General features: G+C 61.8%; 53 protein-coding genes, 1 tRNA gene and 1 pseudogene (2 of these 55 only partly in view). 17 read left to right on the top strand and 38 right to left on the bottom strand.

Annotation, left to right across the window (positions count from 1 at the left end; genetic code table 11):
- The 3 genes in view from ACP7EG_RS27010 to ACP7EG_RS27000 are tightly spaced (at most 2 nt apart) and all read right to left on the bottom strand, a layout consistent with a single transcriptional unit that may run on beyond the window.
- Positions 1–936, bottom strand: partial view of a sterol desaturase family protein gene (locus tag ACP7EG_RS27010; RefSeq protein WP_426090137.1) — the 5' portion only. Its footprint begins 105 nt before the window's first position; the window shows 936 of its 1,041 coding nt (coding positions 1–936); the start codon lies at positions 934–936; its stop codon lies beyond the left edge, outside the window.
- Positions 933–1,784: a polysaccharide deacetylase family protein gene (locus ACP7EG_RS27005; RefSeq protein WP_426090142.1), complete on the bottom strand. Its 852-nt coding sequence runs from the start codon at positions 1,782–1,784 to the stop codon at positions 933–935. The genes ACP7EG_RS27010 and ACP7EG_RS27005 overlap by 4 nt, the downstream gene beginning before the upstream one ends.
- Positions 1,785–1,786: 2 nt before the next feature.
- Entirely contained in the window at positions 1,787–2,758 is a 972-nt protein-coding gene (locus ACP7EG_RS27000; protein ID WP_426090136.1) for a beta-propeller fold lactonase family protein, read from the bottom strand.
- 196 nt (positions 2,759–2,954) lie between these two features.
- Here ACP7EG_RS27000 and ACP7EG_RS26995 point away from each other — a divergent pair, with 196 nt between their 5' ends.
- Together ACP7EG_RS26995 and ACP7EG_RS26990 are read left to right on the top strand one after the other, a co-directional pair.
- A complete protein-coding gene (locus ACP7EG_RS26995) occupies positions 2,955–3,311 on the top strand; it encodes an FKBP-type peptidyl-prolyl cis-trans isomerase (protein WP_010395194.1) in 357 nt (118 codons plus the stop codon).
- A 189-nt stretch (positions 3,312–3,500) separates the two neighbouring features.
- Positions 3,501–3,755 carry an acyl-CoA-binding protein gene (locus tag ACP7EG_RS26990; RefSeq protein WP_034782468.1) on the top strand — a complete coding sequence of 85 codons (255 nt, stop codon included), beginning with the start codon at positions 3,501–3,503 and terminating at the stop codon, positions 3,753–3,755.
- Between the two features lie 149 nt (positions 3,756–3,904).
- On the opposite strand, the gene proX is transcribed toward ACP7EG_RS26990, so the two are convergent.
- The 4 genes from proX to ACP7EG_RS26970 all read right to left on the bottom strand — a co-directional run bounded on the left by proX (position 3,905) and on the right by ACP7EG_RS26970 (position 8,169).
- Positions 3,905–4,963, bottom strand: a complete 1,059-nt coding sequence (gene proX, locus ACP7EG_RS26985) for a glycine betaine/L-proline ABC transporter substrate-binding protein ProX (protein WP_426090135.1) — start codon at positions 4,961–4,963, stop codon at positions 3,905–3,907.
- A 9-nt stretch (positions 4,964–4,972) separates the two neighbouring features.
- Positions 4,973–6,076, bottom strand: coding sequence for a glycine betaine/L-proline ABC transporter permease ProW (proW, locus tag ACP7EG_RS26980; RefSeq protein ID WP_426090134.1), 1,104 nt, complete (start codon positions 6,074–6,076; stop codon positions 4,973–4,975).
- Positions 6,073–7,305 carry a glycine betaine/L-proline ABC transporter ATP-binding protein ProV gene (proV, locus tag ACP7EG_RS26975; RefSeq protein WP_071079337.1) on the bottom strand — a complete coding sequence of 411 codons (1,233 nt, stop codon included), beginning with the start codon at positions 7,303–7,305 and terminating at the stop codon, positions 6,073–6,075. The genes proW and proV overlap by 4 nt, the downstream gene beginning before the upstream one ends.
- A gap of 579 nt (positions 7,306–7,884) precedes the next feature.
- Positions 7,885–8,169: a polyhydroxyalkanoic acid system family protein gene (locus ACP7EG_RS26970; protein ID WP_070219270.1), complete on the bottom strand. Its 285-nt coding sequence runs from the start codon at positions 8,167–8,169 to the stop codon at positions 7,885–7,887.
- 201 nt (positions 8,170–8,370) lie between these two features.
- On the opposite strand from ACP7EG_RS26970, the gene ACP7EG_RS26965 reads away from it, so the two are divergent.
- The 4 genes from ACP7EG_RS26965 (at position 8,371) to ACP7EG_RS26950 (ending at position 12,279) form a co-directional block, all read left to right on the top strand.
- Positions 8,371–9,768 (top strand): hypothetical protein, encoded by a 1,398-nt coding sequence (locus ACP7EG_RS26965; protein ID WP_426090133.1) that lies wholly within the window; start codon positions 8,371–8,373, stop codon positions 9,766–9,768.
- A 70-nt stretch (positions 9,769–9,838) separates the two neighbouring features.
- Complete coding sequence (locus ACP7EG_RS26960; protein ID WP_071079214.1) at positions 9,839–10,126, top strand: protealysin inhibitor emfourin; 288 nt, start codon at positions 9,839–9,841, stop codon at positions 10,124–10,126.
- A gap of 333 nt (positions 10,127–10,459) precedes the next feature.
- Positions 10,460–10,783: a ferredoxin FdxA gene (gene fdxA, locus ACP7EG_RS26955; protein ID WP_010395176.1), complete on the top strand. Its 324-nt coding sequence runs from the start codon at positions 10,460–10,462 to the stop codon at positions 10,781–10,783.
- Between the two features lie 275 nt (positions 10,784–11,058).
- Positions 11,059–12,279: a polyhydroxyalkanoate depolymerase gene (locus ACP7EG_RS26950; RefSeq protein WP_141171897.1), complete on the top strand. Its 1,221-nt coding sequence runs from the start codon at positions 11,059–11,061 to the stop codon at positions 12,277–12,279.
- Positions 12,280–12,344: 65 nt separating this feature from the next.
- On the opposite strand, the gene ACP7EG_RS26945 is transcribed toward ACP7EG_RS26950, so the two are convergent.
- The 3 genes from ACP7EG_RS26945 to ACP7EG_RS26935 all read right to left on the bottom strand — a co-directional run bounded on the left by ACP7EG_RS26945 (position 12,345) and on the right by ACP7EG_RS26935 (position 16,590).
- Complete coding sequence (locus tag ACP7EG_RS26945; RefSeq protein ID WP_426090132.1) at positions 12,345–13,028, bottom strand: DOPA 4,5-dioxygenase family protein; 684 nt, start codon at positions 13,026–13,028, stop codon at positions 12,345–12,347.
- A 130-nt stretch (positions 13,029–13,158) separates the two neighbouring features.
- Positions 13,159–15,723 carry a TonB-dependent receptor plug domain-containing protein gene (locus ACP7EG_RS26940; protein ID WP_426090131.1) on the bottom strand — a complete coding sequence of 855 codons (2,565 nt, stop codon included), beginning with the start codon at positions 15,721–15,723 and terminating at the stop codon, positions 13,159–13,161.
- Between the two features lie 126 nt (positions 15,724–15,849).
- Complete coding sequence (locus tag ACP7EG_RS26935; RefSeq protein WP_426090130.1) at positions 15,850–16,590, bottom strand: substrate-binding periplasmic protein; 741 nt, start codon at positions 16,588–16,590, stop codon at positions 15,850–15,852.
- A gap of 43 nt (positions 16,591–16,633) precedes the next feature.
- Here ACP7EG_RS26935 and ACP7EG_RS26930 point away from each other — a divergent pair, with 43 nt between their 5' ends.
- The 3 genes from ACP7EG_RS26930 to nth are packed head-to-tail and all read left to right on the top strand — an operon-like array spanning position 16,634 to position 18,332.
- Positions 16,634–16,954, top strand: coding sequence for a hypothetical protein (locus ACP7EG_RS26930; protein ID WP_426090129.1), 321 nt, complete (start codon positions 16,634–16,636; stop codon positions 16,952–16,954).
- A gap of 2 nt (positions 16,955–16,956) precedes the next feature.
- Positions 16,957–17,688, top strand: coding sequence for an electron transport complex subunit RsxB (gene rsxB, locus ACP7EG_RS26925; protein WP_426090128.1), 732 nt, complete (start codon positions 16,957–16,959; stop codon positions 17,686–17,688).
- Entirely contained in the window at positions 17,685–18,332 is a 648-nt protein-coding gene (nth, locus tag ACP7EG_RS26920; protein WP_426090127.1) for an endonuclease III, read from the top strand. Before rsxB ends, nth begins: the two co-directional genes overlap by 4 nt.
- Before the next feature lie 143 nt (positions 18,333–18,475).
- Here the strand turns inward: nth and proB are convergent, their stop codons facing one another.
- The 5 genes from proB to rplU form a co-directional block, all read right to left on the bottom strand.
- Positions 18,476–19,594 (bottom strand): glutamate 5-kinase, encoded by a 1,119-nt coding sequence (proB, locus tag ACP7EG_RS26915; protein WP_426090126.1) that lies wholly within the window; start codon positions 19,592–19,594, stop codon positions 18,476–18,478.
- A gap of 27 nt (positions 19,595–19,621) precedes the next feature.
- Complete coding sequence (locus ACP7EG_RS26910) at positions 19,622–20,032, bottom strand: hypothetical protein (RefSeq protein WP_426090125.1); 411 nt, start codon at positions 20,030–20,032, stop codon at positions 19,622–19,624.
- 13 nt (positions 20,033–20,045) lie between these two features.
- Positions 20,046–21,155 (bottom strand): GTPase ObgE, encoded by a 1,110-nt coding sequence (gene obgE, locus ACP7EG_RS26905; RefSeq protein WP_096234008.1) that lies wholly within the window; start codon positions 21,153–21,155, stop codon positions 20,046–20,048.
- A 113-nt stretch (positions 21,156–21,268) separates the two neighbouring features.
- Positions 21,269–21,541, bottom strand: a complete 273-nt coding sequence (gene rpmA / locus ACP7EG_RS26900; protein WP_010395157.1) for a 50S ribosomal protein L27 — start codon at positions 21,539–21,541, stop codon at positions 21,269–21,271.
- Between the two features lie 40 nt (positions 21,542–21,581).
- Entirely contained in the window at positions 21,582–21,893 is a 312-nt protein-coding gene (rplU, locus tag ACP7EG_RS26895) for a 50S ribosomal protein L21 (RefSeq protein WP_038500602.1), read from the bottom strand.
- A 304-nt stretch (positions 21,894–22,197) separates the two neighbouring features.
- Here rplU and ispB point away from each other — a divergent pair, with 304 nt between their 5' ends.
- Positions 22,198–23,187, top strand: coding sequence for an octaprenyl diphosphate synthase (gene ispB, locus ACP7EG_RS26890; RefSeq protein WP_096234007.1), 990 nt, complete (start codon positions 22,198–22,200; stop codon positions 23,185–23,187).
- Positions 23,188–23,237: 50 nt separating this feature from the next.
- On the opposite strand, the gene arsH is transcribed toward ispB, so the two are convergent.
- From arsH to ACP7EG_RS26875, 3 genes are read right to left on the bottom strand one after another with little or no spacing between them, the layout of a single operon-like run.
- Positions 23,238–23,975, bottom strand: coding sequence for an arsenical resistance protein ArsH (gene arsH, locus ACP7EG_RS26885; RefSeq protein ID WP_116745860.1), 738 nt, complete (start codon positions 23,973–23,975; stop codon positions 23,238–23,240).
- Positions 23,976–23,985: 10 nt separating this feature from the next.
- Complete coding sequence (gene arsC / locus ACP7EG_RS26880) at positions 23,986–24,408, bottom strand: arsenate reductase (glutaredoxin) (protein WP_426090124.1); 423 nt, start codon at positions 24,406–24,408, stop codon at positions 23,986–23,988.
- Entirely contained in the window at positions 24,405–24,776 is a 372-nt protein-coding gene (locus tag ACP7EG_RS26875) for an ArsR/SmtB family transcription factor (RefSeq protein ID WP_426090123.1), read from the bottom strand. Before ACP7EG_RS26875 ends, arsC begins: the two co-directional genes overlap by 4 nt.
- A 123-nt stretch (positions 24,777–24,899) precedes the next feature.
- On the opposite strand from ACP7EG_RS26875, the gene ACP7EG_RS26870 reads away from it, so the two are divergent.
- Both ACP7EG_RS26870 and ACP7EG_RS26865 read left to right on the top strand, forming a co-directional pair.
- Positions 24,900–26,993, top strand: coding sequence for an AsmA family protein (locus ACP7EG_RS26870; protein WP_426090122.1), 2,094 nt, complete (start codon positions 24,900–24,902; stop codon positions 26,991–26,993).
- 54 nt (positions 26,994–27,047) lie between these two features.
- Positions 27,048–27,124, top strand: a tRNA-Pro gene (locus ACP7EG_RS26865).
- A gap of 67 nt (positions 27,125–27,191) precedes the next feature.
- Here the strand turns inward: ACP7EG_RS26865 and ACP7EG_RS26860 are convergent.
- Entirely contained in the window at positions 27,192–29,234 is a 2,043-nt protein-coding gene (locus ACP7EG_RS26860) for a hypothetical protein (RefSeq protein ID WP_426090121.1), read from the bottom strand.
- A 211-nt stretch (positions 29,235–29,445) separates the two neighbouring features.
- Between ACP7EG_RS26860 and ACP7EG_RS26855 the strand changes: the two are divergent.
- A pseudogene (locus ACP7EG_RS26855) lies at positions 29,446–30,741 on the top strand (IS701 family transposase); the annotation flags it as partial.
- A 361-nt stretch (positions 30,742–31,102) separates the two neighbouring features.
- Complete coding sequence (locus ACP7EG_RS26850; protein ID WP_426090120.1) at positions 31,103–32,497, top strand: GntP family permease; 1,395 nt, start codon at positions 31,103–31,105, stop codon at positions 32,495–32,497.
- Between the two features lie 13 nt (positions 32,498–32,510).
- Here ACP7EG_RS26850 and ACP7EG_RS26845 read toward each other — a convergent pair whose 3' ends face one another.
- From ACP7EG_RS26845 to ACP7EG_RS26825, 5 genes are all read right to left on the bottom strand, one after another.
- Positions 32,511–33,914 (bottom strand): sodium:solute symporter family protein, encoded by a 1,404-nt coding sequence (locus ACP7EG_RS26845; protein ID WP_426090119.1) that lies wholly within the window; start codon positions 33,912–33,914, stop codon positions 32,511–32,513.
- A gap of 112 nt (positions 33,915–34,026) precedes the next feature.
- Positions 34,027–34,809, bottom strand: coding sequence for a 3-oxoadipate enol-lactonase (gene pcaD, locus ACP7EG_RS26840; RefSeq protein ID WP_426090118.1), 783 nt, complete (start codon positions 34,807–34,809; stop codon positions 34,027–34,029).
- Between the two features lie 10 nt (positions 34,810–34,819).
- On the bottom strand, positions 34,820–35,740 hold the full coding sequence (gene catA, locus ACP7EG_RS26835) for a catechol 1,2-dioxygenase (RefSeq protein WP_426090117.1): 921 nt from the start codon (positions 35,738–35,740) through the stop codon (positions 34,820–34,822).
- Between the two features lie 34 nt (positions 35,741–35,774).
- A complete protein-coding gene (catC, locus tag ACP7EG_RS26830) occupies positions 35,775–36,065 on the bottom strand; it encodes a muconolactone Delta-isomerase (RefSeq protein ID WP_426090116.1) in 291 nt (96 codons plus the stop codon).
- A gap of 19 nt (positions 36,066–36,084) precedes the next feature.
- Positions 36,085–37,194, bottom strand: coding sequence for a muconate/chloromuconate family cycloisomerase (locus ACP7EG_RS26825; RefSeq protein WP_426090115.1), 1,110 nt, complete (start codon positions 37,192–37,194; stop codon positions 36,085–36,087).
- 102 nt (positions 37,195–37,296) lie between these two features.
- Here ACP7EG_RS26825 and ACP7EG_RS26820 point away from each other — a divergent pair, with 102 nt between their 5' ends.
- Positions 37,297–38,211, top strand: coding sequence for a LysR family transcriptional regulator (locus ACP7EG_RS26820; RefSeq protein WP_426090114.1), 915 nt, complete (start codon positions 37,297–37,299; stop codon positions 38,209–38,211).
- A gap of 3 nt (positions 38,212–38,214) precedes the next feature.
- Here the strand turns inward: ACP7EG_RS26820 and ACP7EG_RS26815 are convergent, their stop codons facing one another.
- The 14 genes from ACP7EG_RS26815 to ACP7EG_RS26750 all read right to left on the bottom strand — a co-directional run bounded on the left by ACP7EG_RS26815 (position 38,215) and on the right by ACP7EG_RS26750 (position 54,109).
- Positions 38,215–38,601, bottom strand: coding sequence for a hypothetical protein (locus tag ACP7EG_RS26815; protein ID WP_426090113.1), 387 nt, complete (start codon positions 38,599–38,601; stop codon positions 38,215–38,217).
- A 57-nt stretch (positions 38,602–38,658) separates the two neighbouring features.
- A complete protein-coding gene (locus ACP7EG_RS26810; RefSeq protein ID WP_426090112.1) occupies positions 38,659–40,008 on the bottom strand; it encodes a PepSY-associated TM helix domain-containing protein in 1,350 nt (449 codons plus the stop codon).
- 8 nt (positions 40,009–40,016) lie between these two features.
- Positions 40,017–42,140, bottom strand: coding sequence for a TonB-dependent receptor family protein (locus ACP7EG_RS26805; protein ID WP_426090111.1), 2,124 nt, complete (start codon positions 42,138–42,140; stop codon positions 40,017–40,019).
- A 77-nt stretch (positions 42,141–42,217) separates the two neighbouring features.
- On the bottom strand, positions 42,218–42,625 hold the full coding sequence (locus ACP7EG_RS26800) for a DUF2946 domain-containing protein (RefSeq protein ID WP_426090110.1): 408 nt from the start codon (positions 42,623–42,625) through the stop codon (positions 42,218–42,220).
- Positions 42,626–42,672: 47 nt separating this feature from the next.
- Positions 42,673–43,269: a PqiC family protein gene (locus ACP7EG_RS26795; protein WP_426090109.1), complete on the bottom strand. Its 597-nt coding sequence runs from the start codon at positions 43,267–43,269 to the stop codon at positions 42,673–42,675.
- Positions 43,266–44,906, bottom strand: a complete 1,641-nt coding sequence (locus ACP7EG_RS26790; RefSeq protein ID WP_426090108.1) for an intermembrane transport protein PqiB — start codon at positions 44,904–44,906, stop codon at positions 43,266–43,268. Before ACP7EG_RS26790 ends, ACP7EG_RS26795 begins: the two co-directional genes overlap by 4 nt.
- Complete coding sequence (locus ACP7EG_RS26785; RefSeq protein WP_426090107.1) at positions 44,899–46,191, bottom strand: paraquat-inducible protein A; 1,293 nt, start codon at positions 46,189–46,191, stop codon at positions 44,899–44,901. The genes ACP7EG_RS26790 and ACP7EG_RS26785 overlap by 8 nt, the downstream gene beginning before the upstream one ends.
- Before the next feature lie 127 nt (positions 46,192–46,318).
- Positions 46,319–47,677 (bottom strand): amidase, encoded by a 1,359-nt coding sequence (locus ACP7EG_RS26780; protein ID WP_426090106.1) that lies wholly within the window; start codon positions 47,675–47,677, stop codon positions 46,319–46,321.
- A gap of 4 nt (positions 47,678–47,681) precedes the next feature.
- Positions 47,682–48,359: a DUF2848 domain-containing protein gene (locus ACP7EG_RS26775; protein WP_426090105.1), complete on the bottom strand. Its 678-nt coding sequence runs from the start codon at positions 48,357–48,359 to the stop codon at positions 47,682–47,684.
- Between the two features lie 4 nt (positions 48,360–48,363).
- Positions 48,364–49,698, bottom strand: coding sequence for an MFS transporter (locus tag ACP7EG_RS26770; RefSeq protein ID WP_426090104.1), 1,335 nt, complete (start codon positions 49,696–49,698; stop codon positions 48,364–48,366).
- A gap of 110 nt (positions 49,699–49,808) precedes the next feature.
- Positions 49,809–50,483 carry a hypothetical protein gene (locus ACP7EG_RS26765; RefSeq protein WP_426090103.1) on the bottom strand — a complete coding sequence of 225 codons (675 nt, stop codon included), beginning with the start codon at positions 50,481–50,483 and terminating at the stop codon, positions 49,809–49,811.
- 177 nt (positions 50,484–50,660) lie between these two features.
- Positions 50,661–51,575 (bottom strand): LysR family transcriptional regulator, encoded by a 915-nt coding sequence (locus tag ACP7EG_RS26760; RefSeq protein ID WP_426090102.1) that lies wholly within the window; start codon positions 51,573–51,575, stop codon positions 50,661–50,663.
- Between the two features lie 75 nt (positions 51,576–51,650).
- Positions 51,651–52,886: a M20/M25/M40 family metallo-hydrolase gene (locus tag ACP7EG_RS26755; RefSeq protein ID WP_426090101.1), complete on the bottom strand. Its 1,236-nt coding sequence runs from the start codon at positions 52,884–52,886 to the stop codon at positions 51,651–51,653.
- The gene (locus ACP7EG_RS26750) at positions 52,883–54,109 is read right to left on the bottom strand and encodes a urate hydroxylase PuuD (protein WP_426090100.1); all 1,227 of its coding nucleotides are present in this window, start codon (positions 54,107–54,109) and stop codon (positions 52,883–52,885) included. The genes ACP7EG_RS26755 and ACP7EG_RS26750 overlap by 4 nt, the downstream gene beginning before the upstream one ends.
- Positions 54,110–54,240: 131 nt before the next feature.
- Between ACP7EG_RS26750 and ACP7EG_RS26745 the strand changes: the two genes are divergently transcribed.
- The gene (locus ACP7EG_RS26745; protein ID WP_071079255.1) at positions 54,241–55,179 is read left to right on the top strand and encodes a LysR substrate-binding domain-containing protein; all 939 of its coding nucleotides are present in this window, start codon (positions 54,241–54,243) and stop codon (positions 55,177–55,179) included.
- A gap of 73 nt (positions 55,180–55,252) precedes the next feature.
- Positions 55,253–56,680: the 5' portion of an allantoate amidohydrolase gene (locus tag ACP7EG_RS26740; protein WP_426090099.1), read on the top strand. The gene runs 333 nt beyond the window's last position; the window shows 1,428 of its 1,761 coding nt (coding positions 1–1,428); the start codon lies at positions 55,253–55,255; the stop codon falls past the right edge of the window.

Here is a 56,680-nt window from a genome sequence, read left to right as displayed (position 1 = left end):
CACACCATCGCTGTCGATGCGGGCCAGCTGGTCGCGCACGCCCGTGCGCGCATAGCCCGCCGAGAAATTCGCGGTGCCCAGCAGCATATCCCAAATTGGCAAGACCACGCCGAAGTTGCAACCGCCCATGCTGCCCTTGCCTTTCGACTCGTGCCCCACGCCGATCGCGTGGTGCGTGCGGTGGAAACGGGGCGAGATCAGCAGCCGCTCGCCGATGCGGCCGAAGTGTATCCTCACATTCGCATGCTGCAAGCTTTGCAGAATGCGCGAAATCGACACCAGCAGCACGTATTGCCCCGGCGGCACGCCGATGCCCAGCGCCACCAGCGCCATCACCACGTCGCGCAGGAAGTCATCGAGCAAGTGGTTGCGGTCATCGCTCCACAAGTTCATGTTTTGCTGGCTGTGATGCAGGCTGTGCAAGCCCCACCACCAGCCGAAATGGTGCGAAGCCCGATGGTAGCAATAATCGACGAAGTCCAGTATCACAAAATAAATGATAAAACTGAGCAAGGGACTGATGCCGGGCAACAGCGACTCCAGGTTGAATGGATGGATATTGTCGAAACGCAAAGCACCGGCCAAGGCATCCATCAGCGGATCAAGCGTAAAGAAGACCAGCACGGAAAACAGGCCGATGCGGTGCAGCACGGTATACATAAAGTCGTTCCAGCGGGCGCGCGGGTCGGTGATCTTGTGTGCGGGAATCAAGGCTTCGAGCGGACGCAGCACGAGAAACAGCAGCACCAGTTCGCACAGGCCGATCAGCAACCACTCCGTGCCCTCGAACGCCTCTTCCGTGAATTCGCCAAAGCCCAGGTGATACACGAGGGGATTCACCACAGTCTGGAACAGCCAGCCTTGCGCCACGCCAAAGGCGTCGACCACGGCATCGATGGCGGGGGCGATAAAGGCGCCGACGTCGGCGGCGGTCATGGCTGGCCCTTCTTCTGCGCGTAGGCGGGATGCTCGCGCAGGGTGGCAAAGCAGAAACCCTTGTCTTGCAAGCCGGAAATCAAGGCATCCAGGTTGGCGGGCGCCCACGCATCCTTGCGCGACCAGATGCCCATGTGGGAAATGAAGATATCGCCGCTGCGCAAGTTGGCCAGCGCTTTTTTCAGCAGCATGGCGTTTGGATACTTGTCGCTGGGCAGCTCATCACCCGAGTAGCCCGCCGGCGCCCAGCCCGCGTGCTGGTAGCCGCAGGCGCTACCGGCTGCCAGGGTGCGCGGCGAGGTGTAGCCGCCCGGCGCGCGCCAGAACGGATCGAGCTTGTGCCCGGTCAGCTCCTGGAAGCGCGTATCGACGCGGCGCAATTGCTCGCAGAACTGTTGATCAGTGAAGGAGGCCAGCTTGCCGCCCTCCTTGCCGAACTGGGGCTTGACCTGGATCAAGCCGTTGGCCAGATCCTTCTTCCAGTACACGTGGTCAAACGTATGCGTGCCGAACGCATGACCTTCGGCGACGCGGGCCTTCCAGTACGGCGCCCATGAGGGATCGAGCGAATAGTCGCCGCGCGTGGTTTTTTCATTGGCCAGGAAGAAGGTTGCCTTCACATGGCGTTGATTGAGCACGTCGGCGATCAGTTGCGCTTGCGACTGGCTACCCGTGTCGAAGGTCATGTAGATGGTGCCCTTGCAGGCGGCAGGCGCGGCAGTAGGGGTAGCAAAGGCGGTGGCAGATGCGGCTGGAGCGACAGGTGCGGCGGCATGCGCGGGCGACAGCATCGTGCTGGCGCATAGCAGCATGGCGGGCACGCCGCCGCGCAGAATAAGACGCGTCATCATCACATGCGCGGCGAATGGGTGGCGAAATACACGCCATGGGGCGAGCGGCCCACCGGTATCGTCTTGATCACCTTGCGCGTGGTCAGATCGATCACGGCCACTTTCTTGATCCAGCGCAAGGTCACCCACATGGTCTTGCCATCGGGCGTGATTTCCATGCAGTCCGGGCCACCTGGCACATTGATGGTGCCCACGTTTTCCAGAGTTTTCTGGTCGATGATGTTGATCGTGTTCGACACGCGGTTCGAAACAAACGTCATGCGGTTATCACCCAGCGCGCGGAAATTATGCGTACCGGCGCCCGCCTTGATGCGCTTGACGGTCTTTTGCGTGCGCCAGTCGATCACTTCCACGTAATCGCTACCCATGATGCCCACCAGCAAATGCTTACCATCGGGCGTCATCGTGATGCCGGCCGGCGCCGGACCGACAGGCATGGTCCATTTCACCGTCTGCGTGGCCAGGTCGATGGCGCTGACCTGGTTGCTGCCCTGCTGCGTAATGAAAGCCATGCTGCTGTCGGCCGTGAAGGCCATGTGACTGGGTAATTTTGGTAGCGGAATGCGCTTGGCCAGGGTCAGGCTCTTGCCGTCGTAGCGGTACAGGTCGATGCGGTCCAGGCGCAGCGAGTTCGAGATGAACCATTTCTGGTCCGGCGAAAAGCCGATCTGGTACGGGTCGAGGATATTGCTGATGCGGCGCTGGATCTGGCCCGATACGGGGTCGAGGAAGATCAGTTCATTGCCCACGGAACTGGCGACGATCAGCGACTTGCCGTCCGGCGTTTCCATCAGGTGATGCGGTTCCTTGCCGACGGCAAAGGTGGACAGGGGAGCATAGGTTTTCTGGTCCAGCAGTTGCACCGTAGCATCACGGGAATTGAGCACCACCACCACTTCGGCTTGCGCCGTCGATATTGCGGAAACCAGGCACAGCGAGGAAAAAACAAGGCGGCGTAGACTGCGGAACATGGAAGAAATCACTGTTAAATGCAAAACAGGCATTTTACGTGGAACACTGTATTTATTGTGTGAAATCCCCCTTAAATGCTGCCGGCAGCCACACATCGCCGTCATTTGCCCTTTTTCCCTGTCCCGCGCCTGGAATGGCGCTTTGCAACTCATTGCTCTACAATCTGAAGCTTTCATCGCCTACACAAGGATTATCATGACCACCACCACTACCGCTTCCGGCCTGCAATACATCGATACCGTCGTCGGCGAAGGCGCTGAAGCGCAAGCCGGCAACAATGTTGTCGTACATTACACGGGCTGGCTGCAAAACGACGACGGCAGCGCCGGTTCGAAATTTGATTCGAGCAAGGACCGCAACGACCCATTCGAATTCCCGCTGGGCGCAGGCCGCGTCATTCAAGGCTGGGACGAAGGCGTGCAAGGCATGAAAGTGGGCGGCAAGCGCCAACTGATCATCCCGGCAGCACTGGGCTATGGCGCACGCGGCGCCGGCGGCGCGATTCCACCGAACGCCACCCTGATTTTCGACGTCGAACTGCTGGGCGTATAAAACTGCCAGGCAGTCCAGACACTGCCTGCCGCCAGACGCCGTCCTTGAGACGGCGTTTTTTTTGAGTATCCCCTCTAATGCACGGCGCGCTTTTTTCACTATGATGTCAGGCACTGCAGCACGCACGGTGGCCACTCCGCCGGGCCTGCCGCACTTTTCCAGCGATTCCATCAGCACACAGGAGCCATCATGAGTTTACAAGAGCAATTCGAACAAGCGCAGCTCGATTCCAAGACCCTGTCCGAGCGTCCGGACAATATGACCTTGTTGAAAATCTACGCCTTGTTCAAGCAAGCCTCGAGCGGCGACGCCACGGGCGAGCGTCCTGGCATGACCGACTTCGTCAACCGCGCCAAGTTCGACGCCTGGGCGGCCCTGGCCGGCACCTCGAAGGAAGAGGCGCAACAGCAGTACATCGACTTGATCGAAGACTTGAAGGATTAAACGCGACCAACGCCTGCTTGACGGAGAAATCAGCCGAAAACGGCTGAAAACTCACGAAAAACCACCAAAACAGGTGAAAACAGGCCGTTAACGTCAAAGTGGCTACCGAATCGGTAGCCACTTTTTTTTACGCCGGTATCAGCCGTAAATTACTTTTTCGCTGCCGCCAGCGCTTGCGCGATCCAGCCGTCAAACGTCTGCTGGTGGTACTTGATCCAGCCGGCCGTATGGCGCGCGATATCGGCTTGCGTGCTTTCGCCGCGGCGCATGCGCTCGTTCTGCGCATTGATATCGGCCACCGGCAGTTGCATCACCTCGAACAGCTTGGCTGCGGCCGGGTTGTTCTCCGCCCAGGCCTTGTTGGACACGATGCGCGCCGTGTTGACGGCAAAGCCGTAATCGCTGCCCTCGTCGAGGCGGGTATTCACCTTGTCCGGATTGGCCGAGAACGGCACTTTCAACCAGACCACGTCCTTGCCCGGCACCAGCACGCCACTGACCCAGTACGGCGTCCACGTGTAGTACAGGATGGGTTCGCCGCGCTTGTAGCGGCCCAGGGTATCGGCGATCAGGGCCGCATAGCTGCCCTGCACGTGCGTCACCGTCTTGCGCAATTTGTACGCATCCATGTGCTTCTCGATCAGCGCTTCGCAGCCCCAGCCGGGATTGCAACCCGTCAAGTCGGCCTTGCCATCGCCATCATGGTCGAACAGCTTGGCCAGGGTGGGATCGCGCAACTGGTCGATATTCGTGATGTTGTACTTTTCCGCAGTCGCCTTATCGATCAGATAACCTTGCGCGGCAGGCCCCGCATACTGGCCGGTGCGCAACAGCTTGGCGTCGCCGCCCGCATTGTTATAAAAATCCTTGTGCATCGGGTCCCAGTGCACGGCCATGAAGGTGGCGTCGCCGTTGGCGATGGCGATATGCGCGGTCGGGTACTCCACTTCCTTGATCGGCTGCACTTCATAGCCCAGCTTTTCCAGGGCCTTGTCGACCAGCATGGTCTGGAAGGTTTCTTCCGCGATCGAGCTTTGCAGCGGCTGCACCTTGACGCCCTTGCCGGGTAACTCATTGGCGGAGGCGGCCGGCGTTTGCGCCATGGCCAGGCTGGTGGTCAGGGCCAGGGCGGCGAGCGCCAGGGCGGAAAACAGCTGGAACTTGCGTTGCGATTTTTGCGTCACTTTAAAATTGTCAATTTGATGCATGTGGTTCCTTTATTGTGCGTTGGCCAGCGTTGCTTGCTGTTCAACATTATTTTTCTTCGCATTGCCGCGCACCAGGCGCAGCACGAAACCTGCTGGACCCGTCTGATACCAGTGGCGCACGCCACGGCGTGGCTGGCCCATCGCTTGCGTCAAACGGTCCAGGGTGATGGCCAGCAGCACGATGCCCAGGCCACCCACGGTTGCCAGGCCCATGTCCAGGCGGCCAATACCGCGCAGCACCATCTGACCCAGGCCACCGACGGCGATCATCGAGGCGATCACGACCATCGACAGCGACAGCATCAGCGACTGGTTGATACCGGCCATGATGGACGGCATGGCCAGCGGAAACTGCACGCGGGTCAGCAACTGCCACGGCGAAGCGCCATACGCGCGGGCCGCTTCGATCAGGTCCGGACGCACCTGGCGGATACCCAGGTTGGTCAGGCGTACCAGCGGCGGCAGGGCAAAGATGATCGTCACGATCACGCCTGGCGCATTACCGATACCAAACAGCATCACCACCGGCACCAGATACACGAAGGCGGGCGTGGTCTGCATGGCGTCCAGCAAGGGACGCAGGATATTCTGTGCGCGGTCGCTGCTGGCAAGGAAAATTCCCAGCGGCAAGCCGATAGCCAGACAGAACGCCAGCGACGTCAACACCAGCGACAAGGTCGTCATGGCTTCCGGCCAGATGCCCAGCATCGACACGAGCAGCAGCGCCAGCACGGTGCCGATGGCCAGCGTGCGGCTGGTAAATTGCCATGCCAGCAAGCCGATGATGGCGATCACCGTCAGCGATGGAGCGGCCAGCAGCACGCCTTCCACGCCGGACAGCACGCTATCGATCGGCGCGCGCACGGCCTGGAAGAAGGGGCGGAAATGCGCCACGACCCAGCCCAGGCCCTGATTGATCCAGCTTTCCAGCGGCAGCGAGCCGTCGAAAATCTGCGTCAGGTGAAAGCCGCTCGCATGTTCCGGCTGCACGGCAGGCGCGGCGGCATCGAGCCATGCGGTGCTGGCGTCGGTGGGCGGCGTCAGCGCCCAGGGATTGATCTGGGCGGCCTGTTCAACAACAGGTTCTACGGTAGAAACGGTGCTTGGGTTCATGCTTGTCCTTTCTGTTGTTGTTCGGCTATGGCTGGCGTATCGCGGTCGAGGAACTTCAGCAAGGTTGTCTTGCTGATGGCGCCGCGGAAGCTGCCGTCATTGGCCACCACAGGGACGGCGTAAGGCAGTTGCGCCACCTGGCCGAACAGGCCGGCGACTGGCTCATCTGCGTTAATGGTTTGCACGTCGGGCAGATAGGCATGTGCCAGGCCCAGCGGGCCGACATGGCCGTCGAGCGCACTGCGCAGCGAATCGACCGAGACGACGCCGAGGAACTTGCGCTGCGGATTGACGACATACGCAAACGCGCGATCCTGCTCTTCCAGCATCGACAGCGCGGCGCGCGAGCCGCGGCTCGGCGACTCGGACACCACGATCTGGCTCTTGCGGGCAATATCGCTGGCCTTGAAGACGGCGGCAGCATCGACGCCGCGCACGAAGTTGCGCACATAATCGTTGGCCGGTTTACGCAAAATCTCTTCCGGCGTGCCCACTTGCACCACGTGGCCGTCTTTCATGATGGCAACGCGGTCGCCGATGCGCATGGCTTCGTCGAGGTCATGCGAAATGAAGACGATGGTGCGGCGCTTGATTTGCTGCAAACGCAGCAGTTCCGATTGCATTTCCGTACGAATAATCGGATCGAGTGCGGAAAACGCTTCATCCATCAGCAAAATCGATGGATCGCAAGCCAGCGCACGGGCCAGGCCCACGCGCTGCTGCATGCCGCCCGACAATTCGTCGGGATAGCTGGCGCCGTAGCCGTCCAGGCCGACCTGCTCCAGCGCTTGCTGGGCCAGCGCATGGCGCTCGGCCTTGGGCATGCCGGCCAGTTCCATGCCGAAGGCAGTGTTGTCGAGCACGGTAATTTGCGGCAGCAGCGCGAACGACTGGAACACCATGCTGATGTCCTTGCGGCGCAGGGCACGCAGCTGGGCGTCCGGCAAGGTGTTGATGTCGTTGCCATCGATCAGGATACGGCCGGCGGTCGGCTCGATCAGGCGATTCAGCATGCGCACCAGGGTCGACTTGCCGGAACCGGACAAGCCCATGATGACGAAGATCTCGCCCGCTTCGATGGTAAAGGTGGCGTCGAAGACGCCGATGGTGCAGTCGGTCTTGGCCAGGATATCCTGCTTGCTGGCGCCCTTGCGGACGAGTTCAAGTGCTTCTTCTGGCTTGTCGCCGAACACTTTGAACACATGGTCGATAATGATTTGTTTTGCCACGATGTGGTTCTCCCTCGATTTGACGAATGGAATGAAACCCAGCAAGCTGCTAGCTTGCGGCGGGAATCAGCAAACCCTGTTGCGTCGGCTACGCCACGGCGCAAAAGCACACGGGAGCGACAGTAAACAGGGGGTGACACGCGTGTGACCAGCGGATGGCCAAAGCCGATGCCGGGGTGCCGTGTGCGTGCTAAAAGAGGCTGTGGTTCAGGACTTTTAACAACGCTAGCGCCATGCAAATACATGGCACCAAATGTATTTGACCGAAAAATCGACCAAACTACTTTTAACTGGATGCGGGTGTAAAACCCGAAGAATTATTCACCACTCAGCGAGCGGAGAGTACTGCGAAGCAGAAGGTGAAACGCGGTGTAGCTGTTGTAAATATGACTCAAGTATAACGCAAAAAGACACCAAAGTCCAATGGCTTTCCAAATAGAAATGTGATAGCAATGTTCGCCAGCGTACAGTCAGACGTAAAAAAGGCGAAAAGAGACGTGTTTGCATCGTCTTTTCGCCCATCACTGCGGCACGCTTCCTAGCACCAAACAGGGCGCCAGACAAGCGGGTGCAACGCCATCAAACTGCTTCGGTAAACACCTTGCGCATCTTCTCGGCAATCTTGCCTTCGATGGTGGAAGCAAAGGCGCTGAGCATGAAGCCCAGCTTGATTTGCAGTTGCGCCTGCTCTTTTTCCAGGGTCAGCGAACCATCGACGCCGCTGCGCTCGAAGCGCAGTACATCGCCATCCCAGGCGCACGCCAGGTCATATTCCTGGGCCAGCTTGTCGGCCACTTGCTGCGCCGCTTCGCGCGCCTTTGCTGCTGTCAGCTTATGTTGCTGAACTATATTTATATCCGCCATCAAACGATCCTTTTATTATAAAAACGGGGGCCATACGGCCAGCATCATACCAGCCGCCATGCCGCAGGCGCGGCCGCAGCAGGCGCTGGACTGGCAAAAAAACACCCGCCGTCCCGCATCTCGTTTGCGCGGGATCAAACCGGACACGCCGAAGCGGGACGACTATTCCCATTCCAGCTGCGCGTATCTTGGAGAGCTACCATGGACCAGAAAGTCATCGTGCCGGTCGAAGCCGTGCTGACCAAATGCGTGTCCCTGCCCGTCGGCTATGTCCCTACCCCCTCGGCGCCCTACCGCCTGCACCGCAAGAATGCGCAATTGACCCTGCAGCCGGGCCCGCCCCGCCTGAGCGAGGCAACGGCCCGCAACCTGGCCGCTGTGCCCGTCGGTTCGCGCGTGCTGATCTGGAAGCAAGATCCGTCCGTCAGCGACCTGGGCACGCGCAAGGCCTTTTTGCCCGGCCTGACCCTGCAAGGCCCGCGCGACGCGCGCATCACGTTTGGCGAACCGGGTATCGCGCAGGTCAGCCCGAATGCCTTCGGCGACTTCATCGTCTCGCCCAACACAGACCAGTTCGATGCCGTGCACACCTTTGCCATCGTGCGCATGACGCTCACCATGTACCAGCGCGCGCTGGCCAGCAACGACACGGCGCCTCCCCTGCCCTGGCAATGGAATAGCGCCAGCAATACAGCGCCCCTGCGTGTATTCCCGCACGGCTTGCCCAATGTCATGAACGCGTACTACAGCCGCAGCGACAAGGCCCTCAAGTTCGGCGACTTCATCCCCAGCGGCGCCACCGAGCGCGTCTACACCTGCCGCTCGCTCGACATCGTCTCGCATGAAACGGGGCACGCCGTGCTCGATGGCCTGAAACCGAATTGGTTGCTCAGTAACAATCCACCGCAAACGGGCGGCTTGCACGAATCGTTCGGCGACCTGACCGCCATCTTCCTGGCCCTGTCGCAGCTGGACCAGGTGGAAGCGGTGATCGCCCAAACCAAGTCCGACCTGCATGACAAGACCTTCCTGGCCGATCTGGCGGAACAGTTCGGCCTGGCCCTGGGCCGGCCAAACGGCTTGCGCAATGCCGACAACGACATCAAATTGTCGGAAGCGGGCACGGAGGTACACGCCATCTCGCAAGTGTTTACGGGCGCCATCTACGACATCCTGGCCGACATCTTTGCCCACGAACGCCAGCCCCAGCTGGAAGACGACGCGGCCGTGCTGCACCGCTGCGGTGACTACCTGCGCAGCCTGGTCCTGCGCGCCCTGGTGGCGTCGCCCGAGCAAGCCGCCACGTATGCCGACGTGGCCGGCCACATGCTGACGATCGCCGAGGCCGATGGCAATGGCGCCTACCTGGACTACATCCGAAACAGCTTTACCGTGCGCGAAGTGCTCAAGGCCAATGCCATGACAGAAGATGGCCAGATGAGCTTTGCCGCCGATGTCGTCGACGGGGACGGCGCCGTGCAAGACAGGCGCGCCTGCTGCGGTACCATGAACCACGCGGAATACAGCGAGTCGGATCAATTGCTTGAAGCGGAGCGCGAAGCGCTGGCCGCCTGGTGCCGCAGTTACGGCGCCCGCTAGACACCAGCACCTGCACACCCGCTTCAAACCTGCCGGACTGGCCCCACCACCATCGACAACAAGGAGCAGCATGAAAATTTCAGCCCGCAGCAGCGGCGGCTTTGCCGGCCTGAGTGAACAGTATGACATCGATACCCAAGCCCATCCGGCTGGCCCCGGGCTGGAAGCGGCACTGGCAAGCAGCGGCTTTTTCACGCACCAGCAAGCCACGGGTGAACAGCTGGGTGCCGATATCCCCCGCTGGCAGATCACCGTCGACGCGCCCACCGCGCGCCGCACCATCACGTTTGCCGAGGATGGCAGTGCTGAAAATGCACGTTGGCAACAGTTGCTGACGCAAATACGTGCCAGCGCCTGATTTTTCTGGCATGTATTTTGTGTCGATCTTGATTTGAGTAAAACAAAAACACCACACGGCAAGTCAGCACACCGCCCGTACTGCAACCTGCCGCATCGGGCGACTGTCGCTTTCTTGCCGCGTTCGTCATGGCAACGTCCCGGATAGTCGCTGAATTGCACTCTCTGCGCGGCAACGGCAACGCGAAAAAATGAATTTGCTTATATGTATTGTATATAAGCGGGATTTGTGAGAAATAGCGAATTGCCTTAAAATACAATGCTTTGCTTTAGTATGCGCCGCCGAGGTTCCTGCAGGCGCTACAGCACCTCCCCCAAAATTGATAGGACTGTTATGACCCACGTTGTCACCGAATCCTGCATCGCCTGTCGCTACACCGACTGCGTCGATGTCTGCCCGGTAGATTGTTTCCGGGAAGGCCCGAACTTCCTGGCGATCGATCCGGACGAATGTATTGACTGCGCCGTCTGCGTGGCAGAGTGCCCGGTGAACGCGATTTTCGCGGAAGAAGACGTGCCGGGCGACCAGCAAGCCTTCATCAAGATCAACGTCGATCTGGCCCGCAACTGGCCTTCGATCACCAAGACGAAGGCTGCCTTGCCGGAAGCTGAGCAATACAAAGACGTCAAAGACAAGCTCGACATGCTGGTGCGCTAAACGCACGGCAGTTGCGGCGGTCGTTCTGGCGGGGTTCGCCCTCCCCGCCGGGGCGTAGCGGCAAATAAAGGTACAAAAAGCAGCGGAAACGCTGCTTTTTTTGCTTTTAAAACATCGTTGCAGGTCTATCCACGCAAGTGTGGCGCGCTGTCACATCGATGCGCAAACTATGGACCTATGCGCGGTAAAGCACATTTTGTCCTCAACAAATATCGTAGAATTGGATTATGATATTTGAGCCGATATTGGCGCTTGGAATTAAACAAGGACTCTATATGCTTTACCAACTGCACGAACTGCAACGCTCTTTCCTCACTCCGGTGATGCAATGGGCAGACATGTCCTCCAAGTTATTTACCAACCCGGTTTCCCCACTGGCCCACACTCCGTTTTCGCAACGCATCGCAGCCGGCTACGAGCTGATGTACCGCCTTGGCAAAGACTACGAAAAACCGCAATTCGACATCAAATCCGTGCTCGTCCAGGGCGAGAGCGTCGACATCCGCGAACACGTTGTCGTCACAAAACCGTTTTGCCGCCTGATTCACTTCAAAAAAGAAGCCACTGGCTTGCAACAGCCTAAAGTTTTGCTGGTTGCCCCCCTGTCCGGTCACCACTCGACCCTGCTGCGCGATACCGTGCGCGGCTTGCTGGCCGAGCACGATGTCTACATCACCGACTGGACGGACGCGCGCATGGTACCGCTGACGGAAGGCCCGTTCCACCTGGACGACTACATTTATTATGTGCAAGAGTTCATCCGCCTGCTGGCGCCCGACCTGCACGTGATTTCCGTCTGTCAACCGACCGTGCCTGTGCTGGCTGCCATCTCGCTGATGGCGACGGCAAAGGATCCGCACATGCCGAAGACCATGACCATGATGGGCGGCCCCATCGATCCGCGCCGCTCGCCCACGCAAGTGAACAACCTGGCGACGGAAAAGAAATTCTCGTGGTTTGAAAACACCGTGATCTACGCGGTGCCGCCGAACTACCCTGGCTTTGGCCGCAAGGTGTATCCGGGCTTCCTGCAGCACGCCGGTTTCATCGCCATGAACCCGGGCCGCCACGCACAAAGCCACCGCGAGTTCTACATGCACCTGGTGACGGGCGATGACGAGCCGGCGGAAGGCCACCGTCAGTTCTACAACGAGTACAACGCCGTGCTGGACATGCCGGCCGAGTACTACCTGGAAACCATCAAAACGGTGTTCCAGGAATTCAGCCTGCCGACGGGCACCTGGAAAGTGGGCGGCCAGCTGGTGCGTCCGCAAGACATCACGAATGTGGCGCTGTTTACCGTAGAAGGCGAACTGGACGACATTTCCGGCGCCGGCCAGACGCAGGCGGCGCATGACTTGTGTTCCGGCATCCCTGCCGAGATGCAGCAAGATTTCGTGGCGCCGAAATGCGGCCACTACGGCATCTTCTCGGGCCGCCGCTGGCGCGAGGTCATTTGCCCGAAAATCGGCGAATTCATCCAGAAACACGGCTAATACACAGCATATCCATCAAAACGCCACGCCAGTTCACACTGACGTGGCGTTTTTTTATGCCCAGCTCATGCGCGCGACGTTTCGATTTTCACTGTCGGGCGCGTATTGACAAAGATCTGCTCGACTCGCGGTTCGCCCGGCCCCGGCTTCTTCATCGCATAGCCATTCACGGGCTGCGAACGGTTCACCCACAGCGCGTAATACAGATGGTCGGCGCGCGGATCTTCCGTATTCGGGTGGATCAGTATCGTCAGGCCTAGGCTGTTCAACTGCAGCCACGGCACGATCACGGGCAACAAATCATTGGTAAAGCCGAAATAAAACGAGGGCGTCACGTGCGGGCCGCGCGGCTCCAGGTTCCAGTCGCCCAGTTCGATCTGGAAGCGCTCGGCCGCCCACTTGCGTATCAACGCCGCCTTCTGATAGCTGTCTTCATCAAAATAGATATGCGCGTGATAACTCTCGATATCTGTGTAGGCGCGCGGCTTGCCCGGCAAGGTTTCCTCGCCGGGCCGCACGCTGACAGGGCGCGGCGTGGGCGCCGTATCCGTATGCTCGCCCCACGGACTTTTACCGGGTGCTGGTTTCGCGCGTTTGACGGTGCCATCCTGCGCCAGCGCCGAAGCAGCCAGGCCCGAAGCGGCCAGCGCCGCCACCAGGCCGCCGCCACGCAAGACTGTGCGGCGTTGCGGCGAGAGGAGATTGGCCCATTCCAGATCGATGGCCGCGTGTTGAGTGTTGTCAGACATAGGATTTCCTGATTTTTAGATAAGTAATAAAGAGTGCTCAATGAAAAGGCCAGGGCCAGGCGCATTGCCGAAGACAGTACGAAAGTACGGCGAGGCAATGCAACGCCGCCATGGCCTTTTTTAAGCGCTCTTAAAAGGACACGGTGGCGCGGGCGTAGTAGTAGCCGCCAAGGACGCCTAATGGCCCCGAGTTGTCATACGCGCCCGTGTACTGCGCCAGATTCGACGCGCTGCGTGCTTCGCGCGGCACCTGGCTGGGCTTCTGGTCGAAGACATTGTTGGCGCCCACCGTCACGTTGATGCGCTTGCTGATGTCGTAGCCGACGCTGACATCCGTCACGAAGGCGGCCTTCAGCTGATAATCGCCGCCTGTGATGGCGTTCAGGCGCTTGAGTTTGCCGTAGCGCGTCTCGCGCAGGTTGAATACCCAGCCGGCTTTTTCATACGCCAGGGTGACGATTTCCTTGTCGCGCGGTGCCCGGTACAGCAAGTCGTACTCGGCCGATTTGCTCAGGGTGCCGATATTCGGCAAGCCTTGCAGTACGGCGGGAAGGTCCGCCTTGCCCACCAGGCTCGTGTGGTTGATATTCGCCGCCGCCGTCCAGCGCAGCTTGCCATCGGCCACGCGCAGCACATCCTCGGCCGTGAAATCGACGCCGCGCGTGCGCGTGTCGCCCACGTTGGCAAAATAATGCGCCACAAGGCCATTGCCCACCGTCAAGCCTGCCGAGCGCAGCAGGTTTTCAATGACGGTTGCTTGCGCCGCCGTCAACGGCCGGCCGCTGCCGTCGAGCGCCACGCCCGAGCTGCGGTCGATGCCGATGTTCGACGACACGCCCAGGCGGTCGCTGACCTTGATTTGATACGCATCAACGGCCAGGCGCAGGGTGGGCGTCGGATTGAAGGTCAGCCCGGCCGACAGATTCGTCGATTTCTCCGGTTTCAACGCTTGCGCACCCAGGGCCCGCGCCGCGGCCGAATTCGGCTGCGCCAGGGTGTAGGGCACGCCCGCATGGTCGGACGTGTTCGAATACGATTGCGTCACCAGGCTGGGTGCATGGAAACCGTTGCTGACGGTGCCGCGTACGGCTACGGCGGACGTGACGTCATAGCGGGTGGACAAACGGCCCGTCGTCTTGCTGCCGAAATCGGAATATTTTTCGGCGCGCAGGGCCGTATCGAGCAGCCATTGCGGCGTCAGTTTGGCGCCCAGGCCGATATACGCGGCATAGCTGTGGCGCGCCGTGTCGGACGCATCAACGGGCAGGTAGCCGGCCAGCGCCGACGAGCCGCTGCCCTGCCAGGAAGCGGGTTCGCCAGGGCTGCGCTGCTGCGTTTCATGCGAATACTCGAGACCCAGGCTCAGGTCCGCCGGCTCGCTCAGTCCCAGCTGTACGGGACGGCGCACGTCGGCGTTGGTGGTCGAGCGGCTGTAGCGCTGATTGCCGATGTCAAAATCGGTCTTGCCACCCGGATAATTGAGCGAGTAATTGGCCGAGTGCTCCACGCCCACGTCGATATCGTCACGGCCATACGTCGTGCTCAGGTCCCAGGACCAGCCGGCCGTCTCGCCCTTGATGCCGCCCGTCAGCGCAAAATCGTTTTCGCTCGTCGTTTCATACGGCGTGAATCCGTCGGGATACACGGACAGCAAGCCTTTGTTGGTATTGAAAATGGTATTAGGCAGGCGGAAATTCTGCGCCGAGCGGGCATCGCGATGCGCGTACGTGCCAAAGCCGTACAGTTGCACCTCGTTCGACACGTCATAGCCGAGATTGGCGCTGAGCGAGGCGGTCGTGCTTTGCGGCACGCCTGTATTGCGCCACGGATTGCTGTTGCGCTTCGCTTCAGCCGGGTTCGGCGAAGCACCGGCCGGCAAGCTGTTGTTCGGTCCCAATTTCACCAGCTGGCCATCGCTGTTGCGCACGGCCGGATACGACAGATAGCCGGGATTCAGTCCAAAATTGCGCACGGCGATGCCCTGGCGCTGGACTTCTGCGCCGAAATGGGCAAAGCCGTGTTCGCCCAGGCGCGTGCCGCCATCGATGCGCACGGAACCGTTCGTGCCATCGCCGTCGTAGGTGGAACCGAGCTGCGTGCTGAAGCTGCCCTTGTCATCCGCTTTCAGGATGATGTTGATGACGCCGGCGATGGCGTCGGAGCCATAGATGGCCGAGGCACCATCGCGCAGGATTTCCACGCGAGCAATGGCGCCCGTGGGGATCAGGGCCAGGTCGGTGGCGACGGAACCGGGAAAGCCATCTTCATTGACGATGGCCGTCGTATGCCGGCGCTTGCCATTGACCAGCACCAGGGTATGCGAAGGATCGAGGTTGCGCAGCTGCCCGGCGCGCACGATGCTGCCCAGGTCGGGCTGCACGCGGGCTGGCAAGTTAAACGATGGCAAGGCCGTGTCCAGCGCATCGAGCAAGTTCAATTTTCCGGTGGCCAGCAGTTGCTGCGCGCTGATCACGTCGATCGGCGCGGCGCTGTTGGCCACCGTGCGGCCCGTGCCGCGCGCACCCGTGACGATAACCGTGTCAAACGGCGCGCCAGCCAGCGCACCAGCGCCATCCGTTGCGACCTGCGCATGCGCAGCGCCAGGCGCCGCCAGCACAAGTACGGCCACCGAGACGGCGTGCGCCAGTTGCCGCAGGCGCGGGACGGGGTCTTGCTTGTCTATCAGTTCCAGCATACGAAAACATCCTTTCAAAGTCGTCAACACAGTGGCTGCAGACTAAAGGATGGACAAACAAACAAGAACGAATGGTTTCGTATTTAGATATTTCGTTTTGGCAACGTGCAACAGTGGCACGGCACATCAGGGGGAGGATGGGGCCGAGGCCAGGCTCTGGTCGAGGCGCTTCCAGTAATCGCGTTCCAGCCGGGCCGTATCGATATCGCGCGCCGCTTCGTTGAAGCGCTTTTGCCGCGCCGCACCCTCGGCATCGCGCTGGAAACACACGTGCACGGGGCGCTCCTTGAAGACGGTATCGATGATGGCGATACGCTCGCGCTCGGCCTTGCTGAAATTGGAGCCCATCAGCAAATGCTGCAGGACATGGCGCTCGATGACGATCACGCGATATCGCTTGATCAAGAGTTTCTTGAGATTCGTGGCATCGTTCAACCCCTCTTCCGTTTTCAGCTCGCCACGCGCCACCATGCCATCGAATTGCTCGCCGTTCGAGTAGCCAGCCACGGTGCCGATGCGCAGCTTGCCCAGATCGGCCAGGCTGGCGCCGGGTACGCCATCTTCCTTCAGGTAGGCCAGCACGCCTTGCGTATTGCCAACCGGAACCGAGAAGTGGCAGAGTTTTTCCCGCTCGGGCGTGCGCCAGACGGCCAGGAAACCCGCGTAGCGGGGACTGGCCAGGCCAAACTGCATGGCGCGCTTCCATGGAAAATACTCATATTTGACGACATAGCCCATGCGTTCGAAGATGGCGCTGACCATCGCCCCGGACATGCCATCGGCAGGCAGGCCGCGGGAAATGAAGGGCGGCCAGTCTTCCGCGGCGAAGCGGACGATGCGCGAACTCGCAGCGCCCGGCGCCGCCATGGGGGAGCTAGCCTGCCCGTGCGCAAGAGCAAGTGTAGAGTGCATGAACAAACAGAAGGGCAAACCAACTGTCCGGAGGAAACGCATGTTTTGCTCCTATGGCCTGACGCGCCTAGCAGTGCAGGGGCGGCAACAGGACTGGCGGTCGGCTTTTTTTGTTTATAGGCTTGATAAAAATCATGCTCCCACAAAAAAAAGAAATTACAAAGTTGTTTATTTGCACTTTGAAATTCCCATGAGAAATAAAATACGATTGCGGCGCGCCTGCAACAGCTGGGTACGCCGCACGCTATCCCCCTCTCACGAAACAGGTTTTTACTTGTGCGCGGCCCAGATGGCCGATAATGACGTTTTACCGTATTGAAGATGACCGTGCCGCATCCCGCCTCTCCCTCACTTGCCGACCAGATCGAAGACTTGCTGCCGCAAACGCAATGCACCAAATGCGGCTACAACGGCTGCCGCCCGTATGCAGAAGCGATTGCCGCAGGCAGCGCCGACATCAACCAGTGCCCACCGGGCGGAGCGCAGGGCATCGTGCGCCTGGCCGGCTTGCTGGGCAAAAAAGTCATTCCGCTCAATCCCGTCAACGGCCTCGAACGCCCGCGATCTGTCGCCTATATCGACGAATCGCTGTGTATCGGCTGCACCCTGTGCATCCAGGCCTGTCCCGTCGACGCCATCGTCGGCGCCGCCAAGCAGATGCATACGGTGGTCACCGATCTGTGCACGGGTTGCGACCTGTGCGTGGCGCCCTGCCCCGTCGACTGCATCGTCATGTATCCCGTCAGCGGCGACGCCACCGGCTGGGATGCCTGGAGCCAGGCCGAAGCGGACGATGCGCGCGCGCGCCACGATTTCCGCACGCAGCGCCTGCGCCGTGAAAGCCAGGCCAACGACGCGCGCCTGGCCGCCAAGGCCGTCGCCAAGATGCAGGAAGTGACGCAGGAAGTGCCCGTCACACCCGACGAGCAGGCGGAAAAGGAACGCAAGCGCGCCATCATCGCTGCCGCCATGGAGCGCGCGCGCGCCAAGGCCGCTGCCGCCAGCACGGACACCGCCCAGCCAGCCCCCACCATCCCGAAAAAAGACGCATGAACGCCGCCAAACGCCTGGAAATCTTTACGCGCTTCCGCGCCGCCAATCCCTCCCCTAAAACGGAGCTCGAGTACACGACGCCGTTCGAGCTGCTGATCGCCGTGCTGCTGTCGGCGCAGGCGACGGACGTGTCCGTCAACAAGGCCATGCGTTTGCTGTATCCGGTCGCCAATACGCCGGCCAAGATACTGGCGCTGGGCGTGGACGAGCTGGCCAGCTACATCCGCACCATCGGCCTGTTCCGCACCAAGGCGAAGAACGTCATCGCCACCTGCCAGATCCTGCTGGAACAGCACGGCGGCGAGGTACCGCGCGACCGCGCCTCGCTGGAAGCCTTGCCCGGCGTGGGCCGCAAGACGGCGAATGTAGTCATGAACACGGCGTTTGGCGAACCGACCATGGCGGTCGACACGCATATCTTCCGCGTCTCGAACCGCACCGGCATCGCGCCAGGCAAGAATGTCGATATCGTCGAGCAAAAGCTGCTGAAATTCATACCCAAGGAATTCCTGCAAGACGCCCACCACTGGCTGATCTTGCACGGCCGCTACACATGCACGGCGCGCAAGCCGCAATGCTGGAACTGCATGATTGCCGACCTGTGCGACTACAAGAGCAAGTCGCCGATGCCGGCCGTGGTGTAGGCAAAAAAACGGCCCGAATAGGGCCGATGGAGTCGCTGCGTAGGTCGGATTAGGCGCAAGGCGCCGTAATCCGACGACATTGTTGGCCTGTGGAGGTGTCGGATTACGGCCCTTCGGGCCTCGGCGGCCCCACCTAATCCGACCTACAACAACACCATATTGTCGCGGTGAATCAGCTCATGGCCTTCCATATAGCCGAGAATCGACTCGATCTCGGTGGAAGGCTTGCGCATGATGCGGCGCGCTTCGCCGCTCGTGTAGTTGGACAGGCCGCGCGCCACGGGCACGCCCTCGGCATCGACGCAAGTGATCACGGCGCCACGGCCGAATTCGCCATTCACGCCCGTCACGCCGATCGGCAGCAGGGACTTGCCTTCCTGGCGCAGCTTTTGCACGGCGCCCGCATCCAGCACGACGGCGCCGGCCGTGTGCAGATGATCGGCCATCCACTGCTTGCGCGCCGTCAACTGTCCCGTTTGTGCCAGTAACTGCGTACCGATCGCTTCGCCCTGGGCCAGGCGGCTGAGCACGTCGCTGTCGCGGCCCCAGGCGATGATCGTATGGGCGCCGGACTTGGCGGCGCGCTTGGCGGCGAGGATTTTCGTCAGCATGCCGCCACGCCCCAGGCTGCTACCGGCGCCGCCGGCCATCGCTTCCAGGGCCGGATCGCCCGCCACGCCTTGCGTGATCAGGTAGGCGTTCGGGTCCTTGCGCGGGTCGGCCGAAAACAGGCCGTGCTGGTCCGTCAAGATGACCAGCGCATCGGCCTCGATCAGGTTGGCCACCAGGGCGCCCAGGGTATCGTTGTCGCCGAACTTGATTTCATCGGTGACGACCGTGTCGTTTTCATTGATGATCGGCACCACACCCAGGCGCAGCAGGGTCGTCAGGGTCGAGCGGGCGTTCAGGTAGCGTTCACGGTCTGCCAGATCGGCGTGCGTCAGCAGCACTTGCGCCGTGCCCAGTTGGTGGGCGCGGAAGCTGCTTTCATAGATCTGCGCCAGGCCCATCTGGCCAACGGCGGCGCACGCCTGCAATTCGTGGATATCGGTGGGGCGCCGCTCGAAACCGAGGCGCAGCATGCCTTCGGCGATGGCGCCGGAACTGACCAGCACGACTTCCTTGCCCAAGGCGCGCAAGCCGGAAATCTGCGCAGCCCAGCGGGCAATGGCGGCATGGTCGAGTCCGCGGCCATCGTTGGTGACCAGCGAGGAGCCGACTTTGATGATGATGCGGGTAGCTTTTTGAATCACGGAATCCATGGGGCGGCGCTCTTCACTTAATAGACGTCAGCGCGCAGAACGCAGCAGCAGCAAGGCCAGCCCCACCGTCAGCTCGATTGCGCACATGAACAACACAAAACCCTGGGGCAAGCCGAAACTGATGGCCGCGTACAAACGGCCGGCGGGCTGCGCCAGGACCAACATTGCAGTGATATCGCCGAGGATGGGCGGTTCGCCCTGCCGTGCTGCGAACAGCGCCAGGAGCGCGGTAGCGCCCCAGACACCGACATGGGAGGCGTAGAACTGGCTGTAGCCATTGACGCCATTGAGGAAGATGCCCATGCCGGCCGCCATTTCATCGGCGAACAGCAGGCAGGCGACCACGCTCAGCCCGTAAGCATACGCGATCAGATGCAATACACGGCGCTGCCACGCTTGCTTGCGCGAGGACGCGACAGCGACCGCCTGTACTGACATCAGGGTAAGGCGCTTAGTCGAGGATCTTGAAACGCGGATCATCCGGGTCGATCGACGAGATACCGCGTGCTTCTTCGGTCATCTGCGTTTCTTCGGCACGGCTTTCGCTGTGTTTCTTCGCTTCCAGATGTTGATAAATCGCATTCACCAGTTCCGGGCAACCCTGATGGTTCAGTGCGGAGATCTCGAAGACGGGACCTTTCCAGGCGAAACGCTTGAGGAAGTCCTTCACCAGCTTCTTGCGGTCTTCTTCCGGCACCATGTCGAGCTTGTTCAACACCAGCCAGCGCGGCTTGTCGACCAGCGACTCGTCGTATTTCTTCAGTTCCTTGACCAGCGCCTTGGCTTCCTTGACAGGATCGACGTTGGTTTCAAACGGCGCCAGGTCGACGATGTGCAACAACAGACCCGTGCGCTGCAAGTGACGCAGGAATTGATGGCCCAAGCCCGCGCCTTCGGAAGCGCCTTCGATCAAGCCGGGAATATCGGCGATCACAAAGCTCTTCTCGTGCGACACGCGCACCACGCCCAAATTCGGGTGCAGGGTGGTAAATGGGTAATCGGCAATTTTTGGGCGCGCGTTCGAGACGGCCGAAATGAAGGTCGACTTGCCGGCGTTCGGCATGCCCAGCAGGCCCACATCGGCCAGTACTTTCAGTTCCAGGCGCAGTTCGCGGCGTTCGCCTTCTTTGCCCTCGCCTTTTTGGCGTGGCGCGCGGTTGGTCGAGGACTTGAAGTGGATATTACCCCAGCCGCCTTCGCCGCCCTTGGCCAGCATTTCGGTCTGGCCGTGTTCGGTCAAATCGGCCAGGATTTCGCCGCTCGCGTTGTCGATGATCAAGGTGCCGACGGGCATGCGCAGATGGATGTCATCGGCGCCCTTGCCATAGCAATCTGCGCCACGGCCAGGCTCGCCATTGCGAGCCTTGTGCATTTTGGAGAAGCGGAAATCGACGAGCGTGTTGATATTGCGGTCGGCGACTGCCCAAATGGTACCGCCCTTGCCGCCATCGCCGCCATCGGGACCGCCGAAAGGCCGGAATTTTTCACGGCAGAAAGAGGCGCAGCCGTTGCCGCCATCGCCCGCGATGACTTCGATTTTTGCTTCGTCGATAAACTTCATAATTTTGCCGCCATAAAACTAAAAAGGCTCTACCTTGGGCAGAGCCTTTCGATTGAAGGCTTGCGCCTTACATCATGCGATCACGGCGGAGCGAACTGGCGCCCCGCGATGAATTACGCTGGTACTGCTGCGTTAGGTACAACGGTCACGAATTGCTTCGAGCCAGCACCTTTGACAACGAACTTCACTTTGCCCGCGATCAACGCGAACAAGGTGTGGTCTTTGCCCATGCCTACGCCTTCGCCGGCGCGCACTGGCGTGCCGCGTTGACGAATGATGATGCCGCCAGCATTGATAGCTTGGCCGCCGTAGACTTTAACGCCCAGACGTTTTGATTCTGAATCACGGCCGTTTCGCGTTGTGCCGCCGCCTTTTTTATGTGCCATTTAAGACTCCTTGATAGCTGATTAATTCAAACAGCGGCGATTAGCCGTTGATCGAAACGATTTGGATTTCGGTAAAATTCTGGCGATGGCCTTGATGCTTTTGGTAATGCTTACGACGACGCATCTTGAAAATTTTGACCTTATCATGGCGACCATGCGCCACAACCGTAACCAGTACCGTTGCACCTTCGACCAATGGCGCACCAAACTTAATGGTATCGCCCGCGCCTACTGCGAGAACTTGATCGATGGTGATTTCGGAACCAATGTCTGCCGGTATCTGTTCTACTTTAAGTTTTTCGCCAGCGACAACTTTGTATTGTTTGCCACCGGTTTTTATGACCGCGTACATGATTTGAAACCTCATCAAATGTTGAAAGAATTTGTCCCACTGTCACGCAAAGCAAGCCGTACACAACAGGGGGAACCAGCGATTATACACGGACTGAGAAATTGCGTCAAAAACTATTCACAAAGCTTGATGATCGTGGTATGTCGACAACCTGACCATCATGTCAGGCTTGCGCCAGGCGGACAGAAAAGCACGCGCCAGTGCCAACAAGGTCAAACAATTGCTCTACAGCCATCGGCAAACATCACGCTCGCGCAAGCCATGTCGTATAATCGCCGCACCCACAATCTAATGCAGGTTCGCCTTGTCTGACGCTAACAAACACGTTAACCAAAACACCATCGTGCAAACGATTGCCGCCGATATGGACGCAGTCAATACGGTGATCCGCCAAAAACTGCACTCCGACGTGATTCTGATCAACCAGATCGCTGAATACATCATCAGTGCAGGCGGCAAACGCATTCGTCCCGTGCTGATTTTGCTGGTGGCCAATGCCCACGCTTATCGCGGCACGGCGCACCATGAACTGGCTGCCGTGGTCGAATTCATCCATACCGCCACCCTGCTGCACGACGACGTCGTCGATGAATCGTCGATGCGCCGCGGACGCCAGACGGCCAACGCCCTGTTCGGCAATGCCGCCTCGGTGCTGGTGGGCGACTTCCTGCACTCGCGCTCGTTCCAGCTGATGGTGTCGCTGAACAATATGCGCGTCATGCAAATCCTCTCCGACGCCACCAACGTGATCGCCGAAGGCGAAGTGCTGCAGTTGCTGAACATGCACGATCCGGACGTGACGCAAGAGAGCTACCTGAACGTTATCCGCTCGAAGACAGCCAAGCTGTTCGAAGCGTCGGCGCAACTGGGCGCCCTGATCGCCGGTGCCAGCGAAGACGATATCGAAGCGGCTGCCGAATACGGCCGCTCGCTGGGTACGGCCTTCCAGCTGATCGACGACGTGCTCGACTATGCAGGCGACGCCACCGAAATCGGCAAGAACGTGGGCGACGACTTGCGCGAAGGCAAACCGACCATGCCGCTGATCTGGCTGATGGAAAACGGCACGCCAGAGCAACGCGAACTGGTGCGCAGCTGCATCGAGCAAGGCGACGAACAGCATTTCGACGCCATCCTGGCCGCCATCACCAGTAGCGGCGCACTCGACTACACGCGCAAGCAGGCGGAAATCGCCGGCCAGCGCGCGGCCGATGCCATTGCCGGCTGGCCGGACAGCGTCTACAAGCAATCCATGCTGCAACTGTGCTCGTTTGCCGTGGACCGCAATCACTGATCGCGTTTCACTATCAGCAATAAAAAACGGCGCCACTGGCGCCGTTTTCTTTATGTGCCGCTGCTGCGTTCATGCTCCATGGCCGCGCCCGCCAATGCCTGCACGATGGCCGGCTCCGCCTCCAGCCGCTCGCTGTAGCGGCTGCCCAGGTAATCGCGGCGATCGCGTACCAGCAAAGTAAATTTGTACAATTCCTCCATCACGTCGACCAGACGCTCGTAGTACGGCGACGGCTTCATGCGGCCCGCATCGTCAAATTCCTGATACGCCTTGGCCACCGAAGACTGGTTCGGAATGGTGACCATGCGCATCCAGCGCCCCAGCACACGCAAGCCGTTGACGGCGTTGAACGATTGCGAACCACCCGACACTTGCATCACGGCCAGGGTGCGTCCCTGCGTGGGCCGCACGCTGCCCGTTTCCAGCGGCAGCCAGTCGATCTGCGATTTAAAGACGCCCGTGACGGCGCCATGCCGCTCGGGACTGCACCAGACCTGCCCTTCGGACCAGAGCGACAGCGCGCGCAGCTCCTGCACCTTCGGATGCTCGGGCGACACGCTGTCGACCATGGGCAAGCCGTGCGGATCGAACACGCGCGTCTCGGCGCCAAAATGGCGCAGGATGCGTTCTGCTTCCAGCGTCAGCAGCTTGCTGTAGGAGCGCTCGCGCAAGGAGCCATAGAGCAGCAGGATGCGCGGCGCGTGGGTGGACACGTTGACCGGCGCCAATTTATCCAGGCTGGGCAGATCCAGGTGCGCGGCGCTGATATTCGGTAACTCATTGGCCAGCTCGTCCATCTCAGACCACCGGCTTGCCGTCGGCGCCCACCACGGCCTGGCCGTCTTCCTTGACGAATGCCCCTTGCTGCGGCAGCGGCAGGATCTCCAGCACTTTTTCCGACGGCCGGCACAGGCGCACGCCGAGTTCCGTGACGACGATGGGGCGGTTGATCAAGATAGGATGGGCTTGCATGGCGTCCAGCAGGGCGGCATCGCTCAGCTCGGGATTGGCCAGGCCCAGCTCGTCGTACAGGGCGCCCTTGTCACGCATCACGGCGCGCACGGACAGGCCCGCACGCTTGATCAGGTCGACCAGTTCTTCACGCGATGGCGGGTGCTTGACGTAATCGATGATGACGGGCTCGACGCCCGTGTTGCGGATCAGGGCCAAGGTATTGCGCGAGGTGCCGCAAGCCGTGTTGTGATAGATCGTGATCGTCATGTCGTCGTTTCCTTCAGTAAATGTGGTTCGCTGACGCAGCAAGGCGTACCAGCGCAGCAGTTCTCGGTCAAAAAGGCCAGCAAGCCGTTCATGCCCGCATAGTTGGCGGCATAGATGATGGAGCGGCCCGCCTTGCTCGCCGTCACCAGATCGGCGTGCGCCAGTTCCTTCAGGTGAAACGACAGCGACGATGGGGCAATGGCCAGCGCCTCGGCGATTTTCGTCGCGGCCATGCCCTCCGGCCCCGTCTGCACCAGCAGGCGGAACACGGCCAGCCGCGATTCCTGCGCCAGCGCCGCCAGCGCCGCGATGGCGGCCGTGCTCGTCAGTGGCCCGGCTTGCGTCGTGATTGAGTTTTCATTTTCCATACTTCAATAATAATCGAATTATGGAATCAATGCCAGCAATCGCGATGCGTACGTAACCCAGCGCACCGACCGATATGGCCTATCGGTCTACCTTGATGACAAATCACTGCGATTGGCATCCCCATGACACGCTCGACACCCCTGAAAATCCTCGGCTGGAGCCTGGCCGCCTTGCTGGCCCTGATCGCCCTCCTCGTCATCCTTGTGCTGACCTTCGACTGGAACCGCGCCCGCCCCTACATCAACCAGAAGGTGTCGGAAAGCACGGGCCGCAGCTTCGTCATCGCCGGTGACCTGCAAGTCAACTGGGGGCGAGGGTTGAAGACGGAGCCGGGCTGGCGCCGCTATGTGCCGCGCCCTGTCATCAGCGCGCAGGACGTGCGCATGAGCAACCCGGACTGGGCCACGGCCGGCCCGCAACTGGCCAGCGCGAAACGCATCGACGTGGCCATCCATCCACTGCCCCTGTTGCAGCACAGGCTGGTGCTGACGAACCTGGCGTTCGAGGCGCCAAACATTGCCCTGCAGCGGCGCGCCGATGGCAGCAATAGCTGGACCTTGAAGGATAACGGCCCTTCGCCATGGGAGGTGGAAATCCAGCGCATGGCCTTTGGCGACGGCACCATCCGCTACCTCGACGAAGGCATCGCGCTGGACTTGCGCGCCAAGGTCAGCTCGACGGCGCCCGACGCCACGCCGGGCGACGCGCCAGGCAGCGCCCCCGTGCAGAAATACGGCATTGAATTTACCCTGGGCGGCACCTACCGCAAGGCGTCCGTGACGGGCGGCGGCAAGGCGGGCGCCGTGCTGTCCCTGACCGACAACAACACCGTCTATCCCGTGCAAGCGCACGCCGTGCTGGGCAAGAACAAGGCCAGCATCGCCGGCACCCTGACGGACCCGCGCTCATTGTCCGGCATCGATTTGCAGCTGAGCCTGGCGGGCGCCAGCATGGCCGACCTGTACCCGCTGACGGGCGTGTTGCTGCCGGAAACGCCGGACTACGCCACCAAGGGTCGCTTGCTGGGCAAGAAGGATGGCGCCAGCTGGACCTGGACCTATCAAAACTTCAAGGGCACGGTGGGCCAGAGCGACCTGGCTGGCACCCTGCACTATTTGCCACGCGAGCCGCGTCCCTTACTGCGCGGCGAAGTGACGTCACAGCAGTTGCGCCTGGAAGACCTGGGCCCCACCATCGGCGCAGACAGCAATGCGCAGAAACAGGCGCGCGGCAAAGCGCCCGTGCAGCCCGACAACAAAGCCTTGCCCGTGGAACAGTTCAATACGGCCAAATGGAATGCCCTCGACGCCGACGTGAAGTTTACGGGCAAGAAACTGGTGCGCACGCACGACATTCCATTCAACAACGTCGTCGCCAACATCCACATGAAAGACAAGGTACTGAGTCTGACGCCGCTCAACTTCGGCATGGCCGGCGGCGACATCACCTCGAACATCACGCTTGACGGCCGTCAAAAGACCATCGCCGCGCAAGCCAAGGTGACGGCACGCCACCTCAAAATTCGCGAACTGTTTCCCAAGCTGCAATCGATGCAAGCGAGTTTCGGCGAAGTGTATGGCGACGCGGCCCTCACGGGTCACGGCAATTCCGTTTCCGCCATGCTGGCCAGTGCGAATGGCGAACTGGCGGCCACTGTCAGCGAAGGCTCCGTCAGCCAGTTCATGCTGGAACTGGCCGGCCTGAACCTGGCCAATGCCGTCTTCGTGAAAATCTTTGGCGACAAGCAAGTCCACCTGAACTGTCTGGCCAGCGATTTCGCCGTCACGAATGGCCAGGCCGACGTGCGCCGCTTCGTGCTCGACACGGACACGGCCGTTGTGAATGTCACGGGCAACGTCAACCTGGCCACCGAAACCCTGGACCTCGACGTGCGCCCGCGCACCAAGGGCGCCCGCATCTTCACCCTGCGCACGCCGCTGTACGCAAAAGGCACGTTCAAGAACCCGGACGTGGGCCCGCAAAAAGGCCCGCTGGCCCTGAAAGCCGGCGCCGCCGTGGCGCTGGCCACCATCGTCACGCCGCTGGCCGCCCTGCTGCCGCTGGTCAACATCGACAAAGCCCCCGACACGGACTGCGCCGCCGTCATGGCGCAAGCGAACGCCACGCGCAAGGCGCCCACTTCACCTGCGACGAATGCGCCGGCGAAAAAAGTCAGCGAAGCCGACATCAAGAAAGCGCAGCAGGAAAAGAAATAGGCCTTGACGCAGCCGCTTGAAAGCCGCCCCGCCATCTGCTGTAATACGAATAAGCGGGGTGTGGCTCAGCCTGGTAGAGCGCTGCGTTCGGGACGCAGAGGCCGGAGGTTCGAATCCTCTCACCCCGACCACAGCATATGCGGCTGAAGGTGCAGGTTTTGGAATACTCAGTTATCCTATGCTATTCAGGAAATAGAATCAGTCGAGACCGGACGCGTTCGTTTCCTCCAATGTGGCCGAAAAACTGCATTCCCGCAAGCGCTTCTCCAGCATTTCCTGAGGCGGAATATCCATCTCCATGGCCTGATAGTAGCCCTCAACGTCAGTGTCGTCGAATCCCTTTATCCGATACTCGACCGGAACTACGCACCTCGCAAAAAATTCTGCTTTGGGTGATCTTCGTAAAGCGGCTATTACACCATCAGCAACGCAGCCTCGTGGGTCCACCTGAATGGGCGCCTTCAATGTAAACTCTTCCACTCCACGTGTCATTCCAAAATACATGCTGTCAGCAATTATATTGATCAGCGTATCCCAGTGACAATAGCAAACATCATCACTGTACACTCCATCGCGCAAGTAGGAATTAGCGATAACTAAGCTAAAGACTTTAGTCACTCTACCGCGATATCCGTCGTCATTGGCCCACTCAGCGATTTGATCGAGGTCCTGTTTCAGTGCTGCACATTGCGCGCGGCACTGGCCAGCTTTTTGGTCAAGCCGTTTCTCGGTTTCATAAAATTCATAGGCTTCAGCCGGTGAAGGAATAGAAGCAACTTCGATGACGAACGCCGTGTCGTCGATTACGATCAGTATGTCAATTTCCTCATCGGGCTTATGACGCGGGTGTAGACTCGATCCAATAAAGCGCATACGGTGCCGATGCACACTCTTAGCAATTGCACCACGCATTGCCTCTGCCAAAATATTTTCGTTAGCGGCCCCCTTGCGATCAAAAGTAGGCTTAAGTTTGGCATTATTTTTGGCCCAAGCACTCAATACACGAGCATGATGCACACCCTGCAGCGGCCACCAAAGCAAAACCACATCATCCCCTGCCGACAACAACGGTTTATCCCACAGCGTAAGTGCTTTGGAGGGCGTGAAGCAGAGGAAATCAATACACTCTTTTACTTTATCGGTAGACAGCACCACACATTCTTTAACCGCCTTGATGATTTCATTACGCGGGAAACGGCTCTCAACTATTATCGATAAATCAATTTTATCCTTCACAATATCGAGCGGGAGGGCCAGCTTATGAAGCTGGCCTGCTATCGCCGCCAACTCACCCCAAATAAGCATAATTTCCATAATACTCAATCCAACTTGAGGATGAATCTGTTCGATAAAGCCACTTAACGTAGCGTCTTGCAGTATGCCGTGCGAACGGCGTGTATCTAGCAGTATCTTACGTTCATCATCGGGCACCACAAACGCTGGCACGGATTCCACCGTCAAGTATCCGTCACGCAATCGTACATAGGGGACAAGGACACTATTACTAAAACTCACGGGATCGCCATCCATAAATTCTTTAATACTTCGTGCCATCAGCGCTGGCCGCCGAGCTAGATCTACGGTGGAGCGCATCGCCAGATCACTGCTCCCCTCATCGACGGCGTAGCTTCGACAATCCTGCGCAACAGCAACAGCGGACTGCCACCAGACCACGGAGTTCCAGACTCTCTGAATCGACAAACTATGCTGGGCTAGGTCCATGAGTCCATTAAGCGCATCTTCGAGAGCATCGCTTTCTTGCTCTTCAGCACGCAGCCTGCCTATGCCACCCTTGCGCCCCAGCAATTTCAACGCGCTACATATAGCATCCACCACCGCCTCCATGGGCACCTGCAGCGCGTGGGAGTTACCCGCTGCATCGGTAAAACACCGCATTTCCCGCAGACGCTCGCTGGAGATGGCATCAATGCCTTCCAACGCATTTTCAAAACTGTGAAATACACTAAGTTGTATCCTGTTGATCCGTCTGGAGAAAAAAGAGGTAAGTTCGTCAATCTTACGGAAGTGCAGATGTGACGCCAATTCATCGATGCTCGCTAGCACTCGCTCAGTTTGCTCAGCAAGAATTAATCCAAGCAGGTAGACGTTATGATCTACGGGGCTACCATCACGTTGCGCCAGATAAGCTTGGTGCCAGACCTCTCGGTCGAAGCCGTAGCCAATGGGATTCGGTAACGAAGTGCGCTCCTCCCTAAGCGTTTCAGCAAAATTTAGTCTCATGAGGTCGACCGTCCTATTGAAAAATAATGACGCGTAAGTTAGTTACGCCTTGGAGTAACTAATCTGGACTTTATCCAATTTTGAATCTGGATAATGGGAACGTAAGCCCTGGATGCACTGTCATTGATTGACCAACTCCACCACGAGAGGTTCATCATGGCAGTTTTACCATCCGGGCTTACGCAGTCCATTGTAGGATTTTTCCGATCTCTTTTCCAAGCGAGCCTGGCCGCTGGCGCAGGTGTTGCTGGCCGGTGCCATCCTGGCCGTTGGTCCGCGCACGGTCGCCGCCGTGCTGCGCGTCATGGGCATGGCCGAAGAGAAACAATTTCAGAAGTATCACCGGGTGCTGAACCGTGTCCAATGGTCGGCGCTGGCCGCCAGCCGACGCCTGCTGTGCTTGCTGCTCCAGGCATTCGTGCCGCAGGGACCCGTTCTCATGGCCCTGGACGACACGATTGAACGCCGGCGTGGTGCCAGGATCGCTGCCAAGGGAATCTATCGCGATCCAGTGCGATCGAGCCACAGCCATTTCGTCAAGGCTAGCGGCTTGCGTTGGCTGTGCCTGATGCTCGTGGCGCCGATTCCTTGGGCCGGACGTTGTTGGGCATTACCGTTCTGTTCGGTGCTGGCGCCGTCGGAGCGCTACTACCTGGACCGCAAGCGCCGCCCCAATAAGCTCACCGACCGGGCTCGGCAACTACTATGGATGGTCAAGCGATGGCTGCCAGAGCGGTCCATCGTGGTCGTCGCCGACAGCAGCTTTGCGGCATTGAACCTGCTTGCGGCCGTGCGCGAACAACTGTGCGTGGTCACCCGCCTGCGCCTCGATGCCGCCTTGTACGATCCCGCGCCAGCCAGAGCGGCGGACACGCGTGGACGGCCGCCGTTGAAAGGGGCGCGTCAACCGGCGCTCAAGGAGGTGCTCGCTTCCGGCACCACGCTCTGGCGCGATGAGACGCTGTCGCAATGGTATGGACAGGCAAATAAAACCATCGAGTTCGCCACCGGCACCGCTGTGTGGTACAGCGCCACTTTGCCTGTCGTGCCCTTGCGCTGGGTGCTGGTGCGCGATCCGTGCAACACCTTCCAGGGGCAGGCCTTTCTGTGTACCGACCTAGGAGCCGGGCCGGAACAAATGCTGGCCTGGTTCATCCGTTGCTGGCAAATCGAAGTAACGTTCGAGGAAGCGCGCGCCCATCTGGGAATGGAAACGCAACGGCAATGGTCCGCACCGGCTATCGCGCGCACGACGCCGGCAATACTGGGGCTGTACTCGATCGTCACGCTGGCGGCCAACGCGTTGTTGGCGGGACAAACAATGCCGACCCGCCACGCTGCCTGGGACGCCAAGGACAGCCCGACCTTCTCCGACACCATTGCCTTGGTACGACGGTCCCTATGGGGCACACGGATTTTTTGCGGGTCGGGGCAGCAAGCCGATACCATAAAAATTCCCCGCGCATTATTCCAGCGCCTGACGGAGACCGTCTGTTACGCAGTCTGAATGGATAAAGTCCAGCTAATGTGGCACCTGAAAAAGTCATATATTACTTTTCGCTGAATGAATCAAAAAAAAATCTAATGTACATGCTTTTCACCTCTATGCAGTCTAGTAAGATCAGGAAAATGAGCCTAGAACCGCATTGACAAAGGCCATTGATAACCGTATTCATGATTTGGAGCACGGGGGCCGGAGGTTCGAATCCTCTCACCCCGACCAGTATTCCCCGTCGTCATTGCCTGCGCCTGCACAACCGGCCTACACTGCGCCATCCTTGACCCACGCGTTGGCGTGTTGCCGAGAAGTATGATATTAATTGAACAATTGATTAATTAAACACTTTCATCACGCAAGGGCCTGACCGATGTCTTTCCTGATAGTTCTGGCCGCACTGGCCTTCCTGATGCTGGCCGCCTACCGCGGCTATAGCGTGATCCTGTTTGCGCCCGTCGCCGCGCTCGGTGCCGTGCTGCTCACCGATCCGTCTGCCGTGCCGGCCGTCTTCAGCGGCATCTTCATGGAAAAAATGGTGGGCTTCATCAAGCTGTATTTCCCCGTCTTTTTGCTCGGCGCCGTGTTCGGCAAGCTGATCGAGCTGTCCGGCTTTTCCCAGTCCATCGTCGTGGCGGCCATCCGCTATATCGGCAGTTCGCGCGCGAATGCCGTGATCGTTGCCGTGTGCGCGGCCCTGACTTACGGCGGCGTGTCGCTGTTCGTGGTGGTGTTCGCCGTGTATCCGTTCGCAGCCGAACTGTATCGCCAGAGCAATATCCCGAAGCGGCTGATGCCGGGCGCCATCGCCCTGGGCGCGTTCTCGTTCACCATGGACACTTTACCGGGCACGCCGCAAATCCAGAACATCATCCCCACCACCTTCTTCAACACCACCGGCTGGGCCGCGCCGTGGCTGGGCACCATCGGCGCCGTGCTGACGGTGATCATGGGCCTGGCCTTTCTGGAATGGCGCCGCCGCTCCGTTATGGCGACGGGCGAGGGGTATGGAGAGGAAGCGGAACAGGCCAAGACCGGCGAGGGCGAGCTGCCCCATCCGCTGCTGTCGGTGGCGCCTTTGGTGCTGGTGGGCGTGGCCAACTTTGCGCTGACCAAGCTGATTCCCCACTGGTATGGCACCAGTTACGTGCTCACCGCCGACGCCCTGCCCGGCTTGCATGCGCCCGTGACGACGGCGATTGGCGCCGTGACCGGCATCTGGGCCGTGGAAGGCGCCTTGTTGTTGGGAATTTTACTCGTCTGCGTGACGGCCTTCGGGCGCATCCGCGCCGCCTTTGCCGAAGGCACCAAGGCGGCCGTGGGTGGCGCGCTGCTGGCGGCCATGAACACGGCGTCCGAATATGGCTTCGGCGGCGTCATCGCCGCCCTGCCCGGTTTTCTTGCCGTCAGCAATACCTTGCGCAGCGTGCCCGATCCGCTCGTCAACGCGGCCGTGTCCGTGACGACGCTGGCCGGCATTACCGGTTCGGCCTCGGGCGGCATGAGCATCGCGCTGGCCGCCATGTCGGACAGTTTCATTCAAGCCGCGCAGCAGGCGCACATTCCGCTCGAAGTCATGCACCGCGTGGTGGCCATGGCCAGCGGCGGCATGGATACCCTGCCACACAATGGCGCCGTGATCACCCTGCTGGCCGTCACGGGCCTCACGCACCGCCAGTCCTATCGCGACATTTTCGGCATCACCGTCATCAAGACGGTGGCCGTGTTCCTCGTCATTGCCATCTATTACATGACAGGACTGGTCTGAGGCTTGGGGCAAGCTACAGCCGCGACGACGATGCCGGCTTCGCCAACACTTGCGCCGGCTTGAACAGGTGGCTGATGCCCATGGTCAGCAGCGGACCGGCCAGCGCCAGGTAGGAACTGTCCACGCCATACGGATTGCCCGCCAGGAACCAGCCGATGGTGGCGATCACGGAAACGATCACGCCAACGAAGGCGCCGCGCGGCGTGCCGAACTTCGGCGCATAGAAGGCCATCAGCACCAGCACGGCCAGGGTGGCACGCAGGGCCTTGCCGAGGAAGGCGATCATCAGCAGTTTTTCCGCATACAGCGCCAGCACCAGCGGCAGCAACCCGGCCACGATGATGGCGATGCGCAGGAACATCAGCGATTTCGCGTCGTTCTTCGCCTTGTTGTACCAGGGATCATAAAAATCCTTCATGGCCAGGGTGGCCGATGCCAGGGTGGTGGCGGAAATGCCGCCGAACAGGGCGCCGGCCAGGCCGACGATCATGATGCTGGCGGAAAACGCCGGCATGTGGGCGATCAGTGTCGGGAAGGCATCGATCGACTTCATGCCCGGATACAGCACGGCGCTGCACATGCCGATCAGGGCGGCCATCAGGCCGAACGGTATCATCAGCGAGGACACGTAATAGCAGGCGCGCTTGGCCACGGCCGGGTTATCCGTGCTGACCAGGGCCTGGATCACGTATTGCGTGGCGAAGATGGAACCGATGCCGCCGATCATCCAGGCGATGATCTGGCCCCAGCCGATCTCGACCCAATTGAACATCTTGGCCGGCAGCTGCGCCTGCAGCGCGCCAATACCGCCGGAGGCTTCCAGCGCATACGCCAGCGCCAGGATCACGCCCAGGTATTTGACGATGGAGTGGGCAAAATTGGTGTACACCACCGAGCGCATGCCGCCCAGGCTGACATAGATCACGGTGATGGCGCCCACCAGCAAAATGGCCACGGTTTTATTGATGTGCAGCACGGCCGCCAGCACGGCGCCGCCGCTCGCGTACAGGGCCACGGCAACGATACCCAGCGCGACGATGGTGAGGATCGATGCGGCATAACGCACGGGCTCGCCATAGGTTTGCGCCAGGATGCCGGAAATCGTCGACTGCCCGCTTTCCTTGTATTTTTTGACCAGCACGATGGCCAGCAGCAGGAAACCCAGCGACAGCGCCACCAGATTCCAGGCGGCGGAAATGCCCAGCTCATAGCCTTTTTGCGCCGTGCCGATGCTGACGGAACTGCCGATGAATTCGGACAGCAGCAGCGCGCCGATCAGGTAGGCGGGATAATTGCGCCCGCCCGCCGTCATGCCCTCGGCGCTGTTGGCGTGCTTGCGCACGCTATACGTAATGTACGACATGAGGGCGAAATAGCCCACCGTGACCGCAGCGATGATGATTAATCTGTTTTCCATTCGTCTACTCCAAGTCTGCTTTTCTTTTTGTTATTTTTAAAAAAAGCTTCCCCTGCCGCGTGCCGGACCTGCCGGCGGCGGTGCTCAGGGGCAAAGCGAAATTCTGCCCTGTTTACAACACCAGGAAGTCGCGCAACTGCGCCGTGAAAGCCTGCGCCGCCTCGACATTCGAGATATGCGACGCGGGCACGCTCGCCAGGCGGCTACCCGCCACCTGCTGCTGCAGCCAGCGCGCATCGTCCAGCGTCGTCACGGGATCGTGCTCGCCGGCGATCACCAGAGTCGGCACCGTGATCATGCCCACGGAGGCGCGCAAGTCGGCTTGCGCCAGCGCCTCGCAGCAGGCTGCATAGCCGCCCGCATCCTGGTCGCGCAAGCTGGCGACCATGCGCGCCACCGTGTCCGGCGCGTGCTGGAGAAACTGCGGCGTGAACCAGCGCGCGGGGGCGCCATCGGCTACCGCAGCCATGCCATCGCGCCGGACTTGCTGCGCGCGCGCCAGCCAGGCGTCAGCAGAACCGATGCGCGCCGCCGTATTCGCCAGCACGAGTTGCGTCAGGCGCTGCGGCTGGTGGATACCCAGCCACTGCCCCGTCAAGCCACCCATGGAAATGCCGCAGAACGCAGCGCGCTCCACATCGAGGTGATCGAGCAGCGCCACCACATCCAGCCCCAGCCGCTCGATGCCGAACGGCTTAGCGCCGCTGACGGACTGGCCATGGCCGCGCGTGTCATAGCGCACGACAAAGAAGTCGCCGGCCAGCGCGGTCGCCTGCGCCTGCCACATGGACAGGTCCGTGCCGAGGGAATTCGACAGGATCAGGCAGGGCTGGGCGCGGTCGCCATCGGTGCGGTAATGCAGGACGCTAGCGTCGGATGTCAAAAACTCGGGCATGGCGTCTTCCTCAGGCTGCGGCACGTGGCCGTTCGACCTCGGCCGGCGGCAGCGCCGCGCTGTCGCGGCTCAAGTGGAAATCAAAATCGATCGAGGCAAACGGCTGCTCCAGCTGCAGAGCCGCCAGTTGCGCCGGGTCCTCGATGCGCGTAATGGGCGGCACCAGGCCTTCGCGTGTAGCGAAGGCAAAGTCGTCCCACAGATAATGGTCGCCATCGATATTGATCTGTGTGGTCAGCTTGCGGTGTCCCGGCGCGCTGATGAAGAAATGGATGTGCGCAGGACGCTGGCCATGCCGGCCCAGCAGATCGAGCAGCTGCTGCGTGGTGCCCTCGGGCGGGCAACCGTAACCGACAGGCAGAATGCTGCGGAACTGGTAGCGCCCATCCTGGTCCGCGAGGATGGTGCGGCGCAGGTTGAACGGCGATTGCGTGTGATCGAAGAAGGAGTAATTGCCCAGCAGGTTAGCATGCCAGACCTCGACCTGTGCGCCGGGAGCGGGCTTGCCGTCGGCGTCAAACACGCTGCCCTGCATGAAGAGCACTTCGGCGCGCGCGCTCTCGCTGCCATCGTCCAGCCGGGCAAAGCCCGTGCTGCGCGGCGCCCCAGCCACGTACAGCGGCCCTTCGATGGTGCGTGGCGTGGCGCCGGCCAGGCCGGCTTTCGCTTCGGCTTCGTCGGCCCGCAGGTCGAGGAAGTGTTCGAGGCCCAGGCCAGCGGCCAGCAGGCCCAGTTCACTCGACGCGCCGGCGGCCGACAGATAGGACACGCCGCTCCATACTTCGCTGGGCGTCAGGTCCAGGTCATCGATGGCCTTGCACAAGTCGCCCAGCAGGCGCAGCACCACTTGCTGCACGCGCGGGTTGGCCGGACGGTCGGCCGCTTCCACGATCCACTTCTTGACGAGGGTATCAATGTCGGAATGTTGCATGAGATGTCTCCTTGGTGAAGGTACAGCGTACGGTTCAGGAATCGTCGTCGCGGACCGACGAGGGATGGCGGCACAGCGGCATCACGTCGACCTGCATGTAGGGGAACAGCGGCAGCGAGGTGAGTAAATCATGCAGTTCGTCGACGCTGTCGACGTCGAAGACGCTGACGTTGGCGTACTGCCCGGCGATGCGCCACAGGTGGCGCCACTTGCCCTCGTGCTGCAGGCGCTGGGCCAGTTCTTTTTCCGTTTTTTTGAGCTGCGCCGCCTGTTCCGCCGGCATGTTCAATGGCAGGTTCACGTTCATGCGTACATGGAATAACATGGTTTCTCCTTTGACTTTCTTATTGACGCTGCATGGAACGCAGCTTGTCCATATCGATCTCGACGCCAAGGCCCGGACCCGTCGGCACTTGCAGCATGAAGTCGCTGTACACGAGCGGCTCGCGCAAGACTTCCTGCGTCAGCAGCAGGGGGCCGAACAACTCCGTGCCCCAGGCCAGCTCCGCAAACGTGGAACAGACGTGGGCCGTGGCAGCCGTGCCGATACCGCCTTCGAGCATGGTGCCGCCGTACAGGCCCACACCGGCCAGGCGCGCCACGGTGGCCACCTCCAGCGCGGGCAGCAAGCCGCCCGACTGGGTGATCTTCACCGCATACACGTCGGCCGCATCGGCCTGGGCCAGCGCCAGTGCGTCGGCGGGGCCGTGCAAGGCTTCGTCGGCCATGATGGCCACGTCGAAGCGCTGCTTCAGGCGCGCCAGCGCGGCGCGATTGCCCGCCTTGACGGGCTGCTCGATCAGGTCGATGCCGCCCGCTTCCATCGCGGCGATGCCGCGCACGGCGTCCGTCTCGCTCCAGGCCTGGTTGACGTCGACGCGTACGCTGGCACGTTCGCCCAGCGCCCGCTTGATCTCCAGCACGTGGGCCACGTCATCCATCACGTCGCGCATGCCGATCTTCAGCTTGAAGATGCGGTGGCGGCGCAAGTCCAGCATTTTTTCCCCTTCGGCGATATCGCGCGCGGTGTCGCCGCTGGCCAGCACCCAAGCCACGGGCAGCGCATCGCGCACCCGGCCGCCCAGCAATTCCGACAGCGGCACGTTCAGGCGGCGCGCCTGCGCGTCCAGCAGCGCCGTCTCGATCGCGCACTTGGCAAAGCGGTTACCCTGGATGACCTTGCGCACCCTGGCCATGGCCTTGGCCACTGCGCTCGCTTCCATGCCGACCAGCAGCGGCGCGATATAGGTATCGATATTCGTCTTGATGCTTTCCGGGCTTTCGCCGCCATAGCTCAAGCCACCGATGGTGGTCGCCTCACCCCAGCCGGTGATGCCGTCGGCGCAGCGCAGCCGCACCAGCACCAGGGTTTGCGTGTTCATGGTGGCGACGGACATCCGGTGCGGACGGATGGTTGGCACATCGACCAGGTAGGTCTCGATATTTTGAATCATATTTATTCCGTATAATTCCGTAGGGTGGTGACACGATATGCCCCGAATGTGGCCGCGTCCAACACCGAGTTGGTATCAAACCTATACCTGAAAGGTATGAAGATGGAATTACGGCACTTGCGCTACTTCGTTGCGGTCGCAGAGGAAAGGAACTTCACGCGGGCCGCCGCGCGCCTGCATATCGCGCAGCCGCCGCTCAGCCGGCAGATGCAGCAACTGGAAGAAATCCTCGGCGTGGCGCTGATCGAAAAAGGGTCACGGCCCTTGCGGCTGACGGAAGCGGGCGAGTTTTTCCTCGCCCATGCGCGGCCCCTGCTCGACCAGGTGCGCGACCTGAAGGCGATGACGCAGCGCGTGGGCAAGCTGGAACGCACCCTGTCGATCGGCTTTGTCGCCTCGACCCTGTATGGCGAATTGCCCGACATCGTGCACCGTTTTTGCGAACGCCATCCCGAGGTCGACGTGACCCTGCATGAAATGACGACGGTGCAGCAGCTCAAGGCCCTGAAGGAAGGCCGCATCGACGTGGGCTTCGGACGATTGAAAAGCGAAGATCCCAGCATCCGCCGCATCCTGCTGCGTGAGGAACGGCTGGTGGTGGCCCTGCCGCCCGGTCACCGGCTGGCCAAGGGGGAAGGCGGCTTGCGCCTGACTGACCTGATCCACGAAACCCTGCTCGTGTATCCGAAAGAGCCCCGCCCCAGCTTTGCCGACCAGGTGCTGGCCATGTTCAGCGAAGGCAATGTCACACCCGGCCCCGTCACGGAAGTGCGCGAACTGCAGATTTCCATGGGACTGGTGGCGGCCGGCCAGGGCATTTCCATCGTGCCCGAAAGCGTGCAGGCGATGCATCACCGGAACGTCGTGTACCGCAAGCTGGACGACAAGCATGCGTTCTCGCCCATTTTATTCAGCATGCGGCATATGGACCGCTCGCCGGAACTGGACAACCTCCTCGCCGCCGTGTATTCGATCTACGATGAACTCGGCATTGCACACGTCAAGGAAAGCCTGTAGCAGCTAGAGAGCGGCGTCGGCCAGCAATGCCGGGTGCAGCGCGCGGATGCGCAGCTCCGTGAAATAGCCGCCCGCCTCGTTGTAGCGCAGGTAGTGGCGGCCGCAATTCAGGCAGCGCGCCACCTGGCTCAGGTTCGCGGGATAGTAGCGCGGCGCGATGGGCGCGTCCGCGCTGTCGTAGCGCGTGCCATGCGGGTGGTATTCTGCAAACGTCGGTTCCTCGTACGGGTCTTCGCGCAGGGTACCGATTTCTTCAAACCGATCCAGCTCCAGCGAAGTGGGCAAGCGTTGCCAGGCGTCCAGCGGGACGGCGCAGCAGCTGCATTTTTTTGTCACCAGGGCCGACGTGGCGGCCAGTGCGGACAAGGCGGGAAAGTCGATGAATAACATGCGTCAACCAGTACAAGGGTGCGGCCCATGGCAACGAGCCTGGCCGCGCCCCTTATTCTAGCGCAGTCGCATCCTGCCGATACGCGCACCCCATTTCGCCAGCAGCAGCTCCAGCAGCATCAGCATACAGCCGGAAATGAGCAGCAGCGGCATCAACGCGCACATGCCGGCCGCCACCAGCCAGGCCAGCGCGGATGGCGAGGTCCAGGCGCCCGGCAGCAGCCGCGGCAAGCCCAGCGAGCCTGGCGGGCGGCGCTTGAAAAACATCACCCAGCCCGACACCAGCGAGAACAGCACGCTGGCGCCGAACAGCAGCAACAAGGCCTGGTTCCACCAGCCGAATTCGCCGCGATGAAATGGAATGCCGATGGCAGTGGCCTTGCCGAACGCCGTCTGCGCCTGCCACCCTGCATAGTACAAAGGCTTGCCGCTGTAGGCATCGAATTGCAGGTCGAAGCGCAAGGTGGGCTGGCTGCGGTCGGCCATGGTGGCGCGCCACACATCGTCCTGGCTGGCCGGCGCCGTCAGTTGCACGGCGATGGCGGGTGCATGGCTGCGCGCCACCTGCCACGCATCCTGCCAGTCGAGCGGAGCGCCCTCCTCGCGCGAATGCAGGCCGCGCGGCACAGGCGGCGGCGCCTGGCCGCTGGCATCGCGCAGCGCGCGGATGCGCCCGCCCGCCTGCTGGCTCCACGTCAGCCCTGTCGTCAGGATCACGATGCTGACGATGCCGAGCGCCACGCCCAGGAAGGCATGCCACTGGCGCCAGCCATTGCGGCCCCGCGCGCCCCGCTTCGGCAAGCCCGATTGCGCGCCGCGTGGCCACCACAGCACCACGCCCGTCACCAGCATCACCATCAGCCAGCTGGCGGCCAGCTCGATCATCCAGCGCCAGCCATCGTTTTGCAGCAGGCGCGAATGCAGCTTCTTGGCCCAGTTGCCGAAACGCTCCGCACCCGCCAGACTGCCCAGCACGCGCGCATCATACGGATTCACATACACGATGATGGCTTGCGCGGGCAGGCCGAATTTCGGCTTGGGGGGCGTGGCCGGCGCGGCATGTCCGCCATGGCCTGCATGTTCATCCTGCGCGCCGCCGGGCGGTGCGAACGCCACCTGCACCGCGTCGTCCGGTTGAAACGGTGGCACCACGTGCTGCACCGCCCAGCCAAGCGGCGCCGCCCGTTCGGCTGCCGCCACGGCGGCGTCCAGCGGCAGCATGGACGCCTGCGGCGCCACATGGTCGAGGTGCTGGTACAGCCTTGCCTCGATCTGCGGCGTGAACACATACAAAATGCCCGTCAGGGTAGCCACCAGCGCAAACGGCGAGGCGATCAGCGCGGCCCAGAAGTGGATGCGCCAGTACAGGCTTTTGCGCCGTGCGATAAGAAAGGTGTGATCGTCCATGGCCATCCTCACAGTGCGTTGAAGGTATAGCCCAGGCCCAGCATCACGCTGCGCGGCGCACCGGGCGTGTACTGGTTCTGCGTATTGGCCGCGTAACTGCCCACACCCGAATAACTGCTGCTGGCCGAATCGGCATAGCGTTTATCCATCAGGTTACGCACCTGCGCCCACGCTTCCAGCCCGCGCGCGATCTGGTAGCTGGCACGCAGGTTCAGCAGTGCATGGCCCTTGTACTCCACCGTATTGGCGTTGTTCATCCAGTAGCGGCCCTGGTGCACGGCTTCGAGCGCGATACGCGCGCCGGCCATGGGCTTGTAGCCGATCTCGATCGAGGTGATGTCGCGCGGCGCCTGCGGCATGGTGCGGCCGCTGTAATCGAGGCTGGCTGAGACCTGGTAACGCAGGTAGCGGTGGCGTGCGATGGCCGTGGCGAAGCGCGCGTCGAACGGGCCGCTGTCGTAGTTCAGGCCCAGCTCCAGGCCTTCGCTGCGCGTGCGTCCCGCATTGCGGTTTTCGCTGTTGCCCGGCGAGAGCGTGTAGCTGACGATGGTGTCGCGCCCGTCGAGCCGGTACAGGGCCGTGTCGAGTTTCAAGCGGCCCTGCAAAAAGGCCCAGCGCAAGCCCAGTTCATAGTTGTTGTAGACGGACGGCTGCAAGTCGGCGATGCCCGTCTTGCCATACAGCTGGCTGACCTCGGGCGGGGTAAAGCCCTGGCTGACGTTCGCATACGCGCTGCCCGCCTGGCCGATGGCGTAGGTCGCGCCCAGCTTCGGGCTCACATGCGAAAAGCTGCGCGACTCGTCGGGCGCGCCGTAATTGACGCTGCCGCCGGGTGCCAGCTTGTTGTGGTAATCGTAGCGGATGGCGTCAGAACGGCCGCCCAGCACCACGCGCGTGCCGGCCAGCGGTGAAAATTCCCACTGCGCGAAGACGGCCGTGTTCAGAATGTCCGTCTGGTAGTCGCGCACGCCCTGCGGATTGCTGGCATTGGCCAGCGTATAGCGCAGGTAGCGGCCCGTGGCCGCATCGCGCACGATGGACAGATTATCGCTGACAAAGGGATTGTCGCTCTTGTCCACGTAGACACCGGCGACCAGGCGCGAACGCAGCCACGCGAATTCCTGCTGGTGTTTCACGTCCAGCCCCAGCGAATCGACGTGGTTGTTGTTGATGACGCCCTTGCACAGCATGCCTGCGCAGCTGCCGATGGAATACGCGGGAATCTGCCCATGGTCATTCTTGCGCGTAAACACGGTGACGGTGCTGGTGCCATTGGCCGTCGTCTCGCCCTCCCAGGCCAGATTCATGCGCGTGGTCTTGTCCTTGCGGTAGGTAAACGTGTTCAGGCTCTTGCCAGGATTGGCGCGGTAGTCATTCTCGAACAGGCTGCCCGTCATGGCCGCATCGAGATCCGTGTGGACGATGGTGGCGCGCAGCTGCGACGTGGGGCTGAGCGCATAGTCGGCGCGCAGCGAGAACGAATCTTTGTCGCCATAGCTGTACTCTTGCCAGTTGTCGCGCGAACGGCGCGAACTGTAATGAGAAAAGCGCAATCCCAGCGGACCCCAGGTATCGCTGGCGGAGGTGTCGTAGCGGGTGAATCCACCCACGTTATCGCGCCGCACGCCCACCTTGGCCGTCGGCGTGGCGCTGGCGCCGGCCGTCAGGAAATTGACGGCGCCGCCCACGGCATTGCTGCCGTACAGCGAGGAAGCAGCGCCCTTCACCACTTCCACGCCGCTGGCCCCCGCCATGTTCATTTCATTGAGCGAATTATGGTTGAAAACGCCCAGCGGACGGATGGGGATGCCGTCTTCCAGGTACTGATAGACGGCATTCGTGCCGATGGGCTGGCGGATGCTCATGCTGTGCTGCTCGTTGCCCAGGTCATTCCAGTACACGCCGGCGATGCGGTTGAGGATATCGCCCATGGTCTTGGGCTTGTCGCGTTCCAGGGTTTTGGCATTGACGACGCCGATGGCCTGCGGCGTCTCGGACAGCCATGATTGCGCGCGCGAACCGGAAACGACGACGGTGTCGATGGCGTGGTCGGTTTGGTCAAGTTGCTGCGCCCGCGCGCAGGGGTAGGCCAGGGTGATGGCCACGGCCAGTACCAATAATTTCTTGTGCATGTGATTCTCGTTTAAGTGTGCGGATGCGGCGCGTCACACCGTAAGGTGGACAGCGCCAGCACTAAAAATGCAAAAACTTAAACGAGGGCGGGCGGCGCGCGCGACTGCGCGGTGGACCAGATGAACAGCGGGGATGGGGACTGGTAGTACAGCGCCGGGAAAATCGCCGTGCCGCTGGCAACGGGCAGCGGCAGCACGGGGCTGGTGGGCGGCAGGCCGACGGAACCCGCATGCGTGGAACAGAAGGCGCAACGCTCCATCTGCATGGCCTTGCCACCGGATTTTTCATCGGTGGCGCCGTCATCGCCCTGGACAAGCTGGACGAAACGGATGCCAGCCACCGAGCAGATTTCCGCCCAGCCGGAACCGGACTCCTGCTTGGCGTTGGCGACGGCCTGGGAAATCGATGGCGCGAACGCCGCCAGCAGGATCGCGAAACAGGCGATCCAGGCGGCAAAGCGGCGCGTGAACAAGGTCATTCCCATGGCCGCATTTTACCAGCGGCCGCCGGGACTGGGTAGCGCAATGCCGCTCAGGCGGCCGGGCAGGCGGCGTTACCGTTGTCAAAAGCACGCACCACGCTGGCCGCATCAGCGGCGATGCGGTGCACGGCGCGGCGGTGGCCGAGCACCAGTTCATCGTAGCCCGCGCCCACCTTTTCATTGGCGATCGTGCGGCAAGTAACCACTTTGCTGCTGGCCAGCTGGCGCACGCTCCACACGGCATCGATCAGCGCATACTGCCCCATCACGGACTCGAAACGCTGCACATTGGTGCTGATGCGGTACACGGGCAGGTTGTCGGGATGCGGCGTGCGGAACACATCGATGGCGCCCAGGTCGTTCGTCACGGCCGTGGACAGGGCCTGGCCGATCTCGCCGGCCAGCGGCCCCGCCCAGCGCTGCTGCTCCAGCAATTCGATGCGTCCCGACGGTGCCGTCACAACGAACTGGTTACGGCTCACCTGCTGCGGCACGCTGACGGCCAGCACCTCGACATAGTATTTGACGGGTTTGGCCGGCTGCGCGTCGGCGCCGCCGCTGAGCGTATAGAAATGCTCGGGCTGGGGCGTGGAGCAGGCACCCAGCAGGCTGCCAGCCAGCAGCGCGGAAAAAATCGGTTTCATCATTTTTTTTCATCTCCTTTTTTACCGCGGATCAGGGACTCGGGGTGACGCTCCAGGTAATCCGACAGGGCATTGAGCGATTGCAGGGTTTGCGTCAGTTGCTGCAAGGCCTGGCGCACGTCCGACTGCAGCGGCGAATCCTTTTGCAGCACCTGTTCGGCCGTGCCGAAGGTCTGTTTCGCCGCCGTCAGGGTATCGCGCATTTCCGGCACCACCTGGCCATCGAGCTGCTTGAACAGGGTATTGGCCTGCTTGATGGTGGCGTTCAGGTTGCTGCCGATCTCCGCGTATGGCACCTGATCGAGCTTGCGGGCGATGCTGGCGATCTGCGTCTGCAGTTCGTCGAGGGTATTCGGTACGGTGGGCACTTCCAGCGGATACCTGTTCAAGTCCAGCGCCACCTTCGGCGCTTTCGGGAAGAAGTCCAGCGCGATGTACAGCTGGCTGGTGAGCAGGTTGCCCGTGCGCAGCTGGGCGCGCAAGCCACGGCTGACCATGCGTTCAAGCAGCTGGTGGCCGGCCGAGCCTTCCGCATCGTCGACGGCCGTCTTGAAACGCATGCCCAGGCGGGCCGGATACAGATTGACGGTGACGGGCATGCGGAAGTTCTTCTTCACGGGATCGAACTCGATGCCCACGGAGCGCACCTCGCCCAGCACGATGCCGCGGAAGTCCACCGTGGCGCCAGGCTGCAAGCCGCGCAGGGACTGGTCGAAATAGAATACGGTGGTGATCGCCTCGCCATCGGGTTCGCGCATGGCGCTGGCCTCGTCGGCAGCCAGACGGAAATTGGTATTGGCCGGCGCCGGCTCCTCGGGCTTGCGGCCGTTTTCCGCCTCGAAGGCGATGCCGCCTACCAGCATGGCCGCCAGCGACTGCGTATTCAATTTGAAGCCGCTCGAATCGAGGCGCACGTCGACGCCGCTGGCATGCCACCAGCGCGCATTCTTGCCGACGAACTGGTCGTATGGGGCGTTCACGAAGACCGACATGGTGATGCCATTGCCATCCTTGTCCAGCGCGAAGCTGACCACCTTGCCCACGCGCAGGCGGTGGAAGAACAGGGGCGAGCCCACGTCGACGGAGCCGAGGCTGTCCGCATGCAGGGTGTACAACTTGCCCTTCTGGTCGCCCGCCACGGCGGGCGGATTTTCCATGCCGACGAAGTTCTCCTTTTTGGCTTCCGACTTGCCCGTGTCGACGCCGATGTAGGCGCCCGACAGCAAGGTGCCCAGCCCCGTCACGCCGCTGGCACCGATCTGCGGGCGCACCACCCAGAAGCGCGAATCGGCGGTGGCGAAGCGCCGCGCTTCCTTGCTCATGTCGATCGTCACCAGCACCTTGCTCAAGTCCTCGCCGAGGGTAATGGCGCGCACCTGGCCGATGTCGACGTCCTTGTACTTGACCTTGGTCTTGCCCGGCTCCAGCCCTTCGGCGCTCTTGAAGCTGACCGTTACCGTGGGGCCCTGGTCGAGGATGGACTTGGCGGCCAGGCCGGCGCCGATCAGCGCGGCCAGCAGTGGAATGAGCCATACCAGCGACGGCAGCCAGCGGCTGCCCTGTTCCACATCGGGTTCCGGCAACGGGGGGACGCCCTGGCCACCCGTTTCGGCAAGGTCGCCTGCTTCTTTGTCAGACATGCTGTTCTCCAATCACTGTATTGTTTCCGGTATTTGCCACCATCACGGGTTCTTCCTCGCCAGGTACCTGCCCGTCGACGGGGTCCCAGATCAGGCGCGGGTCGAACTGCATTGCGGCCAGCATGGTCAGCACCACCACGGCGCCGAAGGCCAGCGCGCCGGGTCCGGCCGTGATCACGGCCAGCGACTTGAAGCGCACCAGCGCCACCGTCAGGGTGACGACAAAGATATCGAGCATGGACCAGCGGCCGATGAATTCGACCATGCGGTACAAGATGGTGCGCTGGCGCGGCCGCCAGCGCGAACGCCGCTGCGCCGTGAATGCCAGCAGCGCCAGCACGCCCAGTTTCAACATCGGCACGACCACGCTGGCGATGAAAATGATGATGGCCAGGCCTTTCGAGCCGCTGGTCCAGAACAGCACCACGCCGCTCATGATGGTGTCGTTTTGTGCGCCAAACAGGGAATACGTCACCATCACGGGCAGCAGGTTGGCGGGAATGTAGAGGATCATGGCGGCGATCAGCAAGGCCCAGGTGCGGTTGATGCTGTCCGGTTTGCGTACGTGCAGGGCCGTGCCGCAGCGCACGCACGCCAAGTGCTTGCCCTTGCCCAGCGGCGGCGCCACCAGGCCACAGGCGTGGCAGGGCACGATCTTCGCGCCCGGCGCGAAGGCCTTGTAGCGGATGCCGGGCAGCGCTTGACGGGTCAGGTCGTCGCCCAGGTTCCACAGGGCCTTGGGGTCGAACGAGACGACGATGGCCAGCATCAGGGTCAGCGCGCCAAACGCGAACAGCCCCGGTTGCGGCAGCACCGTGGCCAGGCTGGTCATCTTGACGACGGTGATCAGGATGCCGATCATCAGCACTTCCGTCATGCCCCACTCGCGCGCCGTCTGCACGGCGCGCAGCACGCGGTTAAAGCCCGGCACCTTGACGCCGCCGCGCAGGCCCAGCGCCACATACAGCAGGGAAGCGAGTTCGATGGCGGGAAAGAGGATGGTAAACAGGAAGACCATCGTCGCCACGATGTGCATCTGCTCGGACCACAGCACGCGGATGGAGCCGAGCAAGGTGGCGCTGGAGGTCAGGCCATTGACGTCGAGTTCGACGATGGGGAAAAACTGGGCGATCAGGAAGACGAAGGCGGCGCCCAGGGTCAGCGCCACCACCTTGCTCAATTCGGCCGATGCGCCCCGCGCGTGCGCGCCGCGATACAGCACCGAGCGGCAACGGATGCAGCGCGCCTTTTCGCGTGGACGCAGCGGACGTTTGCGGTACAGCACGCCGCAGTCATGACAGCTAATCAGGTCGTATCGGTGCACAGTTGAAGTTTGCCGGCGCCCGAAGCGCGACTATCTCATGTCAATGCCAGCCATCATGACAGAGTTGGCATTTTCCTGCACTACGGCACTATTCTTTTCCACTCCCCCGCAACAGCGCCTCCACGGCCCGGCCAATCTGCAGCATCCGCGCATCCTGGCCAGCCAGACCGCAAATGCCCAGGCCCACGGGCAGTTCGCCATCGGCGTGGCAAGGCAGCGACAGCGCGCAGCCATCGAGGAAGTTGATCACGCTGGCGTTGCGCAGCACCAGACCATTCGTGGCAAAGAAGGTGGCGTCATCGGCTTCCAGCGGCGCGACCTGCGGCGCCAGAACCGCCACGCTGGGCATCAGCCAGGCGTCGAATGGCGCCAGACGCTGCTTCGCGATGGCGATCAGGCGCGCGCGCGCATCGAGCAAGTCGATGTAGTCCGCTGCGCCTTGCTGCTGGCCGCGGCGGATGCGCGCCGCCACGCGCTGGTCGTATTGCGCGCCCTTCTCTTCAAGTAACACCTTGTGCCAGTGCCAGGCTTCCGCCGCCACCAGACCGCCGCCGCCATTGATCGTCGGCAGCTCCAGCAATTCCGGGAAATCGAACTGTTCCACCAGCGCGCCGGCCGCGCGCAATTTGTCCAGCGTGGCATCGAAAGCCTGCTGCACCTGCGGCTCCACGTGCGTACCGACGTAGTCAAGGGTAAAGCCGAAGCGCAAGCCTTTCAATGCTCGTGCCTGCGCGCCGATGTCATGGCCCGACAACGCTGCGTACAAAATGGCGCAGCAATCGACACTGTGCGCGATAGGGCCGGCCGAATCGAGGGAGCGCGACAGCGGCAGCATGCCCGCCAGCGACACGGAAGCCGCCGTCGGCTTGAAGCCGGTCAGGCCGCAAAAGGCGGACGGAATGCGGATCGAGCCGCCCGTGTCCGTGCCCAGCGCGCCGGCTGCCATCGCCAAGGCCACCGTGACGGCGCCGCCCGAGGTGGAACCGCCCGCCACGCGCGCGTCGTCGTGCGGATTGCGCGGCGTGCCGTAATGGGGATTCAAGCCCAGGCCGGAGAATGCGAATTCGCTCATGTTGGTGCGGCCCAGCAGGACGGCGCCGGCCGCGCGCAAGCGCGCCACGGCAAGCGCATCGGCATCGGCGGGCGGCGCGTCGGCCAGCGCCAGCGAGGCGGCGCTGCTGACCTGCCCCCTGACGTCGAACAGGTCCTTGATGGAAATAGGCACGCCGGCCAGCGGCGAGGCAACGATGCCCGCGGCGCGCGCCGCATCGCTGGCCCGCGCTTCCATCTGCGCCTGTTCGCCATCGAGGCTGACATAGGCATGGCCGCCTTGCGCCCGGTGCGCCTCGGCGCGCGCCAGCATCTGCTGTGTCAGTGCCACGCTGGTGATGCGGCCGGCGGCCAGGTCGGCGGCCAGTTCGCGGATGGTCTTGGTCAACTGGGTCATTCTCTTATCCTTCCACGGGCAGGGTTTGCACGGCATAGCGGTGCTGCAGGCAGCGCTGCAAGGCTGGATCATACAACTCCAGCGCGAACGCGTCGCCATGGCCCATCTCGCCGATGATCGGTTGCGTGCCGCAGAACATGGCGCTGCCCACGGGCAGGCTCACTTGCCCCGTGTAGCGCAGGATCAGATCTTCCGGCGACAGCATGCGGGTCACGGGGCCGTCCTGGTACAGGGCAGGTACGCCTGCGCGTTCACGCCAGGAACGCATCTGCAACTGATCCCAATGGCCGGCCACGTCGGCATAGCGCCACAGGGTATCGCCCACGGGCTTGCCGCACATCTGCTTGGACACCGTCACGCCATAGCTTTCCACCTTGCGGTCCGTGTGATCGGAACCTATCCCCACCAGCAATCCATATTCGGTGGAAAACAGCACGAACTCGGCCTCGCCGGACGAATCCACGCCCGGCACTTCGATGGCGGCATCGCTCGACAGCAGCGCCGCCGCCACGCGGTAAAACGTCGGCACGCTTTTCGGGCGCGCCACGCCGATGGCTTCCAGTTCGGCGATATGGTGTTCGACCATCGCCACGTCGCGGCCCGTCCAGCCGGCGATAATGAGGTTATCGATGTCGAAGGTAACGGGGCCGTGGCCTGCCAGTTGAAAACTCAATGTCGTCATGATGTTATTCCTCAAGAGGGCCGCGGCCCGTTTCTCTGGCCGCGAAAACGGCGGCGCCGGTGATCAGCAAAGCTGCCGCCACATACAGCGAGACGGCCATGGTGCTGTTGTACGAGCGGTACAAGCTGGCGATGACGAGGGGCGCGAAGCCGCCGCCGATCACGCCGGCCAGGGTGTAGGCCAGCGAGGAACCCGCATAGCGCACCTTGGTGGGGAATTGCTCGATGACGAAAGCCGCCTGCGGGCCGTACATGATGGCGTGGATGAACAGGCCCACGACGACGGCCGTGACGATGGCGGCCGGGCTGGCCGTATCGAGCAAGGTGAAGAAGGCAAACGCCCACACCAGGCCCAGGATGGCGCCCAGCGCATACACGGGGCGACGGCCAATCTTGTCCGACAAGGCGCCAAACAGAGGCACCGACAGCGCATTGCAAGCCGTGCCGATCATGATGGCGGTGAGCGCCAGGGTCGACGACAGGTGCAGCACGGTGGTCACATAGGTCAGGGTGAACACCACCACCAGCGCATACAGCACGTCCGAGCCGATGCGCACGCCGCCGGCGATCAACAGACGGCGCCAGTAGATGCGCAGCACGTCGCCGATTGGCGCTTCGGCCTTGGCGTCCTGCTGGTCGAGTTCCTTGAACAACGGGGTTTCCTCGATGCCGCTGCGTATCCACATGCCGAAGGCCACCAGCAGCAGGCTGGCGATGAATGGCATGCGCCAGCCCCAGTCCATGAACGCTTCATGCGGCAGCAGATAGGTGATCAGGCCGATGCAGCCCGTCGCCAGCAGGGTGCCGAACGAAGGTCCCACCTGCGTCCACGAGGCGTTGCGGCCGCGCTTGTCCGCTGCCCCGTGTTCGACGGAAATCAGCACGGCGCCCGCCCATTCGCCACCCAGTGCGATGCCCTGCACGAAGCGCAGCGCCACCAGCAGGATCGGGCTCCAGATGCCGGCCGTGGCATACGTGGGCAAGAGGCCCATCAGGCCCGTCGTCACGCCCATCAGCATCAGGGTGACCACCAGCACCCAGCGGCGTCCCAGCTTGTCGCCCAGGTGGCCGAAGATCACGCCACCGATGGGACGCGAGATATAACCGACCGCATATGTGGAAAAGGCCAGGATGGTACCCGTCAGCGGATCGAATGAAGGGAAGAACAGATGGTTGAAGATCAGCGCGGCCATGGTGTTGTAGACGGTGAAGTCATACCATTCCAGGGTCGTGCCGACCATGCTGGCAGTGGCCAGGCGGCCCGTCTTGGATTTTTTGCCCGGTGCGTCCGCGTGCGCACTGATGTGCGTACTACCTTGCGCGGTGGTGTGTGTAGTCATTGCCTACCTCTCTCGTCAGTTTTTTTTTGCAGGCCCGGAGCAGGATGCTATGCCCTGCGCCGTGGCCCGTGTCTCGTGTTATCCGTGCCGGCAAGAAGCGCGTGCCCGCGTCAGGCGGCGTGCAGGTCCGCCTCGCGCAGCTGCCAGGACAGCTGCAAGATGGCCGCCTGTTCGCCGTCGAGCCCCAGCGCCGCGCTGGCGGCATTGGCCGCCGCCACGGCGGCGCTTTCCGACGAGGCGTCGATCAGGAAGATCGGGTCGAGCACGCGGCCCTCCTTCTGCTCTGCCGGCAGGGGGCCGGACAGCTTCGCGTCGGGCGTCAGCAAGCGCGTGGCAATCACGCCGTCGATCTGCAGCAATGTCGCGCCCAGCGCTGCCATGCCGGCCACCGCTGCGGCATCCTGGCCGATAGCAGATGCGCCCAGGCGCAGCACGGCCAGCCAGGCGCCCGTGCCCATGCCCGTTTCCGCCTCGATGGCACAGACGCGGCGCATCGGGTCAAGCATGCGCTGCAGATTCGTCACCGACCATGGCGTCTGCTGGCCGAAGGCCTTGAAGTAGTCTGGTGTCTGGAAGGCATCCAGCGAGTCGGTGCGGTACAGGCCCAGGTATTTACGGGGACCGCGCACGCTCTGGTAGCGCGTGCCGCTGACAAAACCGGGAATGCGCACGCGCTCTTCCACGTGCTCGCGGTCGTACCAGCGGTTGAAATCGAGTTCGTGTTCCGGGTCGGCGCTGGTCCAGACAAACAGGATGCCGGGCAAGGTGGTAGTAGACGTCGTCATGATGGTTCCGTTTGCGTTGTAAGTGGGTGCAAACCCAGAATAGGTGGCACGCCATCACTTGGCAAACGGGTTATTCTGAACGCGACTGATAAGTTTTTCTTGTGGGTCGCACTGGGGACGGGCCAACAATGTTGTCGGATTACGCGCCGGGGCGCTAATCCGACCTACGACACAGCGTCAAGCTCCGTACTCCTCCGCGAGCCCCAGGGTGAACCTGGCCGCTTCCTCGCACGCCAGCATGGCCACCAGCTGAATCGCCTCCGTGGTGATGTCTTCGCTGTAGCTGATGACGATGCGCTGCGGTGCCAGGGCGCTGGCGCAGGGAATCAGGGCGATGTTGCCTTGCTCGATTTCCTCGCGCAGGGGCGCCAGCGGCAGCACGGCGATGCCGAAGCCCGCTTTTACCAGGCGCACGATGGCGGAGATCGAGCTGACGCAGTGCACGCGGCCCAATTGCACGCCGTCGTCCTGGCACAGCGCCTTCAATGCGGAATGCGGCTGCGATCCCCGGTTCATGGTGATGATCGGGTGCTGCGCCAGTTGCGCCACCGTGAACGGCGTGCCCGTGTCTGGCCAGTCGGCCTTTCTGCCCGCCCAGCCCATGGCGATGGCGCCGCTGCCCGTGCTGCGGATATGGTCGCCCGTCAGCATGTCCGTCTGCAGCGCGATATCGAGCTCGCCCTGCTGCAGCTGTTCGTGCAGGCGGCGCGTCGATTCGGACGTCAATTGAATCTCGATGCCCGGATAGCGCTCCTGCACGCGCTGCAGGAACGGGATCAGCCAGGTATGCACGATGGTTTCGATGACGCCGATGCGCACCTCACCCGTGATCTGCGCGGGCGAGGAATTGGCCGCATACATGTCGCGGCACAGTTCCAGCATGCGTTCGGCGTACACGAGCAGGTTGCGCCCGGCGAAAGTCAGGCGGATTTCACGCGCGTCGCGGTCGAACAAGCGCGTGCCGAAATCCTGCTCCAGCGAGGCGATGCGGTTGGAAATGGCCGCCTGCGTGATGTGCAGCTTGTCGGCCGCCGTGCGGAAGCTGCCCAGCCGCGCAGCCCAGACAAACGCTTCGAGAAAACGGGTATTCAATTTGGCTCTTCAATCAATGGGGACTCATCTTCACAGTGTGAGTGTTTGCCCCATTGTAAGCCAAAGCGCCCTGCCCTATTTTTCGCCGAGGAAGTCGAGCAGGGTCAGGGCGACGATCTTGCTGGCCTTGCGCAAATCATCGAGCGCCAGGCGCTCATCGGCCTTCTTCGCGTTCGACTCGGGCACCGTGCGCGGACCGGCGCCATACAGCACAGCGGGGATGCCCCGTTCGCCATACAGGCGCGCATCCGCATACAGGGGCGTGCCGACGGCAGGAATCGTCTCGCCAAGGATGGCTTGCGCATTTTTCTGCAGACTGCCGACCAGCTGCTCGGAGCCGGGCAAGGGCCGCAGCGCGTGCGACAGCAGCAGGCGGCGGATCTCGATGCGGATGCCAGGTTCGCCCCGCACGGCGTCTTCGATCAGCGTGCGCACCTGCGCTTCCACTGCCACCGGGTCTTCTTCCGGGATCATGCGGCGGTCCATCTTCATGACCACCTTGCCCGGCACCACATTGGTATTCGTGCCACCGTCGATACGGCCCACCAGCATGGTGGGCGAATCGATGCCCGCCACCCTGGACTTGATCTTTTTCAGCTCCGGCAGCTGGCCATAAATGGCGTTGAGGATCTTGTTGGCCGCCTGCAGCGCGTCATGCCCCGTCTCCGGCATGGAGCCGTGGCCCGACTTTCCATGCACGGTGATTTCCAGCTGCAGGCAGGCGTTGTGCGCCGTGACGATGCCGTAGCTGAAACCGGCGGCGATGACGAAATCGGGCTTCGTCAGATTTTGCTCCAGCAGCCAGCCCGGCCCCAGCAAGCCGCCGAATTCTTCATCATAAGTAAAGTGCAGTTCCAGCTGGCCCTTCAAGGCAATACCCAGCGCTTCGAGCGCGCGCGCGGCAAACACATAGGTGGCGAAATCGCCCTTCGAGACGGCCGTCGCACGGCCGTAGATATAGCCGCCGTCGATCTGGCCGCCATACGGCGGATACGTCCAGTTGTCGCCGGGCGGCACCACGTCGCCATGCGCGTTCAGAGCCACCGTCGGCCCGCCCTCGGCATACGGGCGGCGCACGATCAGGTTGGTGATGCTCTGCATGCCATAGGCCTCGACCTGGTCCGCAGGCACCGCGTGCTTTTCCGCCTGCCAGCCATATGCCTGCAACAGCTGCGCCACCAGCTCCGCATGTGGCGCGTTATTGCCGGGCGGCGTATCCGTCGGCTGCTGCACCACCTTCTGTAAAAAGGCGATTTCTTCGTCGAAGTGCTCGTCGATCCAGGCCGTGATTTTTTCCGCGTGCGTAGTCATTTTGCTCCTTGCATGGTCTGTTGCAGCCAGGCGCCCAATTCGCTGCGCTCGGCCTCCGTCATATTGGTCAGGTTCCCGATCGGCATGGCTTTGAGCTCGATGGCCTGCTTGTAGATTTGCGCCGCGTGCTGGCGGATTTGCGTTTCATTATCCAGCATCATGCCGGCCGGCGCCGTGGCGAAACCCGCTTGCGTGGGCTGGGCCGAATGGCAGGTGGCGCAGCGCTGGGCGATGATGGCATGCGCGCGCTGGAACTGCGCGGCCGGGTCCACCGCAGGCGCGGCCCCCACGGGCGCTTTCGGCGCGATGGCCACGGCCACGGCCAGCAGCAAGGCCACGCCAATGGCCGGATAGCGCCACTCGACACGGCCCTTGTGGCGCAAGTTGAAAAAGTGGCGAATGAACACGCCGGCCGCCATGATCAGCGCCAGCACCAGCCAGGAGTGATCATTGCGGTAGGTCATCGCGTAGTGGTTGCTGATCATGATGAACAGCACGGGCAAGGTAAAATAATTGTTATGCACGCTGCGCTGCTTGGCTTTCAGGCCGTGGCTGGGATCGGGCAGCTTGCCGGCTGCCATGGCTTCGACCATCTTGCGCTGGCCGGGAATGATCAGCATCAGCACATTGGCCACCATGATGGTGCCGATCATGGCACCCACGTGGATGTAGGCGGCGCGCCCGCTGAGCAAATGCGTGAGCACATACGCTGCGCCGACGATCAGCGCAAACACCGTCACGCCGAACCACAGTTCATATTGCGCCAGCTTGGAGCGGCACAGCAGGTCGTACACGGTCCAGCCGATGACGAGGGTAGCGATACCGATGCCGACGGCCTGGCCGCTGGAGATATCGGCCACGGCTTTGTCGATCATCATGGCCTGGGCATTGAAGTAATAGGCAATCGTCAGCAGCGCAAAGCCGGACAACCAGGTGGAATACGCTTCCCATTTGAACCAGTGCAGCTCCTTCGGCAGTTCGGTGGGCGCCAGCAGGTATTTTTGCGGGTTATAGAAACCGCCGCCATGCACGGCCCACAATTGCCCCGAGACGCCCTTCTTCGCCAGCTCGGAACCGGGCGCGGGCGGGCGGATCGAGTTGTCGAGCCAGACGAAATAAAAGGAAGCGCCGATCCAGGCGATGCCCGTGATGACGTGCAGCCAGCGGACGATCAGGTTCAGCCACTCCAGGCCGTACGGAATCAGGTAGGCAAATACTTCCATAAATTTCCTCTAGTCAGACCGAACCCATATTCGTGCCAATCTACACAAGATAAACGGATTTACCGCCCTTCACATGAAAAATATCGTATATTTGACATATTCAAATCGATATACAACAGAGCCGCCGCCACATGTCCAGCCTGCCGCAACACCTCGACCTGCACCTGATCCGCATCCTCTACCTGCTGCTGGTGGAAAAGAATGTCTCGCGCGTGGCGCTGAAACTCAACCAGCCGCAGCCGTCGATTTCCGCCTCCTTGCGCAAGCTGCGCGAACTCACGGGCGACCCGCTGCTGGTGCGCGGCGCGCGCGGCATGGTGCCCACCCAGCATGGTGAAAGCCTGCTCAATCCGGCCAAGCGCATCCTCGACCAGACGGAGAGCCTGTTCATCAAGAAGACGCCGTTCGTGGCGCAGGAAGAGGCGCGCACCTTCCATATCGCCGCGCCCGACTACCTGGACAGCCAGTTCCTGCCCAATGTGGTGGCCCAGCTGCGCCGCGGTTCGCCGAAAAGCCGCGTCGTGCTGCACAGCCTGGGGCCGGGCATCGATCATATTCGCCAACTCTCCGATGGAGGGCTGGATCTGGTCATCGCCAACTGGGACGAGCCGCCCGCCCATCTGCATATCTCGAAGCTGTTCGAAGATCCCATCGTCTGCGCCATGCATGCGGAAAACGCCTATGCGCGGCGCACGGCCAGCGACGCCATGACCCTCGACGATTATCTGAGCCTGCCCCACGTGGCGCCGTCGCAGATGATGCCGGGCTACCACGGCGTGATCGACTCCTTCCTCGAACGGCAAAACCTGCAGCGCAACGTGGTGGTGGAATCGGCGTATTTCGGCCTGATCCCCTACATGCTGACACAGACGGACCTGGTACTCACCACGGGCCGCCAGTTCATGCGCTTCTATGAAAAGACCCTGCCGCTGAAAACGTATACCGTGCCCTTGAAATTCCCGCCGATGCGCTTTTACCAGCTGTGGCACCAGCGCGTGCACCAGGCGCCCGAGCATAAATGGCTGCGCGACCAGGTCAGCGCGGCGGCCAAGGCGCTGGTGCAGCGATAGGCGCTATCAGCACGCGCATATAATGGATGCAGGAACGGGGCGCTATCATCACCGCTTGCATGATCGGAAAACCATGACTACCCTTTCAGACCTGAACGCCGGCAGCCAGGCCGATTTTATCGCGCAGCTGCATGGCATCTACGAACATTCGCCCTGGATCGCCCAGCGCGCAGCCCCCGCGCGGCCGTTTGCCAGCCTGACGGCGCTCAAGACGGAGTTGCAGCGCGTGCTGGCCCTGGCCTCGTCCGAAGAACAACTGGGACTCATCCGCGCCCACCCCGAGCTGGCCGGCAAGGCCGCCATTGCGGGACAGCTCACGGCCGAGTCGACACGCGAACAGGCCAAGTCCGGCCTGAACCTGTGCAGCGCCGACGAATTTGCCACCCTGCAGCGCCTCAACAGCGAGTACAACGCCAAATTCGGCTTTCCCTTCATCCTGGCCGTCAAGGGCCCGACGGGCGAGGGTTTGACGCGCCAGGACATCATCGCCACCTTTGCCCGGCGCCTGAAGAACCGCCACGCCGATGAACTGGCCGAATCGCTGCGGCAGATCAAACGCATCGCCGAGCTGCGCCTGAACGACCTGTTCGACGTGCGCCTGGACTTCGGCCCGGCCATCATGCAGCACGCTGAAACGCTGGCCGGCTGGAGCGACAGCGATTACAACCTGACCTGCGCCTACCTGACGCCGGCGCACCAGAGAACGGCCGCGCAGCTGGCCGACTGGATGCGGGAGGCTGGCATGCAGGTGCAGATCGACGCCGTCGGCAATGTGGTCGGCCGCTATCTGTCCGACGCGCCCGGCGCAAAAACCCTGATGACGGGATCGCATTACGACACGGTGCGCAATGGCGGCAAGTACGATGGTCGGCTGGGCATCGTGCTGCCGATCGCCGTCGTGCGCCACCTGCACGAACGGGGCGAAAAGCTGCCCTTCCACGTCGAGATCGTCGGCTTCGCCGAAGAGGAAGGCGTGCGCTTCAAGAGCACGTTTTTGGGCAGCACGGCCGTCACGGGCAGGTTCGACTTGTCGCTGCTGGAACAATGCGACACGGATGGCGTGAGCATGCGCGACGCGCTGGCCGCCGCAGGTCACGAGGCGAGCGCCATCGGCGCCATCGCGCGTGACACTGCCAGCTTGCTGGGCTATGTGGAAGTGCATATCGAACAGGGCCCCGTGCTGCTGGAGCGCGACTTGCCGCTGGGGATCGTCACGGCGATTGCCGGCAGCTCGCGCTACCTGGTCAATCTTGGCGGCGTGGCCAGCCACGCGGGCACCACGCCCATGCACATGCGCAAGGATGCGGCCAGTGCGGCGGCCGAAATCATCCTGCTGGTGGAACAGCGTTGCAACCAGGGCGAAGCGCTGGTAGGCACCGTCGGCCAGCTGCAGGTGCCCAACGGTTCCGTCAACGTGATCGCCGGCGCCTGCACCCTGTCGCTCGATATCCGCGCAGCCAGCGACGCGGTACGCCAGGCAGCCGTCGACGACATCCTCGAT

The organism is Janthinobacterium sp. PSPC1-1, assembly GCF_049897625.1.
GTDB lineage: Bacteria > Pseudomonadota > Gammaproteobacteria > Burkholderiales > Burkholderiaceae_D > Janthinobacterium > Janthinobacterium tructae.
This window is presented reverse-complemented; position numbering and strand designations above follow the sequence as displayed.

Coding starts and splice junctions, on each gene's coding strand:
- ACP7EG_RS27005 (WP_426090142.1), bottom strand. CDS start 1,784: ATGACGCGTCTTATTCTGCGCGGCGGCGTGCCCGCCATGCTGCTATGC.
- ACP7EG_RS27000 (WP_426090136.1), bottom strand. CDS start 2,758: ATGTTCCGCAGTCTACGCCGCCTTGTTTTTTCCTCGCTGTGCCTGGTT.
- ACP7EG_RS26995 (WP_010395194.1), top strand. CDS start 2,955: ATGACCACCACCACTACCGCTTCCGGCCTGCAATACATCGATACCGTC.
- ACP7EG_RS26990 (WP_034782468.1), top strand. CDS start 3,501: ATGAGTTTACAAGAGCAATTCGAACAAGCGCAGCTCGATTCCAAGACC.
- proX (WP_426090135.1), bottom strand. CDS start 4,963: ATGCATCAAATTGACAATTTTAAAGTGACGCAAAAATCGCAACGCAAG.
- proW (WP_426090134.1), bottom strand. CDS start 6,076: ATGAACCCAAGCACCGTTTCTACCGTAGAACCTGTTGTTGAACAGGCC.
- ACP7EG_RS26970 (WP_070219270.1), bottom strand. CDS start 8,169: ATGGCGGATATAAATATAGTTCAGCAACATAAGCTGACAGCAGCAAAG.
- ACP7EG_RS26965 (WP_426090133.1), top strand. CDS start 8,371: ATGGACCAGAAAGTCATCGTGCCGGTCGAAGCCGTGCTGACCAAATGC.
- ACP7EG_RS26960 (WP_071079214.1), top strand. CDS start 9,839: ATGAAAATTTCAGCCCGCAGCAGCGGCGGCTTTGCCGGCCTGAGTGAA.
- fdxA (WP_010395176.1), top strand. CDS start 10,460: ATGACCCACGTTGTCACCGAATCCTGCATCGCCTGTCGCTACACCGAC.
- ACP7EG_RS26950 (WP_141171897.1), top strand. CDS start 11,059: ATGCTTTACCAACTGCACGAACTGCAACGCTCTTTCCTCACTCCGGTG.
- ACP7EG_RS26945 (WP_426090132.1), bottom strand. CDS start 13,028: ATGTCTGACAACACTCAACACGCGGCCATCGATCTGGAATGGGCCAAT.
- ACP7EG_RS26940 (WP_426090131.1), bottom strand. CDS start 15,723: ATGCTGGAACTGATAGACAAGCAAGACCCCGTCCCGCGCCTGCGGCAA.
- ACP7EG_RS26935 (WP_426090130.1), bottom strand. CDS start 16,590: ATGGCGGCGCCGGGCGCTGCGAGTTCGCGCATCGTCCGCTTCGCCGCG.
- ACP7EG_RS26930 (WP_426090129.1), top strand. CDS start 16,634: ATGAACAAACAGAAGGGCAAACCAACTGTCCGGAGGAAACGCATGTTT.
- rsxB (WP_426090128.1), top strand. CDS start 16,957: ATGACCGTGCCGCATCCCGCCTCTCCCTCACTTGCCGACCAGATCGAA.
- nth (WP_426090127.1), top strand. CDS start 17,685: ATGAACGCCGCCAAACGCCTGGAAATCTTTACGCGCTTCCGCGCCGCC.
- proB (WP_426090126.1), bottom strand. CDS start 19,594: ATGGATTCCGTGATTCAAAAAGCTACCCGCATCATCATCAAAGTCGGC.
- ACP7EG_RS26910 (WP_426090125.1), bottom strand. CDS start 20,032: ATGTCAGTACAGGCGGTCGCTGTCGCGTCCTCGCGCAAGCAAGCGTGG.
- obgE (WP_096234008.1), bottom strand. CDS start 21,155: ATGAAGTTTATCGACGAAGCAAAAATCGAAGTCATCGCGGGCGATGGC.
- rpmA (WP_010395157.1), bottom strand. CDS start 21,541: ATGGCACATAAAAAAGGCGGCGGCACAACGCGAAACGGCCGTGATTCA.
- rplU (WP_038500602.1), bottom strand. CDS start 21,893: ATGTACGCGGTCATAAAAACCGGTGGCAAACAATACAAAGTTGTCGCT.
- arsC (WP_426090124.1), bottom strand. CDS start 24,408: ATGACGATCACGATCTATCACAACACGGCTTGCGGCACCTCGCGCAAT.
- ACP7EG_RS26875 (WP_426090123.1), bottom strand. CDS start 24,776: ATGGAAAATGAAAACTCAATCACGACGCAAGCCGGGCCACTGACGAGC.
- ACP7EG_RS26870 (WP_426090122.1), top strand. CDS start 24,900: ATGACACGCTCGACACCCCTGAAAATCCTCGGCTGGAGCCTGGCCGCC.
- ACP7EG_RS26860 (WP_426090121.1), bottom strand. CDS start 29,234: ATGAGACTAAATTTTGCTGAAACGCTTAGGGAGGAGCGCACTTCGTTA.
- ACP7EG_RS26850 (WP_426090120.1), top strand. CDS start 31,103: ATGTCTTTCCTGATAGTTCTGGCCGCACTGGCCTTCCTGATGCTGGCC.
- ACP7EG_RS26845 (WP_426090119.1), bottom strand. CDS start 33,914: ATGGAAAACAGATTAATCATCATCGCTGCGGTCACGGTGGGCTATTTC.
- pcaD (WP_426090118.1), bottom strand. CDS start 34,809: ATGCCCGAGTTTTTGACATCCGACGCTAGCGTCCTGCATTACCGCACC.
- catA (WP_426090117.1), bottom strand. CDS start 35,740: ATGCAACATTCCGACATTGATACCCTCGTCAAGAAGTGGATCGTGGAA.
- catC (WP_426090116.1), bottom strand. CDS start 36,065: ATGTTATTCCATGTACGCATGAACGTGAACCTGCCATTGAACATGCCG.
- ACP7EG_RS26825 (WP_426090115.1), bottom strand. CDS start 37,194: ATGATTCAAAATATCGAGACCTACCTGGTCGATGTGCCAACCATCCGT.
- ACP7EG_RS26820 (WP_426090114.1), top strand. CDS start 37,297: ATGGAATTACGGCACTTGCGCTACTTCGTTGCGGTCGCAGAGGAAAGG.
- ACP7EG_RS26815 (WP_426090113.1), bottom strand. CDS start 38,601: ATGTTATTCATCGACTTTCCCGCCTTGTCCGCACTGGCCGCCACGTCG.
- ACP7EG_RS26810 (WP_426090112.1), bottom strand. CDS start 40,008: ATGGACGATCACACCTTTCTTATCGCACGGCGCAAAAGCCTGTACTGG.
- ACP7EG_RS26805 (WP_426090111.1), bottom strand. CDS start 42,140: ATGCACAAGAAATTATTGGTACTGGCCGTGGCCATCACCCTGGCCTAC.
- ACP7EG_RS26800 (WP_426090110.1), bottom strand. CDS start 42,625: ATGGGAATGACCTTGTTCACGCGCCGCTTTGCCGCCTGGATCGCCTGT.
- ACP7EG_RS26795 (WP_426090109.1), bottom strand. CDS start 43,269: ATGATGAAACCGATTTTTTCCGCGCTGCTGGCTGGCAGCCTGCTGGGT.
- ACP7EG_RS26790 (WP_426090108.1), bottom strand. CDS start 44,906: ATGTCTGACAAAGAAGCAGGCGACCTTGCCGAAACGGGTGGCCAGGGC.
- ACP7EG_RS26780 (WP_426090106.1), bottom strand. CDS start 47,677: ATGACCCAGTTGACCAAGACCATCCGCGAACTGGCCGCCGACCTGGCC.
- ACP7EG_RS26775 (WP_426090105.1), bottom strand. CDS start 48,359: ATGACGACATTGAGTTTTCAACTGGCAGGCCACGGCCCCGTTACCTTC.
- ACP7EG_RS26770 (WP_426090104.1), bottom strand. CDS start 49,698: ATGACTACACACACCACCGCGCAAGGTAGTACGCACATCAGTGCGCAC.
- ACP7EG_RS26765 (WP_426090103.1), bottom strand. CDS start 50,483: ATGACGACGTCTACTACCACCTTGCCCGGCATCCTGTTTGTCTGGACC.
- ACP7EG_RS26755 (WP_426090101.1), bottom strand. CDS start 52,886: ATGACTACGCACGCGGAAAAAATCACGGCCTGGATCGACGAGCACTTC.
- ACP7EG_RS26750 (WP_426090100.1), bottom strand. CDS start 54,109: ATGGAAGTATTTGCCTACCTGATTCCGTACGGCCTGGAGTGGCTGAAC.
- ACP7EG_RS26745 (WP_071079255.1), top strand. CDS start 54,241: ATGTCCAGCCTGCCGCAACACCTCGACCTGCACCTGATCCGCATCCTC.